Raw genomic sequence first — 44,253 nt, 5'->3', positions numbered from 1 at the left:
TGAAATACCTAGGGTTAAATAGTACTTTGGTAATCCTTCGCGGTACAATACGAAAAAGAAAGCACCATAAACAATGGTACTACCAGTATCGTTTTGAAGTAAGACTAAAATAGCTGGGATAATGATGATAATAAAGGTTTTAATTTGATCTTTAAGGGTTTTTATATTAGTATTTAAATCACTTACATATTTGGCAACGGCAAGAGCTGTTGCTGTTTTGGCAAATTCGCTAGGTTGAATGGTCATACCGCCAATACCATACCATGAAGTGGCGCCATTCACATTTTTACCAAAAATAAAAAGTCCTACTAAAGATAGCATGGAAATGATATACATAACACTAGAAAAACGTTCGTAAAACTTGGCATCTACTGCTAGTAATAAGATGACTAAACCAAAGGTTAGAAATATAAAAACAAGTTGTTTTCCAAAAGGTTGGGAAAAATCTAAATAATCAACAGTGGTGCCTATATGTGAAGCAGACAAAATATTTAGCCAGCCAAAACCTACCAAAAGAAAGAAGAGAATTATGGTAATCCAATCGAATTTAAAATGTCTATTAGTATTCCGAATCATTAACTTTCAGATTTATTAATTCGGTTTAACTCTTTTTTTAAACGTTGGTATTCTTGTTCTTTAACAATTTGTAACGTCGTGTAGCCATTAATCCCGAAAGATTCTCCAGAAAAAGGTTTAGCATACTCGTTTTCTAAACTGTGTTTTAAAAGCCACTCTTCCATATCTTTTCTAGTGGTGTATCCTTTTATATGTTTTTCAATCATTAAACTTGCAATTCTACCGGCAAATCTGCTTCCCCAATAACCATTTTCAACAAATACAGCTATGGCGATTTTGGGGTTGTTTTTGGGGGCAAAAGCTAAAAAGATAGAGTGGTCTGTTAATTGCGTTTTTACGCTATCAATTTTTACGAAATTTTCAACTGTTCCTGTTTTGCCACAAATATCAATATCTTTGATTTGTAATGAGGCCGCAGTTCCTTTTTTATAAACTTGCAGCATACCTTCAATTACAGGTTCGAAATGTTGTCTGTCTATTGTTGTGTATTTGGGTACGGTAAATTGTTCTGGTAACGTTTCGCCTTCAATATTTTTTATAATGTGAGGTGTATAATAATAGCCACGGTTAGCAATAGCTGCAGCCATATTTGCTAATTGAATTGGTGTGGTAGCAACTTCTCCTTGGCCAATAGCATTTGATATGGTGTAAGTGGAATAAAATGTATTTGGATAAATGTTTTTGTAATACGCCCGGTCTGGTATCCTACCTTTTTGCCCAACAAATAAATCGTTGTTTAAAAAATTCCCTAATCCAAAACTTTGGGCATGCTTACTCCAAGTATCTATACCTTCTGAGGCGTTGCCGTTTTTGTCTAAAATTTTTCTGTAAGTAGTAGCAAAATAGGCGTTACACGAACGTTGTATGCCTCCAATCATATCATTTCTTGTGCCTCTGTGGCAGTGGCATTTCATAAACCGGTTGCCGTATTTATAACCCGCATAGCAAGTAACGGTTTCATTAGGAGTTACAACCCCTTCTTGGAGCGCAATTAATGCATTCATTAGTTTAAAGGGTGACCCTGGCTCATAAACGCCCTGTAAACTTCTATTAAAAAGTGGTTTTGCAATGGAGTCGTTGTAGAGTTTAGTAAAGTTTTTCGAGCGATCTCTACCAACAAGAAGATTTGGGTCGTAGGTTGGCGCAGCAACCATAGATAAAATTTCGCCGGTAGCTGGTTCTATGGCTATAATACCGCCACGTTTGTTTTGCATAAGGAGTTCACCATATGCTTGCAATTGGGTATCAATGGTTATAGTTATGTCTTTGCCTTGTTCTGGAATAGTATCAAAATTTCCGCCTTTATAAGGGCCTATGTTTTTGTTAAACCTATCTTTCTGAATAAATTTTATGCCTTTAACACCTCTTAGTGTTTTTTCGTAAGAGGCTTCAACACCTTGTTTTCCTTTTAAATCGCCCATTTTGTAATATGGGTCTCGTCTTATATCGTTATTATTAACCTCGCCAATATCACCTAAAACATTAGCACCAATGGTAGTTTCATAATCACGTAATGAACGCTTTTGAATGTAAAACCCTTGAAATTTTCGCATTTTTTCTTGAAGAACAGCGTAATCTTCTTTTGAAAGGTGTGAAACCAAAACAGAAGGAAGCCTTGGGGAATAGTGTCTGGCCTTATTGTATTTGGATATGAAACTTTTTTTGTCAATTTTTAATAATTCACAAAATTCAAGGGTATCTAAGGGTTCAACTTCACGAGGAATAACCATAACATCATACGATGGTTGGTTGGCTACAAGTAATTCGCCATTTCTATCATATACAAAACCGCGTTTAGGGTAGTCGTATACTTTTCTTATGGCATTGTCTTCATACAAATTATGACCGCTAGCATTATATACTTGAAGGAAAAACAACCTTGCAATAAATAATAAGCCAACAGCAATTATAGAGATGAAAAGTAAAAATTGTCTCATTTAGTTTTTCTACTAAAAATTATGGTTACAATAACACTTAATAAAATAGTGAATATACTTGAGAATAACGTTTTTTGAAGGATTAAAAGTATGTTAGATATGCTAAAAATTTCCAACGAAAAAAGTACAACATGGTGCAGAGTGGTTAAAAGGGTAAAATAGGTGAGCTTTGATCCGAATTCTACGGTATTGAATTTAATACTTTGGTGTTCGTAAATCATTCCGAAAGATGATTTTAAAATTACAGGCCTCGCGTAAGCAATAAACACGCAAGCTCCAGCATGTATGCCTCCTGTATCTAAAAACATATCGATGGTTAATCCTAGTAAAAAACTTAATAAAATTAAAATAATACGGTTGTTTTTAACCGGAAATAAAGCGATAAATAGGATGTAAATATATGGGTTTATATAACCCAAAAAGTTTATATGATTTAGTATTAAAACTTGAACAAAAACAAGGACTATAAAGCGGACGGTATGTATAGAAAAAACACTATTCATTAGTTGCTTAGTAGATTAGAAATTTCTTCTTTATTAACGTTTTCTATGATGTACACATGTTCTATACTAGTCATGTCATTGAATAGGTGTACGTTAATTTCATAATAATTTTCAGCTTGGTCTAGCTTAAAATTTTCAATGGTTCCAACAGGAACTCCTTTAGGGAAAATTGAAGATTGTCCAGAAGTTATTATTGTATCACCAGTTTTAACCTTTGCTATTTTTGGTATATCTATAAGTTGAGCGAATTGAGAATCTTTACCATCCCAAATTAGCGACCCTAAATGATTTGTTTTTTTTAACTGCGCGCTTATGCTACTTGTGCTGTTTAAAATAGAAATAACGGTGGCATAATTAGCACTAGTTTTATCGATAATGCCAACAATACCTTTTGAGGAAATAACGCCAAAATCTTGTTGGATACTATCATTTTTCCCCTTGTTTATGGTTAAAACATTGTTGTTTAAGGAATAACTGTTTTTTATTATAGTCGCACTGTAAAATCTGTAATCTTCTTTAAATGTTAGGCTGTCAATAAATATTGAATCGGGGTTTGTGCTAACATTTAAAAGTAGTTTTCGAAGCCTTTTATTTTCGTCAGAAAGTAATTCGTTCTGAACTTTTAAATTTAAGTATCCACTAATATTGTTTGCGGAATTGTAAACGCCTCCTGTTAAAAAATTTGCCGAATTAATAAACTTACTTTTATGGTATGAGTGTGACTGAATTGTAAATAGAAGCGATATGCCAAAAAGCAACAAGAACAACAAAAAGTTTTTGTTTCTTATTATAAAGTTAATAATTTGTTGCATGGGGCTTGCCTATTTTATCCTTTTACTTTATCAATACACTTTTGTATTTAGGTAAATTTTTAAGTGTAATTCCAGTACCACGTACCACGGCACGCAATGGATCTTCAGCAATGTAAACAGGTAAGTCTGTTTTTTGAGATAAACGCTTATCTAAACCACGTAACATTGATCCTCCACCAGCTAAGTAAATACCAGTGTTATAAATGTCGGCAGCTAATTCTGGTGGTGTTTGTGATAAGGTTTCCATAACAGCATCTTCAATACGCAGAATAGATTTGTCTAAAGCCTTAGCAATTTCTCTGTATGATATAGAAACTTGTTTTGGTTTTCCTGTTAATAAATCGCGTCCTTGAACGCTCATGTCCTCTGGAGGAAGTTCTAAATCTTCGGTAGCAGCACCAATTTGGATTTTTATTTTTTCGGCAGTGCGTTCACCCACATAAAGGTTGTGTTGTGTGCGCATGTAGTATACAATGTCGTTTGTAAAAACATCACCTGCAATTTTTACAGATTTATCACAAACAATACCGCCAAGAGCAATAACAGCAATTTCGGTAGTTCCACCACCTATATCAACTACCATATTACCTTTAGGTTGCATAATATCAACACCAATACCAATAGCCGCGGCCATAGGTTCGTGAATTAAATAAACTTCTTTACCATTAACACGTTCTGCACTTTCTTTTACCGCTCGCATTTCAACTTCTGTAATACCAGAAGGGATGCAAATGACCATACGTAAAGCTGGTGTGAAAAACTTCTTTTTTAAGGCAGGTATGTTTTTAATAAACATACTTATCATTTGCTCAGAGGCATCAAAATCTGCTATTACACCATCTTTTAAGGGGCGTATTGTTTTAATATTTTCATGGGTTTTACCTTGCATTAAACTAGCCTCTTGACCAACGGCAATAATTTTACCAGAAATTCTATCGCGAGCTACTATAGAAGGTGCGTCAACAACAACTTTGTCGTTGTGAATAATAAGTGTGTTTGCAGTACCTAAATCTATTGCAATTTCTTCAGTTAAGAAATCAAAAAATCCCATGTATTAATAATATTAATTGAAGTTATTATTGAATGGCTGTAAAAGTACTAAAAAGTAAAGAAATAATAGGGTGTTTATAAGGGTTAGTTGAAAATAAATTTCTCGAAAAAAGGTATTTACAAAATAAGTCAAAATAGTCTATATCAAACCGGTTAATAAATTTACTGCGTTTACAAATATATGTATTTTAACCTATTAATTTGCTTTTAGTCGATATATTTTATACTATTGAACCGTTTATTATTGTAAAAATATAATAAGATTTAAAAGTAACCCTAAATATTATAACCTTAAATCCAATTAATTATGAGTTTAACCGAAACGATGTTACCACCAGATACGGTGTTTTTAACAAAAATCACAAATTTTCAAAAAGGCACTTTAATCAGTCCATCAACGCAAACTACAATTACACCATTGCCACCGGCAAATGTAACGGCTATAGAACATGGAACAACTATAACAATAACCGCTACGGTATTTATTGATGCTGCAGATAATGTAACTAGTTTGGATATTTACTTAACCGAAGCACTTATTAACGGGGATACTCAAGGTGTGTATATTGATTATAATTACATAGAGGAAATTCCAACTTCATTATATCCATATACGTTTAGTTTTGATGTTCAAGACCCAACAAATGCTATTACCAAAATTGAATCTTTTTTATGGGATGAAGATCCTGTAAGTTCTAGGGGGACTATAACCGAAGTTGAAGACGGAGGAGGTAATTAAACTTTATTAAAAAAAACAAAATAACCATAAGTCTTCACTTATGGTTGTTTTGTTTTAAATATATTTGTTTTTATGAATTTATTTTTGGCTAGGGTAATCAAAATTAGCAGCGTATTAATTTTAATGCTCTTAGCTGGAAGGCTTTCTTCTCAAGAGAAAAATGAAACGAATTTATTTAGCCACCAAATTCAAATAAAGGCTAATCAAAATAAAGCTTCTTCTTATTTTTTTAAATCGGCATCCTATTTTTTAGAAAAGGAATGGGATTCTACTTTGGTATATGCTATGAGGCATTTAGAAGTTTCAGGTGTTAAGGATGATTTAGTTAACTATTTGCATTATTTCCGAGGGTTTAGTTTTAAGGAAAAGGGCTTATTCGACGAGGCTAGAAATGAATTTAATTTAATAGATCCTAATTTTGAGTTTTATTACCTTGTTAAAAAAGGTTTAGGAGTGATAGCCCTAGAAAAAAGGGAGTTTAAAGCCGCTATTTCTTATTTGGAGCCTTTAACAAAATTAAAGCAAGACCAGTATAACTACTTGAGTAAAAGCGAGATTTTTCAGAATATAGGGTTGTGTTATCATCATTTAAATGAGTTTGCTAAGGCTGAAGATTATTTAATTGAGAATTTAAAATTACGTGAATTTCAACAAGATACTCTAAAGCTTATAGGGGCATATGTTAATGTAGCAAATGTGTATTACGAGCAGTATAAAGATGATTTGGCTATATCATATTTTGAAAAAGCCTATATACTTTCTAAAACAACCAAAAGTATTCGGAAAATGGTGCTTACCACATTAAATATGGCTGTTGTAGAAGAAAACAGAAAAGACTATAAAAAAGCATTATCTTATAGGAAAGAGTATGAAAAATGGAAAGACTCTTTAAACGATCAAAATAAAATTTACGAAGTTGCAAAATTAGAAAAAGAATTTGCTGTTAAGGAAAAACAGAAAGAAGTTAGTTTGTTGAAGTTAGAAAATAAAGCAAAAGTAAACGAGCGCAATGGCTTGTTATATTCTGTGTTAACGCTTTTAATTCTATTAGGTGTAACGTTTTATTTTTACAAAGAAAAAACTAAAGCTAATAAGATTATTATAGCTCAAAAAGAGGGTTTAGATGAATTAAATGCGACTAAGGATAAGTTGTTTTCTATTGTAAGTCATGATTTGCGATCGTCTGTAAATGCACTAAAAACTAGTAATGCCAAATTATTAGATAATCTAGAAGCCAAAAACTTAGATGCCTTAGATGAGCAGTTGCAAAATAATAGCGCTATTGTAAATGGTGCATATAATTTATTAGATAATTTATTGCATTGGGCCTTATTGCAAACCAAACAGTCTTATTTTGAAATTACCTCTATCCGATTGTTTTTTATAGTGGAGCAAATGGCATATAATTATAAACCATTAATGTTGGAAAACAATTTAGAATTTCAAAATAATGTTCCGAAAAGCGTTCAAGTTTCAGCAGATCAAGAATCCTTAAAAATTGTATTGCGAAATTTATTAGATAATGCGATAAAATTTTCTAAGCCACACGGTACTATTAACGTATATAGCGAATTAATAAATGATGCCTATGTTGATTTCGTTATTGAAGATTCAGGAATTGGAATGACCGAAGATACACGTTTAAAACTCCTTGAGGATTCTGTTTTGTTATCTAAAAAAGAAAATGAAAATCTTGTAGGTACAGGTTTAGGTTTGCAACTTTGTAAATCGATGATTAAAAAGAATAACGGAATTTTTGATATTAAAAGTGAATTGGGAAAAGGTGCTAAAATGATTGTATCTTTACCTAAAACAACGTAAAATGGATAGTGTTAACGTACTTATTGTTGAAGATACCCAGGCCGAAAGTGATGCTTTAGTGCAGGTGCTTCAAGCTAATAATTATAATGTTATAGGGGTTGCAACAAGCTTTAAAGTGGCGTTAGAATTGTTTTATAGCAAACCTGTTGATATTGTTGTTTTGGATATTTTTTTAAACGGTAATCCTGATGGTATTGCTTTAGCCGAAACCATAAGTGTAACTCCAAACACATCTAAGCCATTTGTCTTTTTAACGAGTTCTACAGATCGTAATATATTTGAGCGTGCAAAATTAACACAGCCCTTTAGTTATTTAATGAAACCTTTTAATGAGCTAGAAATGCTTTATGCACTCGAAATGGCTGTTGAAAAGTTTTATGCCCAACCCAATGTGTTTTTAGGTGATGAAGAGGACACGATAATAAGCTCCGAATTCTTATTTATTAAAAAGGGTAAGTCGTTAAAAAAAGTATTGCTTGCAGATATTATATATATTGAAGTAGAAGAAAAATATTGTAATATCATTACCATAAACGAAAAATTCGTCATTCTTATATCACTTACTAAAATTTCAAAGCTTTTGGACGATGCTTTTTTTAGTAAAACTCACAGGAACTTTATAGTAAATACTGAGAAAATTATTGAGATTATACCTAGCGATAATTTAATTATTTTGGAAGGAAACCATAAAGCGACATTAAGTGATACCTATAAAGACCTTTTAAAAAGGGTACATACGCTTAAGTAATATACTCCTAAAATACGCGGCTTCGTGGTGCGCTAAGATTTCATTCCCAATTTTTCCATTTTCATGGCTAAAAATTGCCGGCTCATGCCTATTTTTTAAAATAGCCATCGGTTTAATAATAGTTTTATATCAGAATTAGGAACGCTTCAAATTAAAAAGTATGCATTCTAAAAAATATGATACAAAAAAAAATAAATCAAAAAATAGCGCAAAGATGAATTTAGAAAGAACAGATAAAAAAACTTCAAATTATTTTATGTATATACTTGTATTGGCAGTAGTTATTCAATTAGCATTGCTAGTTTTTAGGTTGACTCAACTTTAATTTAAATACAATTGAATTGCAGAATTAAGGGATTCGTGATTTGATTTTTTTTACTAAGATTCTTAAATTTTAGTAAGAATTTGGGGGAATTAATGGGTTTAATTTTTCCAAAAAAAAAGAGCACTAGAATAGTGCTCTTTTTATATTTTGAAATACGGTAACTCGAATTAATGTTTGAAATGACGTGTTCCTGTCATAACCATTGCAACCTCATTATCGTTACAAAAATCGATACTTAATTGATCTTTAATAGAACCTCCTGGTTGAATTACTGCAGCGATACCAGCATTGTTAGCAATTTCAACACAGTCTGGAAACGGGAAAAAAGCATCACTAGCCATTACAGCTCCGTTTAAATCAAATTTAAAAGTTCCAGCTTTATGAATAGCTTGCTCTAAAGCATCAACACGACTAGTTTGTCCTGTTCCGCTTGCACATAATTGTTTGTTTTTAGCTAAAACAATAGTGTTTGATTTTGTGTGTTTACAAATTTTAGAGGCAAATATTAAATCGTCTATTTGGTCTTGTGTAGGAGATGTGTTTGTTACAGTCTTTAAGTCTTCAGCCTTGTCTGTAATATTATTTCTATCTTGTACTAAAACCCCATTTAAACAACTTCTTACATTTGTGTTAGGCATTTCAATATCATGAATAACTAATAATATTCTATTCTTTTTACCTTTTAATACCTCTAAAGCTTCTGCTGAAAAAGAAGGAGCAATGACCACTTCGCAGAATAAGTTATGAATTTCTTCGGCCGTAGCTAAATCAATTTCTGTATTACTAATTAATACACCACCAAAAGCAGATACAGGATCGCCAGCTAAGGCATCAACATAAGCTTGGTGTAAGCTTTCGCGTTGTGCTAAACCACAGGCATTGTTGTGTTTTAAAATAGCAAACGTTGGTGCGTCGTTTTTAAACTCTAACATTAAGTTTACAGCGGCATCAACATCTAAAAGGTTATTGTAACTTAACTCCTTACCGTGAAGTTTGGTAAATAACTCATCAAAATCGCCAAAAAAGTACCCTTTTTGGTGCGGATTTTCTCCGTATCGTAATGTTTTACCATTGGTTTCGCTAATTTTTAAAACTGTTTCTTCGTTCGATTGATTGAAGTAGTTAAAAATAGCAGTATCATAATGAGAAGACACGTTAAAAGCTTTGCCAGCAAAACGTTTTCTGTTTTCTTCAGAAATAGAACCATTGTTTTCAGAAATTAATTCTAAAAATTCAGCATAATCATCAACCGAAGAGACACAAATAACATCGGCAAAATTCTTAGCAGCCGCTCTTATTAAAGAAATACCTCCAATATCAATTTTCTCAATTATATCTTGTTGGCTTGCTCCAGAAGCTACTGTTTTTTCAAACGGATATAAATCAACAATAACGACATCAATTTGCGGAATTTCATATTCGGCTAATTCGGCAACATCACCATCGTGGTTTTGTCTGTTTAAGATACCTCCAAAAACTTTTGGGTGTAGCGTTTTTACACGACCACCTAAAATAGAAGGGTAAGATGTTACATCCTCTACAGGAACAACTTTTATACCTAAATCGTTAATAAATTTCTCTGTACCACCTGTAGAATAAATGGTTACACCTTGTTTATCAAGTTCCTTTACAATAGGTTCTAAACCGTCTTTACTAAATACAGATATTAATGCCGATTTAATAGTTTTTTCGTTGCTCATTAGTACTTTTTTAAAGTTTTAAAATGAAATTGTTATTGTTTTTTAGCTTTTTGTGCTAAAGTTTCTAATTATTTGCAAAAGTAGGTATTTCATCCAATAAAATAAGCGCCTTATTCTTAAAAAAGAAGCTCTTTTTTTAACGAAATCGCGAAGTTGTTAACAAGGAAATGAAAATCTAAAAATTGAAGCCTTAATAGGTTTTTGTGTTTAGGTTTAGGAAAATACAAAGTATCAAGAAAGAATCTCAGCAACTTTTTTATTTACAAATTCTAAAAAACGTTCGTCCTTTTCGGTAAAAGGGTCAATGGTATTCGAATCAATATCTATTTGTCCAATATTTTCACCATCAACAAAAATGGGCACAACAATTTCTGATTTTACGGTTATACTGCAAGCGATATAATTGTCTTGTGCAGCTACATCGGGCACAACAAAGTTTGTGTTACTCACAGCAACTTGACCGCAAATACCCTTGCCAAAAGGTATAATAGTATGGTCTGTAGGTGCACCAACATAAGGGCCTAGGTGTAGTTCTTCTTTGGTGCCGTTTCTAAAATAAAAACCAACCCAATTGTAATATTCAACATGGTTTTCAAGTAATTCGCAAATGGCCAAAAGGCGTTGGTTAACCGTTTTCTTGGAATTCGATGTAATGGTTTCTATTTGTGGTTTTAATTTTTCTAAGGACATAACTGTAAAAGTTTTTGGTAAAAGTATTTAAAAAGGTGTAATTTCGATATTCAGTTTTAAATATTTTTTTTGAAGTCACTTTTTATAAAATACAAGTCGGTAATTAAATTTATCCTTACATTTTTGTTGGTTTATACCCTACTGTCGGTAGGCTATAAGCTGTATTTGCAATTTTCGGACGGATCAAAATTTTATCCAGATTATTTTACACATTTGGTAGCTTTGCAAACTGAAAACCTATTAAACAGTTTCGGGTATAGTACACAAGTGCTTCCGCATCCTGATGAGCCATCAATGAAAGTCATATTAAAAGGGCAGTATTTAGCTCGAATTATAGAAGGTTGTAATGGTTTAAGTGTCGTAATCTTGTTTATTTCCTTTATTGTTGCCTTTTCTGGGAAACTAAAAACAACATTGTTTTACATTCTTTCAGGTAGTATTTTAATATACGTTGTAAATTTATTACGTATCGTTGTTTTGTCCATTGGGTTATACTATTACCCTAAATATAAAGATGTTTTACACGCTGTAATTTTTCCAGGAATAATTTATGGGATGGTGTTTTTGTTATGGGTATTTTGGGTAAATCGTTTTTCTAAATTAAACATAAAGGATGTCTAAAACTATAACAGCTATATTGCTTTTTGTGTTTGTTATCCTGTTGGTTTTAATTAGGTTTTATGAAGGTGTTTTATTTTACGACCCTTATTTAACTTTTTTCCAAAATGACTACTTGTATATTGATAGTCCACGACGTGAAATAGCTAAATTAGTTAGTTTTACAACATTACGCTATGTTTTAAACTCGGTAATTTCATTGGCTATTTTATTTGTTGTTTTTAAAGATAAAAGCATATTAAAATTTTCTGCTTTATTGTATACGTTGGCCTTTTTAGTGCTTATGGTTTTTTACTTGTATTTTGTGGTTAATCCTATGCAAGAGGATTATTATCTATTTTTTAATATTCGTAGGTTTTTAATTCAGCCTATATTATTAATACTGCTATTGCCAGCGTTTTATTATCATAAGATTAAAAATTGAATAGACAAAGCAATTCTTAAAAGCCAAGTGTTAATCATTTAATAAATGAGCTGTAGAGTTTCTAATTTTTTGTAATTTTACACCGTGATAAAATTACTATTACATAAAAGTTTTTCTGCCCTAATGGCATTACTTGTTTTGTTTTCGACGGTATCTTTTACTATCGAAAAACATTTTTGTGGTGATGTTCTAGTAGATGTTTCTATGTTTGCTGCAGTTGAAAAGTGCGAAATGGAAGCTTTAGAAATTCTTTTAAAGAAAACATGCTGTAAAGACGAGATTGATGTTTTTAAAGGGCAAGATGAATTAACAGTATCTACCTTTGAAGATTTAGATTTTGTACAACAGCAGTTTCTTGCTGCTTTTTCATATAGTTTTATCAATTGTTTTGCGAGTTTGTCAAAACAAACTATTCCTCATAAAAATTATTCTCCACCTAATTTGGTCACCGATATTCAGGTTCTAGACCAAGTTTTTATTATTTGATACACAGATTTTTTTAATTCTCATTAAGAAGTGCATCGTCTTGTCTTTTCGCTGAATTTATATTCAAGCGAATTCTAGAGACGAGGATATAAATAGATTTATTAATTCAAATAAATTTCAAAATGAAACATACATATACAGTTACAGGGATGACCTGTAATGGATGCAGAGCTTCTGTTGAAAACAAATTAAATGCTTTGTATGGTGTTACCAAAGCATCTGTAGATTTAGAAAAAGCTGAAGCCATTATCGAAATGAATCAGCATATTTCTTTAAAAGAAATGCAAAATGCATTACCTGAAAAATATGCTATATCAGAAAAGAACGAGTCTAATGTTTTTACTACCTCTTCAACACAAGTAGAGGTAGAGAAATCAGAGTTTAAACAACTTTTTCCGTTGTTTTTGATATTTGGTTACATTACTGTAGCTTCCGTTTTACTAAACAATAATCCTTGGGATACCACTGGTTTTATGCTCGACTTTATGGGGCTATTTTATATTGTTTTTAGTTTTTTCAAACTCCTAGATTTAAAGGGGTTTCCAGAATCATTTAAAATGTACGATCCGTTGGCGAAGGTAATTCCTGTTTATGGTTGGGTTTATCCTTTTATAGAATTGGCACTTGGGGTTATGTTTTTAATGCGAATAGAAATTCCTTTAGTATTGATTGTTACGTTAGTTATTTTAGGTATTACCACTATTGGAGTAACTAAAACATTACTTAATAAAAAATCTATACAATGTGCATGCTTAGGAACGGCATTAAAACTCCCTATGACTAAAGCTACTTTTATTGAAAACAGTATTATGATTGTCATGGCAATTATAATGCTTTTAAAATAATCTTGTTATTTCTGCCAAGGCAGGAATTTATCTTATAAAAAGAATATATTAAAAATGAATAAAAAAATATATATACTAATTTTGTTTCCTGTCTTCTTGTTTTCACAAGAAAAAATAACAGGAAAAATACTTGATGCTTACGATAAAACCCAAGAAATAGGGTTGGCAGGTGCTAACGTCTATTGGTTGGGTACAGAAGTAGGAACAGTAACCGATATAGATGGTAATTTCACCTTATCGTACAAGCCCGAATACAATAAATTAGTAATTAGTTATGTCGGGTTTAAAACTAATACATTAACAATAACTGGCCCTAAAAATATTGTACACTGGTTAGAGCCTTCAGATAATTTGGATGCAGTTACTGTAAAATCCAGAAAGCAAACAACGGCAAAGTCGTATTACAAATCTGCTAATGTTATAAATGTAAGTAGTGCAGAGTTGTTAAAGGCGGCCTGTTGTAATCTTTCGGAAAGTTTTGAAACAAATCCCTCTATAGATGTAAATTTTGCCGATGCTATGACGGGAACACGCCAAATAAAAATGCTAGGGTTAACAAGCCCTTATATTTTAATTGCTACCGAAAATATTCCATCTATTCGTGGCGCATCGCAAGCTTATGGTTTAAGCTTTATTCCAGGAACATGGGTAGAAAGTATTCAAATTACAAAAGGTGCTGGCAGTGTAGTTAATGGGTTTGAAAGTATTGCAGGACAAATCAATGCGGAATTGGTTAAACCATCAACCGACGATAAATTGTTTGTTAATTTATACGGTGCGTCCAGTGAGCGACTAGAGCTTAATACACATATAAATACTAAGGTAAGCGACAAATGGCATACTGGGTTGTATATACATGGTAATACGCACAATGGAGAGCATGATGTGAATGATGATGGGTTTTTGGATATGCCAAAATTTAATCAAATTAACCTTATGAATCGTTGGCAATATACCGATACCGAAAAAGGGTTTGTAAGCTTTATTAATTTGAAATTTTTAAATGATGAAAAGCAAACAGGCGAGTTAGATTTTAATCCAGATACCGATAAGCTAACAACAAATAGCTGGGGAAGTGAAATTGATACGAAGCGTTACGAGATTTCTACTAAGTTTGCCTATGTAAACCCAGAAATCCCTTGGCAAAGTATTGGTGTGCAAACAGCCTTTAGTAGTCATAAACAAGAGTCGTATTTTGGTTTAAATACTTATGATATTACACATAATAGCTTGTATGCAAATGCTATTTATAATTCCATAATTAGCGATTCTAGGCATAAAATAAAAACAGGTGTTAGTTATACTTATGATCATTATGACGAGTTTGTAAATACAGCAGATTATGAAAGAACTGAAAACTCCGTAGGAGCATTTTTTGAGTATAGTTTTGATAATCTAGAACTATTTAATCTTACGGCTGGTATTCGCGTAGACCATCATAATTTATTAGGTGAATTTATAACGCCAAGGGTTCATGCTCGGTATTCACCTTGGAGTAAATCAGCTTTTAGAGCGTCGTTTGGGCGAGGAAAACGAAGTGCTAATATTTTTACCGAAAATCAACAAATGTTCTCTACATCAAGGCAAATAAATATTTTAGATGCTGGGGGTAGCGTTTATGGATTAGCTCCTGAAATTGCATGGAATTACGGATTCTCATATTTACAAGGTTTTAATCTCTTAGGAAGGAAAGCAGATATTACATTAGATTATTATAAAACCGATTTTAAAAATCAAATTGTAGTAGACTGGGAAACACCAACAGAGATAAATTTTTATAACCTAGAAGGAAAAAGTTTTGCGAATAGTTTTCAAGCTGAATTAAATTATAATGTTTTTGAGCATGTAGATTTACGAATGGCCTATAAGTTTTATGATGTAAAAACCGATTATAATTCGGGTAGATTAGAGCGTCCATTAACACCTAAACACAGAGTGTTTGCAAATATTGGATACGAGACCGAACATAACGAAACAAAACTTGGTTTTTGGAAGTTTGATACTACCTTTAATTGGTTAAGCGACCAACGTTATGCTAATACAAGCAGTAATCCTATTGAATATCAATTGCCAGAGCGTACACCTACGGTAGCAACTTTAAATGCACAAATAACCAAAGTGTTTTCTCCAAAATTTGAACTATATTTAGGAGGTGAAAACATTACAAATTTAAGGCAATCTAACCCTATTTTAGGAGCTGATGATCCTTTTGGTGCGAATTTTGATTCTACATTTGTATACGGACCAATTTTTGGAAGCATGTATTATGCAGGTTTACGTTATAGGCTTTATTGAAAAAGGAAGTCTTATGAATTAAAACAAAGAGTTAAAGAAATATCTGTAATTCATGTGATGGCAGAAACCTCATGAAGATAAAATATAAACTAAAAATAAAACAGACGCCCTCCTTCGAGGGAATGACAAAAAAATAAAAACAAATAAAAATGAAAAAACTATTAGTAATAGCTTTAATGCTAACCGGAACTTTAACATTCGCACAAAATAAAAATGCTAAAGCTTCAATTGAGGTCGATGGTATTTGTGGTATGTGTAAAGCACGTATTGAAAAGGCATGTTTAAACACTAAAGGCGTTAAGTTTGCCGATTGGAGTGTAGAAACCCATGAACTGAAATTAATTTTCGACGACCGTAAAACTAGTGTTGCCACTATAGAAAAACAAGTGCTTGCTGCTGGACACGACACTAAAGCATTAAAGGCTACAGATGAAGCTTATGCTAAGGTGCACCCATGTTGTAAATATCGCGATGAAGCGGTGATTGGTGATCATACACCTAAAAAAGAAGATGAGAATAAGCATGAAGAAGGTGATAATGATCATCGCTAAAAATGAACATAGCGACATAACACAATACACATCTTGAAGAATTAATTTTTGCTTCTAGATATTCTCATTATATAGCAAAAGTGGAGAAAAAAGGTATAGCTAAAGATGAGTTGTTATTGGTAGTAGGGTGTTTTAAGTAAAGTTTTTGAATATAAAAAAAAGCCTTTGATTTTTTAATCAAAGGCTTTTAGTTTATAAGAAACAGAAATTAATGTTTAAATTACATCATTCCTGGCATTCCGCCACCGCCCATTGGAGGCATAGCAGGAGCATCTTCTTTAATATCGATTAAAGCACATTCTGTTGTTAGAATCATTCCAGCTACAGAAGCTGCATTTTCTAAAGCAATACGTGTTACTTTTTTAGGGTCAATAATACCAGCTTTTAGCATATCAACATATTGTTCAGATTTAGCATCGTAACCAAAATCTTTTTTACCTTCTAATACTTTATTGATAACTACAGAACCTTCACCACCAGCATTTTCAACAATAGTTCTTAAAGGCGCTTCAACAGCTTTATTTACTATTTGTACACCAGTAGTTTCATCTAAATTATCAGTTGTAATTTTTGCTAAAACAGCCTTTGCTCTTACCAAAGCAACACCTCCACCGGCAACAATACCTTCTTCTACTGCAGCTCTTGTTGCGTGTAAAGCATCATCAACACGGTCTTTTTTCTCTTTCATTTCAACTTCACTAGCAGCACCTACATAAAGTACAGCAACACCTCCAGCTAATTTAGCTAAACGCTCTTGTAGTTTTTCTTTATCGTAATCTGATGTTGTTGTTTCAATTTGAGATTTAATTTGGTTTACTCTATTTTTAATAGATTCAGCATCACCAGATCCATTTACAATAGTTGTATTGTCTTTATCGACAGTTACAGTTTCAGCAGTTCCTAACATGCTTAAATCAGCATTTTCTAAAGTAAATCCTCTTTCTTCAGAAATTACAGTGCCGCCAGTTAAGATAGCGATATCTTCAAGCATGGCTTTACGTCTGTCTCCAAATCCAGGAGCTTTAACAGCTGCAATTTTTAATCCACCTCTTAATTTGTTTACCACTAAAGTAGCTAAGGCTTGTCCGTCAACATCTTCCGCAATGATTAATAAAGGACGGCCAGATTGTGCAACTGGTTCCAATATTGGAAGAATTTCTTGTAAGTTAGAAATCTTTTTGTCGAATAATAAAATGTATGGATTCTCTAAATCGGCAATCATTTTATCAGCATCAGTTACAAAGTAAGGCGATAAATAACCTCTATCGAATTGCATACCTTCAACTACGTCAACGTAAGTTTCCATACCTTTGGCTTCTTCAACAGTAATGACACCTTCTTTACCAACTTTACCAAAAGCTTGAGCGATTAACTCTCCAATAGTATCGTCGTTATTTGCAGAAATTGCAGCAACTTGTTTTATTTTTTCAGAAGAGTTACCAACCTTTTGAGCTTGTTTTTCAAGATCTTTAACAATAGATTCGACAGCTTTGTCTATACCTCGTTTTAAATCCATTGGGTTTGCACCAGAAGCTACGTTTTTTAAACCTTCTTTTACAATCGCTTGAGCTAGTACGGTAGCAGTTGTTGTTCCATCACCAGCTAAATCGTTAGTTTTAGAAGCTACTTCTTTTACCATTTGAGCACCCATGTTTTCGTGCTCATCAGCTAATTCAATTTCTTTTGCTACAGATACACCATCTTTAGTTACAGAAGGAGCACCAAAGCTTTTAGAAATAATTACGTTACGCCCTTTAGGGCCTAAAGTTACTTTTACTGCATTGGCTAATGCATCTACTCCACGTTTTAAACCGTCGCGTGCTTCAATATCAAATTTTATATTTTTTGCCATTTTATTTAGTTTTTGCTTTTTGCCTCTAGCTGTTGGCTATTGGCTAAGTATTAATAATAATTTTAGTTGAAGCTAAAAGCCAAAGGCTAATAGCTAATAGCCTTTTAGATAATTGCTAAAATATCACTCTCACGCATGATTAAATAATCATTTCCTTCAAGTTTTAACTCTGTTCCAGCGTATTTGCCATATAAAACCGTGTCGCCAACTTTAACAGTAATAGGCTCGTCTTTTGTTCCAGGACCAGCAGCAACTACCGTTCCTTTTTGTGGTTTCTCTTTTGCATTATCTGGAATAATAATTCCTGATGCTGTTTTAGTTTCAGCTGCAGCAGGTTCAATAAGAACACGATCTGCTAAAGGTTTAATGTTTAATGCCATTTTTATATAGTATTTTATAATTTATATTATCGTTTATGCAAGATGCTAAAAATGTGCCATTACCTATTAACTGACAAACTTGCAGAAACAAAAAATGCCAACTCTAAAAGTTGGCATTTAATTGTTAGTTTTATGCTAATTATTCTGCTGCTGAATCCTCTGGAGTAGCAGTAGTAGTATTGTTAGTTGCAGGTGCAATTGGTAAAGGTTGCGTGCTTTGTGCATCGGTATCTAAGGCTTTAGATTCTACACCAGCTGTTCCTCTATCAATTGCAATATTTGAAACTAGTATTAATACTAATAACAAAGTTGCTAATGTCCATGTACTTTTATCTAAAAAGTCGGTTGTTTTTTTCACACCACCTAATTGTTGTGTGCCACCTCCTCCAAAAGAAGATGATAATCCTCCTCCTTTAGGGTTCTGAACCATTATGACAACGATTAGTAAAAATGCTACAACTACTATAAGGACTAAAAATATTGTAAACGTACTCATTATTCTTTATTATTTTGTTCTTGTATGTGCTCTACAGCTTTAATTTGGTTTGCAAAGAAACTACTTTTTTCTGGATATTTCAAACTTAAAATTTTATAAGATTGAATTGCTTTTTTGTAGTTTTTTTGTTCGACATAAATACGCGCTAAAGTCTCTGTCATTAAAGCTTCTGGCTGTATCATTTGTGCGTTTGCTAAATTTCCTTTTGAAGCTGTTGTTTTAGCAGGACTTATTTTTGGGTTTTCGGAAATGAATTTATCTATAAGTTGAAACTTTTCGGCTTTAGCTAATCCATTTGATGGTTTAGTCTCTTTAGGGGTTTCTTCCTTTGTGCTAGTTTCTTTTTCTTGCTCGCGTACTATAGGTTTAAACTGAGATAGTTTTAACCATTCATTAAAAGAATGTGTTTCTTTTTTATCAAATTGAAGCGGTTTTCCTAAATTTAATACGTCTTCGGGAGTAGCTTCCTGAGTTTTGGTTTCATTAGTAGTGTTTTCAATATCCTGCGATTCATCTAGTTTAAAACCAGTAAATTTTTTAGGGCGGTATTCTTTTGGCTCAAATAATGCAGGGTCTAAAACACCATCGGTATCTTTAATTTGTTGTTTTAAGATGTCGTCAATTGTAACGCTTCGGTTAACCGATAAATCTTCAGCATTAACAGGGATACCTTTTAAGTTTTCAGTATTCTTTTTAATAAAATTTGAAATTTCATTTTGAATAAATGCTTCAGAAGTTATATAGTCGAATAAAATACTTCGGTCTGTGGTATAAGCGGCAGTTGTTTTTAGTTCTTGATTGTATAAAATACTGCTTTGGTTTTTTAACCCCTTTAAGTGTATAGCACGTGCAGGTTGAAAATAAGGGAATTTTTCAATAATAGATTTTACAGCCTCGGTTTGCTCATGAGTAATGGCTTGAGGATGTTGTAAAATATATTTAAAATCTGTTTGATTCATTTGTTATGCCTAATTTAATGCTTTTATGTTATTTGCCAATAACTACCATTTTGCTAATGTAGCGTTAAATATATCTTGAGTTATACGTTCAAAAATTTCTTCGTGAGCTGTTGTTTTTACGCTTCCTATTAATTGTGTGCTTGCTGGATAATCATAGAAAAAAGAAAAACTTTGCTCTAAGTCGTCTTCTTCTTTTTTGGTGTTGAAAAAACGAAGTTTAACACTAATTGTTAATCTATTTTGTGCTGCTGTATTTTCAGAAGTAGCCGTAGTAGGTGAAATTCTGTAATCTGTAATTTCTCCTTCGTAAATTAAATCGCCTTTAGACGGGTTTAAAGTTAAATTGGTTTGATTTAAAATATAATCTTCCAACTCTATTTTAAATTCGTTTTCTAAGCCTGGTTCTACAAGTAACGATGTGTTTTCAAATCGATTTACCTGAAAAGTTTCTGTCCCTGGAGGAATTGATGCTCCAGTAAATGAGTATATACCACAACTAAAGCAAGTTATGGTTAATAGGAGTATAGTGATGTATTTTGCGTGTTTCATATTGTTGAATCGGTGTATAACTTGCGTTATTTGTGATTATTAGGGTGTTGTTTTAACGCTAAACTTTCATTAATGTTATAAATCGAACTGCTTAATTTTTCGATAAAGTGTACGTTCGCTAATTCCTAATTCTTCGGCTGCTAATTTACGTTTTCCGTTGTGACGTTCAAGCGATTTTTTAATTAATTCTAATTCCTTGTCGTGTAATGATAGGGTTTCTTCCTCTTCAATTTCTTCAGCAAAGTAATATTTATCTTGAACAGGTGTTGGGTCGTCTTTACTTGTATTATGTTCTGCAATAGCAATGAGGTCACTGTTTGAGGTGGATTCTTTAAAATCGATATCCTCATCCTCATTATCGCCATAAATTTTTTGAATTAAGCTTTCATTATTTTTTTCGACATCTTTAATATTGCCATTTTTCATGAGTTCCATAGTCAACTTTTTCAAGTCGTTTAGGTCGGCTTTCATGTCGAAAAGCACTTTGTATAAAATTTCACGTTCGCTACTAAAATCGCTCTCCGATTTAGATGTTTTAATAACAGCAGGTAAGTTAGTGCCCGATGAGGCCGGTAAATACCCTTGTAGTGTTGCTGCGTCTACCGTACGATTTTGTTCTAAAACGGAAAGTTGTTCTGCTATATTACGCAATTGTCGAATGTTTCCAGCCCAACGATGTTTTAGTAAAACTTGTACTGCATTATCGGTTAGTTTTATAGTGGGCATTTTATATTTTAAGGCAAAATCGCTAGCAAATTTTCTAAATAAAATATGAATATCTTCTTGACGCTCTCTAAGCGGTGGCAAGTTAATGTCTACGGTGCTTAATCTATAATATAAATCTTCGCGAAATTTTTCTTTTTCGATAGCTTCAAACATGTTTACGTTTGTAGCGGCTACAATACGAACATCTGTTTTTTGAACCTTACTAGAACCCACTTTTAAAAACTCTCCATTTTCCAAAACACGTAATAAACGTACTTGAGTTGTTAATGGTAATTCGCCAACTTCATCTAAAAAAATAGTACCACCATCGGCAACTTCAAAATACCCTTCGCGAGTTTGTGTGGCTCCGGTAAAAGCTCCTTTTTCATGCCCGAATAATTCACTGTCTATAGTGCCTTCTGGAATAGCGCCACAGTTTACGGCAATATATTTGTTGTGTTTTCGGTGAGATAATTGATGGATTATTTTTGGAATACTTTCTTTACCAACACCACTTTCTCCTGTAACCAAAACCGAGATATCGGTTGGTGCTACTTGAATTGCTTTTTCAATAGCTCGATTTAGTGATTGTGTATTTCCAATAATACCAAAACGTTGTTTTATAGCTTGAATTGATTCCATAATAATTACCCATAAAATGGGAATCTTTTTAGTTAATTTTTACTTGCTTTTTTAATAAGCTTTTTAAAATATTTTGTCATTTTAGTTTCGTTTTTATTTGAATCTAAAATATTTTTATTGTGCTTGTCTAATATGTAAATATTTACAATTGGTGTTTTTATATAAGTGATTTTTCCATTTAGATGTTCTTGTTTTGTATCGTAATGTGAGTTATAAATTATAATAGAGCCACCTTCTATATTTATATTTTTTAAGGTTATATTTTTCCATAAATAGGTTGCTCCTAATTTACCTTTCGATGCTTCCTTAAATAGACCAAACTTTTTATTTAATAAATTTATTAATTTATTAGAATTGAAAGAAAGACTGGATGTTAGTGTCTTAACTTTTATATTGTTAGTAATTGCAAGGTAATTGATGTTGACATTGTTTAACTCTGCGTCAATTTGAGCGTAATTAGTCGTTAATAAGAATGCAAACCCTAAGAATAATGCTAAACTTTTACTCATAATACAATTAATTGTTTTGTGAGTATCCAACAGCTTCTCCAATAAGCGTGGCACTTGTGCAATTGGTAACTTTTACATTTACAAAATCGCCTACTTTATAATTGCCTTTTGGGAATACGCATACTATACTTTCTGAGGTACGACCAGACCATTGTTTGTTGGATTTTTTTGATTCCTTTTCAATAAGTACTTCTACCGTTTTACCTAACCATTCTTTGGTTTTAATTTCGCTGTGAATACGCTGTAAGTCCACAATATCTTGCAGTCTTCTTTTTTTCGTTTCTTCGGGAACATCATCATGCATATTTCTGCCAGCCATAGTTCCTGGGCGTTCAGAATATTTGTACATATAACCAAAATTGTATTTTACGTATTTCATAAGGGAAATAGTATCCTGAAAATCGGCTTCAGTTTCAGTAGGGAAACCGACTATCATATCTTGGCTAATTGCACAATTAGGAATGATTTCTCTTATGTTATCAATCAATTCCATATATTCTTCACGAGTATGTAAACGATTCATTTCTTTTAAAATACGATTGCTTCCACTTTGTACTGGTAAATGAATATGATTACAGATATTTGGATGCTTAGCCATGGTTTTAACCACATTTAAAGTTAAATCTTGTGGGTTGGACGTTGAAAAACGAATACGCATTTTAGGTTGTGCTTTGGCGCATATTTCTAAAAGGTTCGAAAAGTTTACAGCAGTAGCTTTTTGTATATCGCTGGCTTTTTCGAAATCTTTTTTAAGTCCGCCACCATACCATAAGTAGCTGTCTACATTTTGCCCAAGTAAAGTAATGTCTTTGTAGCCTCTATTCCATAGGTCGTTAACTTCTTCAATAATACTTTGTGGGTCTCTACTTCGCTCTCGACCTCGGGTAAAAGGTACCACGCAAAATGTACACATATTATCACATCCACGAGTAATGGATACAAAGGCAGAAACGCCGTTGGTGTTTAAACGTACTGGCGAAATATCGCCATAAGTTTCTTCTTTAGAAAGGATGACGTTTATGGCATCTCGACCTTCATCTACTTCGGCAAGAAGGTTTGGTAAATCTTTGTAAGCATCTGGTCCAACAACTAGGTCGACTATTTTTTCTTCTTCAAGAAATTTAGTTTTTAAGCGTTCGGCCATACAACCTAATACACCAACTTTCATGGTTGGGTTATGGTCGCGTTTTACGGCATTATATTTTTCAAGGCGTTTACGTACGGTTTGTTCTGCTTTATCGCGAATAGAGCAGGTGTTAACTAAAACCAAATCGGCTTCTTCCAAATTTTGTGTGGTGTTAAAACCTTGATTTGCCATTATAGAGGCTACAATTTCGCTGTCGCTAAAATTCATGGCGCAACCGTAACTTTCAATAAAAAGTTTACGTGTGTTGCCTGCTTTGTTTTCTATAACTAAATATTCGCCTTGTTTATTTTCGTCTATTGTCTTTTCCATAGTGTGTCGATATTTCTACCGGGGTCAATAAGTATGCAAAGATACAATAAATTTGCGTTTAGTGACAAAGTGGCAGTTGGATTTTAATGTTGTTTTAAATCCGCTTTCGGACAGATTTTTTTGTGTATAATTGTATCTTGTTTGCAAGTCTGAAAATTTGCAGTTTTTCTAACCAAATTATTAAAAAATGAATGTTATTGATACGCTATTAGGTAAAATAGAAGGTGCTAAAGATCTAGATTTTGGAATTATTTTTAGTGATTCTATAGAGTTGTTTAAAAAAACGTGGTTACAAGGGTTTTTAATGGTTTTGTTTACCATGTTAATAATGTTACCATTAATAATTGTATTTTATATTCCATTAATAGGTATGGTTTTGGCACAACAAGAAAATGGTTATGTCGATACTAATGGTATGGAAGGATTCTTTGAAGGTATGTCTGCTTTGTATATTTTGTTTGTTGTTGTTGCTGTACTAGTTTTAGGATCTGTTACGTTTGCAATTAATGCTGGCTTTTATAGAATTATGAGAAAGATTGATAATAATGAGCAAGTGCTAACTCCAGATTTCTTCTACTTTGTTAAAAAGCAATATTTAGGAAAAACGTTTATGATAATGCTTGCAACCATTGGTATAGCAATACCATCGGCCTTATTGTGTTATATTCCTTTAATATATACTATGGTGCCTTTGTCGTTTTTTGTGGCAATTTTTGCTTTTAATCCAGATTTAACAGTGGGGGAAATTATAAAAGTAAGTTTTAAATTGGGGCATAAAAAATGGCTAATCTCATTTGGTTTAATAATTGTTTCGGCATTGTTAGCGAATTTAGTTGGGTATTTATTATGTGGTATAGGCTTGTTGTTTACCTCGGCATTTACTTACCATCCTATATATTTAATTTATAAAAATGTAATAGGATTTGATAAGCATAGTGCTATTGATGAAATTGGAACGACAACAATAGAATAAAAAAAATAAATTTCATTTTTACGGAAAAGCCTGATTTTACTATGTTTAAATCAGGTTTTTCTGTTTAAATAATACACAGTTAATCCATAAAATGCTACAGGTAAACTTTTTTTGATATACATTTGTAGCTTCAAAAAATGAAGTATGGCGAAGAATTTAGTGATAGTGGAGTCACCTGCAAAGGCAAAAACCATTGAAAAATTTCTAGGAAAAGATTTTAAAGTAGAATCAAGTTTTGGGCATATTGCCGATTTACCTTCCAAAGAATTAGGGGTTGATGTTGATGGTGATTTTAAACCCAAATATGAAGTTTCTAAAGATAAAAAAGCAGTTGTTAAAAAACTGAAAGACTTAGTTAAAAAAGCCGAAATGGTTTGGTTAGCAAGTGATGAGGATCGAGAGGGAGAAGCTATTGCATGGCACTTGGCCGAAACTTTAAAATTGGATAAAGACAAAACAAAACGTATTGTTTTTCACGAAATTACTAAAGGAGCTATTTTAAAAGCTATTGAGAACCCAAGAAGTATTGATTACGATTTGGTTGATGCGCAACAAGCGCGTCGTGTTTTAGATAGAATTGTGGGATACGAGTTGTCTCCAGTGCTTTGGAGAAAAGTAAAAGGCGGTTTGTCTGCAGGTCGTGTACAATCTGTATCTGTAAGATTAATTGTTGAAAAAGAAAGAGAAATTCAGGGGTTTACACCGGTTGGATCTTATAGAATAGATGCCGAATTTTCAAATGAAGACGGCCAAACCTTTAAAGCGAAACTTCCAAAGAATTTTTCAACAAAAGCCGAAGCTCAAAAATTCTTGGAGCAGAATGCTTCAGCCGATTTTAAAGTTGCCGATTTAACTAAAAAACCAGCAAAAAAATCGCCTGCAGCACCGTTTACAACTTCAACATTACAACAGGAAGCATCACGAAAATTATATTTTTCAGTAAGTAAGACCATGACCATGGCGCAACGCCTATACGAAGCAGGTTTAATTACTTATATGAGAACTGATAGTGTAAACTTATCAGACGAAGCTAAAAAAGGAGCCGAAGCAGAAATTATTAATGCTTATGGCGATTCTTATAGTAAACCAAGAAATTATAAAGGTAAAGCTAAAGGTGCTCAAGAGGCGCATGAGGCCATTCGTCCAACTAATTTTGCAACCCATTCTGTTAATATAGATAGAGATCAAGCGCGCTTATACGATTTAATATGGAAACGTGCCATAGCATCTCAAATGAGTGAAGCCGAATTAGAAAGAACTAATGTTAAAATTAGTGCTTCAACACATAAAGAAACATTTACAGCAAATGGAGAGGTTATTACTTTTGATGGCTTTTTAAAAGTGTATTTAGAAGGTACTGATGATGAAGATGAAGAGCAAGACGGTATGTTGCCGGCAATGAAAACTAACGAGACATTGCTTAATAATTACATATCGGCTACTGAGCGTTATACACGTCCGCCGGCTAGATTTACAGAAGCTTCCTTAGTTAAAAAACTAGAAGAGCTAGGTATTGGACGTCCGTCTACTTATGCGCCAACTATTTCGACTATTCAGAATAGAAATTATGTTGAAAAAGGTACGGTTGAAGGTGTTGAAAGAAGTTACGCACAGCTTACTTTGCAGGAAGGGATAGTTAAAGATGTGACTTTAAGCGAAAAAGTAGGGTCAGATAAAGGTAAATTAGTGCCAACGGATATTGGAATGATTGTAACGGACTTTTTGGTAAATCATTTTGATGCTATTTTAGATTATAACTTTACGGCGAAGGTAGAAGCAGATTTTGATGAAATTGCCGAAGGAAATGTAGACTGGACCGAGATGATGAAGTCTTTTTACAAGGAGTTTCATCCTGTAGTTGAAGATGTTAAAGAAAATGCCGATAGAGAATCTGGAGAACGTATTTTAGGTGAAGATCCAAAAACAGGAAAACGTGTAAGCGTACGTTTAGGTAAGTTTGGGCCAATGGTGCAGATAGGAACTGTTGATGATGAGGAGAAGCCGCAATTTGCTAGTTTAAGTCCTGATCAACAATTAAATACCATTACTTACGAAGAAGCTATGGATTTGTTTCAGCTGCCTAAAACACTAGGTAAATTTGAAGACGAAGAAGTTATGGTGAATAACGGACGTTTTGGACCTTATGTTAAGTTTGGTGATGCCTTTGTATCGCTTCCTAGAGGTACTGATCCCTTAAGTGTGGAGTTAGACGATGCTATTGTTTTAATTAAAGAGAAACAAAAAGCAGATGCTCCGATATACATGTATAAGGATTTGCCAGTGCAAAAAGGTAAAGGGCGATTTGGACCTTTTATTAAATGGAACAATATGTTTATTAACGTAAACAAAAAATACGATTGGGATAATTTATCTGATGATGAAATTGTTGAATTAATTGAAACAAAAATTCAAAAAGAGATTGACAAGGTTATCCATAACTGGGAAGATGAAGGCATTCGCGTTGAAAAAGCACGATGGGGCAGACATAATGTTTTAAAAGGTAAGGTAAAGGTTGAATTGGCAAAAACTGTCGATGTTAGCGATATGACCTTAGAAGAGGCAAAAGCAATTATAGAAGCTAATACGCCTAAAAAGAAAGTAAGAAAAACTGCGGCCAAAAAGAAAGCACCAGCTAAAAAAAAGCCAGCAGCAAAAAAGAAATAAAAATAAATGAATTTTAATTTTTTAACTCCAGTTTCAGAATCAGTACTTGCTCATAACGAGCTTTTGTCATCGCAAGCACTTGGTCGGAAAATTAAAATTCATTCGGCTCAAAACGGAATCCCGGATCTCGAAGGTGTAAAAATTGCCATATTAGGGGTTCTAGAAAATCGAAATGATGTTAATTATATAGGCGAAGAAATTCATCTTAACGAAATAAGGCGGTCGTTTTACAGTCTATTTCCAGGTAGTTGGAATACGTCTATAGCAGATTTAGGCGATATTGATAAAGGAGAAAGTGTAGAAGATACGTATTTTGCCTTAAGAGAAGTTATAACTATTTTAGTTAAAAAAGATGTGATTCCAATTATATTAGGTGGTTCGCAAGATTTAACTTATGCAAACTATAGGGCTTACGATAATTTAATTCCTATGGTGAATATCGTAAATGTAGATTCCCAATTTAATTTAGGAGATTCCACTAAACCAATGAAAAACAATAGTTTTGTTGGTAAAATTATATTAGATCAGCCTTATAACTTGTTTAATTATGCTACCGTTGGCTATCAAACGTATTTCAATTCGCAAGAAGAAATAGATTTGATGGAAAATTTATATTTCGAATCCTATAGACTTGGTACAGTTTCTAACGATATAACTATTGTTGAGCCAGCCTTAAGGGATGCTAATATTGTTAGTATTGATCTATCTTCAGTAAAAGGCTCCGAAGTAAGTTCAAAACAAAAATACTCGCCAAACGGTTTAGATGGAAAGGAAATATGTGCAATAGCGCGTTATTCTGGTATTAGTAATAAAGTATCTTCCTTTGGTATTTACGAATATAGGCCATCAAAGGACGATGAACTTACCTCTATGTTAGTGGCTCAAATGCTATGGTATTTTATTGAAGGGGTTAACTACAGGGTTAACGATGATGATTTTTTAGATGACAACAATTATCAGAAATTCATTACTTTAGTGGAATCAGAGGAGTTGATTTTCTATAAAAGTAATAAAACTGGAAGATGGTGGATAGAAATTCCTTTTTTATCAAATGTTAATAATAAATTAAAAAGACATACGTTATTACCATGCATGCATCAAGATTACCTAGATGCCTGTAATAATGAATTACCAGAAAGATGGTATAAAGCATTAAAAAAGAATAGTGTTTAAGAAATGAAGTTTAGCTGAAATACCATTTTCATCGATTAAAAGCTAAATTTTTACGATGAAATGTTATTTTTTTGGATAAAAAGTTGTTTTATTAAAAATATATAAATATGTTTACGCTCTCAATAATGAAGCTTAAAATAATTAACCTCAAGTTTTCTATGAATATTAAGAAGTTTATATTGTTAACCTCAGTTTTTGCAATGCTAGCAAGTTGTGGCTCTAAAGATAGAGGCGAACTAGTTGGTGTTCAAGGAAAAAAGTGGCATCCAGAGAAGCCTTATGGTATGGAGCTTATTCCTGGAGGCGCATTTATAATGGGTAAAGCGGATGATGATCTTGCTGGTGTGCAAGACGCACCTTCGAAAACTGTTACTGTAAGAGCCATTTATATGGATGCAACAGAAATTACAAACAGCGAATATCGCCAGTTTGTAAACTGGGTAAGAGATTCTATTGTTAGAATGAAATTAGCCGTATTGGCAGACGAGGTTGGTTTAACGCCTGCTGATGAAGGTACCATTGGAGAATTTGCGTTTAGTGATGCAGATCCAGAAAACATGTCGGTTTATGAAAAATACATGTATGATAACTATACAGGTTTAGGACCAACAGGTTACGAAGGAAGAAAAATAAACAAAGACATCGATCTAATTTTTGATACTTCAGAATATTTAGATGAATACTATGCCGAAGTTATGGATACAATGTATCTACCTTTGGAAGAATCGTACAATGGACAACGTACTTGGGATGTGACTAAATTTAAATTCCAATACAGCCACATGGATATTCAAGAAGCTGCAAGAAATAGAGGTGTTAAACGTAGCGATGTTATAATAAAAGAAGAATTAGAAATCTACCCTGATACTACAGTTTGGATTAGAGATTTTGCATATTCTTATAATGAGCCAATGCACAACGATTATTTCTGGCATGATGCTTATAGCGAATATCCTGTTGTAGGTGTTACTTGGAAACAAGCAAAGGCATTTTGTGAGTGGAGAACAATTAATAAAAACTCTTACCAAAAATCTAAAAAAGGTGCTCAATTAGTAAACACGTTTAGATTACCATCTGAAGCGGAGTGGGAGTATTCTGCTCGTGGTGGCTTGCAAGCCGCAACGTACCCTTGGGGTGGACCTTATACAAAGAGTGATAGAGGTTGTTTTATGGCAAACTTTAAACCTGTAAGAGGAGATTATGCAGCAGATCAAGCGCTGTACACGGTTGAAGCTAAGTCTTACGAACCAAATGATTATAATTTATATAATATGGCTGGTAACGTATCAGAATGGGTTAATGCATCTTATGACCCTTCATCTTATGAATATACATCTAGTATAAACCCTAGTGTAAATGATAGTGATAATAAGCGAAAAGTTGTAAGAGGTGGATCGTGGAAAGATGTAGCTTACTTTTTACAAGTAAGTTCAAGAGATTATGAATATGCTGATTCCGCAAGGAGTTATATAGGATTCAGAACCGTTCAAGATTATATGGGGACACAAGTAACTAGTAACGGTCAATAAAAGTTTAATCCAAATCAATTAGTAATAATACTATTAACCTACTTAAGTAGAAAAAACCTACTTAAAACTAAAATCGAAAATTATGGCAAAGTCAAAAGCAAGTAAGAAATTCATGAACATGGCGTATGGACTAGGAGCAGCAATTGTAATTGTTGGTGCACTATTCAAAATTATACACTTTGAAATCGGACCTTTAACAGGTAACGTTATGTTAACAATTGGTCTTGTAACCGAGGCAATTATATTCGCATTATCAGCGTTTGAACCTGTTGATGACGAATTAGATTGGTCATTGGTATATCCAGAATTAGCTGGAGGAAAAGCTAGTGTTAAAGGTGGCGCAGGAAGTGAAGATGCTCAAGGATTATTATCTCAAAAATTAGATGATTTATTAAAAGAAGCTAAAATTGATGGCGAATTAATCGCTAGTTTAGGTGAAAGCATCAGAGGGTTCGAAGGCGCTGCAAAAAACATGTCGTCTACAGTTGATTCTGTTGAAGCTTCTAAGAAATATGGTGAGGAATTATCATTAGCAGCTGCTCAAATGGAATCATTAAACAGCTTATATAAAGTACAATTAGATAGTGCTACTAAACAGCAAACTATCAATGAAGAGTCTGTTGAAAATGCAGCAAAATTAAAAGAACAAATGCAATCTTTGGCATCTAACTTGTCATCATTAAATGGTGTGTACGGCGGAATGTTATCTGCAATGAATAAATAATTAGGAGCGTTAATAAATAATCCCAAATTAATTTAATTAACCCCAAAAAAACCTAATTATCATGGCAGGAAATAATTTATCAGCAAGACAGAAGATGATTAATCTGATGTATTTAATATTTATAGCGATGCTAGCTTTAAATATGTCAAAAGAAGTGCTATCGGCCTTCGGATTAATGAACGAAAAACTTACAGAATCTAATCTGGCAACGGAAGCAAGAAATGCTAGTTTTGTTGCAAGTTTAGATGTAAAGGCAGAAGATCAACCAGAAAAATACAAGCCTTTAAAAGCTAAGGCGGATCAAATTGATGATTTAGCGCATAAATTTGATGCATATTTAGAGGATTTAAAAGGAAAAATGACCGCTAAAGTTGATGATAAGACCGATTATGAGATAATGGATAAAGGTGATTACCTAGATCAAAATTTCTTTAAAGGTGGAATTGTTACAAAAGAAGGAAAAGAGTTTTTAGCTCATATGAAAGGCTTTAGAGAAGGTGTTGCTAATATCTTAGCTGGCGAAAATGGTATGGAGTCTGTAATAAAACAAGTGAACGATAAATTTAGTACTGCCGAAGTTAAAAACAGAGATGGTATTAAAGTTGACTGGTTGGATTATCACTATAAAGGATATCCTTTAGTAGCCTCTTTAACTAAAATGACGCAATTACAGTCAGATATTAAAACTACCGAATCAGAAATATTATCAAATATGTTGGCAGGAACACTTTCTAGTGAAGTGTCTATGACAAATTATACTACTTTAATGGAAACGTCTAAGTCAGCTTACTTTAACGGTGAGCAGTTTGATGGACAAATCGTTTTAGGTCGTAAAGATGCATCTACAAAACCAAGTAGAGTTGAACTAACTTTAGATGGCAGAAAACTAACTAAAAAGCAATATACTATCGAAGATGGTAAAGTGAAGCTGAAAATTGGAACAGGTGGAGTTGGTGAACATAAAATTGAAGGTAAATTAATCTTCGCTCAAGATGGTGAAGAAATTGAAGTACCTGTAAAATCATCATTTGCTACCGTTGCAAAACCAAATTCGGCTACTATTTCAGCTGATAAAATGAATGTAGTTTATAGAGGTGTTAAAAACCCAATGACCATTTCATTTGCTGGTGTTCCAGATAATAAAGTTTCGGCTAGTGCACAAGGTTTATCTAAGGGGTCTGGTAGTAGTTATGTTATGGATGCCACCAAAATTCAAGGTAGAGAAGTTACTATTAATGTAACGGGTACACTACCTGATGGAGGAAAAGTAACAGATAATGCTAAATTCAGAATTAAAGATTTACCAAAACCAACAGGTACAATTAGAGGTGAAGATGGTGCATTAAAAATGCAACGTAATAGTCTTAAAATTTCTACTATTGGTGCTAAGTTTGAAGATTTCGATTTCGAATTACCATTAAGAGTTACTGGATTTAAATTTAAAGTTCCTGGACAACCTACAATAAATGTTAGAGGAAATAAGTTAGATAGTAGAGCTCAGGCAGCTTTAGCAAAAGCTAAACGTGGCTCTGGAGTTCAAATATTTGATATTGAAGCAAAAGCTAGTGGTGTAAGTGTTATACTTAAAAAAGTATCACCAGTTTTTGTTGAACTTACAAATTAAAACACTGTTCGAGATATTCTTAAACAAACAAAGAGTATCTCGAACAATTAGAATGTAAAATAAAAATTAAGATGAACGTAAAAAGTTTTTTATTAACCGTTGCTACTGTTTTAACAGTTTCAAGTCTATTTGCACAAGCTAATATTCTTAATGCTAAAAGTCCTGATGAAATTGGAGTAAGAACGGAATCTCAAAAAGCAGTTGACAATGATAAACCATTAGAATATGGTTATGTTGACGATAGAGATATTCTGTTTTCTAAAATGACCTGGGAAAAAATAGTGCTTGATGAGCGCGCAAACTTTCCGCTTTACTACCCAATAGATACAAATAATATTGGTAGTGATAGAAGGTCCTTGTATGACGTGCTTATGAAAAACATTAAAAATGGAAAAATAAAAAACATTTACGATGATTCTTATTTTACCACAAAACGTACTTTAAAGGATATTCAAGGAGCATTAACTATGATTGATACTACAGAGTATGGTATTGAGCAATTAAATGCTGGTGAGGCTTTATCTGCCGAATATATTAACAAAAGAGAAATTACAGCTGCAGATATTAAAGAATATCATATTAAAGGTCTTTGGTATTTTGATAAGCGTCAAGCCGAAATGAAATACAGACTTTTAGGAATAGCTCCTGTAGCTCCAGATGTTAATTTTATTGATGACTCTGAACCGGATTTGGTACCTTTATTTTGGGTGTTTTTCCCAGATGCTAGAGAAGTGCTTCACGAAGCAAAATCTTTTAATAACAAAAATAGTTCTATGCCGTTTTCTTTTGATCATGTGTTGAATGCAAGACGCTTTCAAGGTTATATTTTTAAAGAAGAAAATGTGCAAAATGATAGAGCGATTACAGAATATGTATCTCAAAATGCTTTAATGCAATTACTTGAATCTGAAAGAATCAAGGATAAGATTAGAGATTTTGAATTGGATATGTGGACTTATTAAGCCATAATAGTCTATAATATATTAAAAACGCCCACTTTTTTGAAGTGGGCGTTTTTTTATGGGTAAAACAACATAGAAACTTTTTAAACATTCTAACTATCTTTACCCCCATTATGGAAGTAGATTATATTATTGTAGGTATTGGAATTGCAGGAATAAGTTTTTGCGAGCAATTAAGAGCAAATGGAAAATCGTTTGTGGTTTTTGATGATGAGTCTCAGCAATCATCAACAGTTGCCGGTGGGCTATATAATCCTGTGGTCCTAAAACGTTTTACATCGGTTTGGAAAAGTACAGAGCAGTTAGATATTGCGTTACCACTCTATAAACAAATCGAAAAAAGATTAAAACTGAAACTGGATTATAAAGTCCCCGTTTTAAGAAAATTTGCCTCGCTAGAAGAACAAAATGATTGGTTTTCTGCCTCGGATAAACCTTTGTTGTCAAGATACCTTTCTGCAAATATTATTAAAAATAATAATATGGCCATCGATGCTCCTTTTGGTTTTGGTGAAGTGTTAGAAACAGGAAGGATTGATGTTAATACTATGATAAAAGGATATAAAACCGAGCTTTTAAACGCTAATTGCTTGATTGAATCTGCTTTTAACTATGAAAACTTACATAGTACTGATGAAGCCGTAAGGTATAAAGATATAACCGCGAAGTATATTGTGTTCGCGGAAGGCTCTGGTATACGTTTTAATCCGTTTTTTAATATGTTACCTCTTAATCCTGCAAAAGGGGAATTGTTAACGATACATGCTCCCGATTTAAATATTGATTTTGTTTTGAAAGCAGGCGTGTTTTTAATTCCGTTGGGTAATGAGTTATATATTGTTGGTGCCACTTATGAATGGAAAGACTTAAGTTATGATACTACTAAAAAAGCAAAGGATGCGCTTTTAGAAAAGTTGAATAAACTAATAGACTGTTCGTATAAAGTTGTGCACCAGGTGGCAGGAATTAGACCAACGGTAAAAGATAGAAGGCCGTTAGTGGGCAAACATCCCATGCATAAAAATCTTTTTGTGTTAAACGGACTTGGTACACGTGGGGTTATGATTGGCCCTTATGTAGCCAAACAGCTTTTTAATTTTATTGAGCATAATGAAGCCCTTGAAAAAGAGGTTGATATTAGTCGTTTTACTTTGTAAGTTGTTATAAACGGGCTAGGGATTGTAGTGCAATTTTTATATTCATGAGTTTAATAATAGTCCACAGCCCGACCTAGGAGGGGCGAGGGCTTGTAAGCTTTCGACTTCGCTCAAGACAGGTTCCAAGCGCGATCCGTTATGGGGAATCTGTCTGCCGGCAGGCGCCAAAAAATTATTTCTTTTTTAAGGTTTTATCGTAACTCATAAAAAAGTTTATCCAAATATTTCTTGAAACCCTCATAATTATTGGCATAAATACGACAAGGGTGGCTATAATAGAAATAAAAATACCATTAAGACTAGCGTTAAAAACGTAAAGACTAATAATAAAAGCAGCAAAAGCAAAAGCAATACCCACGGCGTAACTAACATACATAGCCCCATAAAAAAAGGAGGGTTCTATCTTATATTTTGTACCACAATTGCTACATTTTTCATTCATCGTTAATGCTTCGGTTAAAATATACGGATTGGTGTTTACGTACATAGATTCTTCATGACACTTAGGACATGTTCCGGTAAAAACACTATATAATTTTGATCCTTTTTTAAACATATAATTTAATGTACTTTTGCATGCGAAATTGCAATACAAAAATACTGTTTTTATTAATAACGTATTGTGATAAAAGCTACAATTCTATGATGAATATCCATAATTTATCGATTTCTTTTCAAGGCGAGTACCTTTTTGAAGACATAACTTTTAAACTAGGTAATGGTGATAGAATTGGGCTTATTGGTAAAAATGGAGCAGGTAAATCTACAATGCTCAAAATTTTATCGAAGGAAATGGAGCCTGATACTGGGCAAATTGCTGCAGATAAAGATCTTAAAATTGGGTTTTTAAAGCAGGATATCGATTTTGTTTTAGGTAGAACAGTTTTAGAAGAGTCGTATGAAGCGTTTACGGAAATAAAAGAACTTGAAGCCAAAATGGAAGCTGTTAATACACAATTGGCTGAACGTACGGATTATGAAAGTGAAGCGTATAACCAATTGATGATTGATATAAACGAACTTCAACATCAATATGAAATACAAGGTGGTTACAATTACCAAGGTGACACTGAAAAAATTCTTCAGGGTTTAGGTTTTAAACGTGAAGATTTTAATAAACTTACCGATACCTTTTCTGGCGGATGGCGTATGCGTATTGAGTTGGCAAAATTATTACTGCAGAGTAACGATATTTTACTTTTAGATGAGCCTACCAATCACTTGGATATTGAATCTATTATTTGGTTGGAAGGGTTTTTAAGAAATTATGCGGGTGCTGTTGCTATTGTGTCGCATGATAAAATGTTTTTAGATAATGTTACTAACAGAACTATTGAAATTTCTTTAGGTAGAATTTACGATTACCCTAAACCGTATTCTAAGTTTTTAATTTTACGTGAAGAATTGCGAACGCAACAATTAGCCTCTCAAAAAAATCAGCAAAAGCAAATTGAGCAAACCGAAAAATTAATTGAGAAGTTTCGGGCTAAGGCCTCAAAAGCGACCATGGCACAATCACTTATAAAAAAGCTTGATAAAATTGATAGGATTGAGGTTGATGAAGATGATAATAGTGTTATGACTTTAAATTTTCCGGTTTCTATAACGCCAGGTAAGGTTGTGGTTGAAACCAATAAAATCTCTAAAAGCTATGGTGATAATGAAGTTTTAAAAGAGGTTGATTTACTTATAGAGCGCAATAGTAAAACGGCTTTTGTTGGTCAAAACGGACAAGGAAAATCGACTTTAGCCAAAATAATGGTTGGCGATATTAAATATGAGGGTGAATTAAAACTGGGGCATAACGTTCAAATAGGATATTTTGCTCAAAATCAAGCAGAATATTTGGATGGTAATAAAACCGTTTTAGATACTATGATTGATGCTGCAAATGAAACCAATCGTAGCAAGGTGCGTGATATTTTAGGGTCGTTTTTATTTAGAGGAGACGAGGTCGAAAAATATGTGCGGGTACTTTCAGGAGGAGAGCGTAACCGTTTGGCTTTAGCTAAATTGATGTTGCAACCGTTTAATGTGCTTATTATGGATGAGCCTACGAATCACTTAGATATTAAATCTAAAAATGTGTTAAAGGAAGCATTAAAGCGTTTTGAAGGGACTTTAATTTTGGTGTCTCACGATCGTGATTTTCTTCAAGGTTTAACCAACTTAGTTTATGAATTTAAAGATCATAAATTAACACAGTATTTAGGAGATATTGATTATTATCTTGAAAAACGAAAAGTTGATAATTTAAGAGAGGTTGAAAAACGTACGGTAGTTAAAGAAACGCCAAAGGTTAAAAAACAACAGTCTTACGAAGAACAAAAGAGATTAAAATCGCTTAATAATAAATTGAGTAATGTTGAGTCTAAAATTAATCAGTTAGAACGCAAAATAAAGGCTATTGATTTAGAGCTTGAAATTAATTATGAAGAAGTGACCTCTAAGCCTAATTTTTTTGATGATTATCAAAAAAAGAAGGCGGATTTACAGCGATTTATGGAGAAATGGGAGGATATTCAGCTAGAAATTGAAGAGTTCGAAAATTAGGAATTTTTTATGTTTTCTTTAACGTTTATCGCCTAAACTATAAGCTAATTTTGCTGTCATACCATCAAAACTCTGTGTATGCGTAAAATTATACTTTCCGTAATTGGAATTCTACTAATAGTACTTTCGTTTTTATTTGCAAAAAAACTTATTGCGGATAAACATAAACCTAAGCCAGTTAAGGAAAAGGTTGTAAAAACGGTGTTTACCGATACTGTTAAAAACCAAACTATTCAAATTGTTTTACCTGCAAACGGAAGCTTGGTAGCTAAACGTAGAGTGGAGTTATACTCGGAGGTTCAAGGTATTTTTAAAACATCAAATGTTCTGTTTAGACCGGGACAAAAATATACTAAAGGTCAAAGTTTAATTCGAATTAATTCTGATGAGTATTACGCAAGTGTTCAGTCGGCTAAAAGTAATTTATATAATGCTATTGCCGCCATTATGCCCGATTTACGCTTAGATTTTCCTGAGGTTTTTCAAAAATGGCAAGACTATCTTAATGGTTTCGATTTAAGTAAAATTACTCCAGAATTACCGAAAATGACTTCCGAAAAGGAAAACTACTTTATAACAGGTCGGGGTATTGTATCTAGTTATTATAATGTGAAAAACTTGGAGCAGCGCTTGCACAAATACACTATTTCTGCACCGTTTACTGGTATTTTAACCGAGGCTTTAGTTACCGAAGGTTCATTAATTAGAAGTGGTCAAAAACTCGGAGAATTTATTGATACATCGGTTTACGAAATGGAAGTGGCATTAAGTAAAACTTATGCTAGCTTACTAAAAGTAGGTGAATCTGTAAAGCTTACCAATTTAGATAAAACAGAAACTTATACGGGGAAAGTATCTCGTGTAAATGGTAGTATAGACGCCACAACACAAACCATTACGGCTTATATTGATGTTAAACATGAAGCTTTAAAGGAAGGGATGTATCTAGAGGCCGAATTAAATGTAAAAGAAGAGCCAAACGCTATTGAGATTGATCGTAATTTGCTATCGGAAACTGGCGAAATTTTTATTGTTAAAGATAGTTTATTAGATGTTATACCTGCAAAATCAATTTATTTTTCTGATACTAAGGTGGTTTTAAAAGAAGTGCCAGATGGTACAGTAATTCTTAAAAAGTCTGTTCCTGGTGCATACGCAGGCATGCTTGTTAAGCCTTTTAAAAATTTATCAGAAAATAAAGATCAACAATAAGCATGAGAAAACTTATAGAGTATTTTATTAAGTATCACGTAGCTGTTAATATTTTTATTATCGCTTTTATTGTTTTTGGTTTTCTTGGAGTTACATCTTTAAAATCTTCATTTTTTCCATTAACAGATTCTAAAATTATTAATGTTAGTGTTACCTATCCTGGAGCATCACCGCAGGAAATTGAAGAGGGTATTGTGCTTCAAATAGAAGACAACTTAAAAGGCTTAAAAGGTATCGATAGAGTTACTTCGGTATCTAGAGAAAACAGCGGAACCATTACAGTAGAAATTGAAAAAGATGAGAATATTGACTTCATGCTGTTGGAGGTTAAAAATGCCGTAGATCGTGTGCCTTCTTTTCCTTCTGGCATGGAACCATTAATAGTTGCAAAACAAGAAGCGGTAAGAGAAACCATTTCCTTTGCTTTAAGTGGTGAAAATATTCCACTTGCCACATTAAAACAAATTGGTAGAGAGGTTGAAAACGACCTAAGAGCTATGGACGGCATTTCGCAGATAGCTATTTCTGGCTATCCGGACGAAGAAATTGAAATAGCAGTAAACGAAACGAGATTATTAGCTTATAACTTAACGTTTAGTGAGGTTTCTCAAGCGGTGAGTAGAGCAAATATTTTAACAACCGGAGGTACTATTAAAACAGATGTAGAAGAGTATCTTATTCGAGCAAATAACCGCTCCTATTATGGTGATGAACTTTCTAATATTGTTGTGAAAGCTTCAAATGATGGCAAAGTGGTGCGATTAAAAGATGTAGCCATTATTCGTGATCGGTTTTCAGAAACACCAAATGCTACATATTTTAATGAAAAACTTTCAGTTAATATATCAATAACAAGTACGAATTCTGAAGACTTAATTTCTTCAGCAGATAAAGTAAAAGCATATATAGAAAGTTATAATCAAAAACATAATAATGTCCGGTTGGATGTGGTTAGAGATTTATCTAAAACCTTAAACCAACGTACAGATTTATTAGCAGAAAATGCTATAGTAGGTATGTTATTAGTATTATTGTTTTTATCGGTATTCCTTAATACACGGTTAGCGTTTTGGGTAGCCTTTGGGTTACCAATTTCATTTTTAGGCATGTTTATTTTTGCTGCTCAATTTGATGTGACTATTAATGTTCTATCGCTTTTCGGCATGATAATCGTAATTGGTATTTTGGTAGATGATGGTATTGTAATTGCTGAAAATATTTACCAACATTACGAAAAAGGTAAGTCGCCAGTACAAGCAGCTATTGATGGAACTATGGAAGTTATTCCACCTGTAGTTTCTGCTATAATTACAACACTTTTGGCATTTTCACTTTTTCTGTTTTTAGATAGCAGAATTGGGGAGTTTTTTAGTGAAGTTGCAGTCATTGTAATACTTACTTTAGTGGTGTCCTTGGTTGAAGCTTTAATCATCTTGCCTGCCCATTTGGCGCATTCAAAAGCATTACATCCGCAAGTAGAAGAAGAAAATCCTTCTAAAATGAAGCAATTCTTTTCTAAAATGCGGGTAATTAATAAGATGGGGGATAATTTCATGAATTTTTTACGTGATAAATTATATGCCCCAACCATTACCTTTGTTTTAAATTTTAAAGTCCTTTCTCTTGGTGTTTTTGTAGCCTTGTTAATTTTAACTTTTGGAGCCATTGGAGGTGGTATTATTGGTGTTACCATGTTTCCCTCGGTAGCCAGTGATAGAGTATCTATAGAATTAGATATGCCAAACGGAACCAATGAAAAGGTAACCGATTCTATTATTTCTATGATAGAAGAAAAATCGTTTATCGTTAATCAAGAATTAACAGAAAAGTATTTAAAAGACACCGATAAGCAACTCTTTGAAAATACTATTTTGACTATTAGTAGCAGTTCAAGTGCTAGGTTAGATATAAATTTATTACCAGGAGAAGAGCGTCCTGATGCAATAAAATCTGCATTAGTAGCCAATAGATTGCGAGAATTGGTTGGACCTGTAATAGGCACCGAACGTTTAATTTTTGGTTCTGGAGGTAATTTTGGTGGTAGTCCTGTTTCTGTATCATTACTAGGGAATAATATTGAAGAACTAAAAGCTGCTAAAATTGAATTAAAAGAGGTTTTAGCATCAAATCCTTTATTGAAAGATATAGAAGATAATGACCCTGCAGGCATTAAAGAAATTCGAATAGAACTTAAGGAAAGTGCCTACTTACTAGGTTTAAATTTAAGTACGGTTATGACGCAAGTACGTTCTGGTTTCTTTGGTACTCAAGCACAGCGTTTTCAGCGTGGGCAAGATGAGATTCGAGTTTGGGTGCGTTACGACAGAAGCAATAGAGCGTCCATAAACGATCTTGATGAAATGCGTATTGTTACTCCTACGGGAGAGCGCGTAACCCTTAAAGATATTGCCACTTATAGTATAGAAAGAGGAGACGTTGCAATTAATCATTTGGATGGTCAGAGAGAAATTCAGGTTTCTGCCGATTTAAAGGACCCAAGTACAAGTACCACCGATATTTTAGCTGATTTAAAGAATGTAACTATGGTGGATTTAAAATCGAAGTACCCAACCATTTCTGCTTCTTTTGAAGGTCAAAATAGAGAAAAAGAGAAATTAAACAGTTCATTAGCAAAAGCGGGAATTCCTATCTTATTCCTAATTTATATTGTTATTGCATTTACGTTTAGAAGTTATAGTCAACCTTTATTGTTAATGCTTTTAGTACCTTTTAGTTTAACAGCGGTTGCTTGGGGACACTGGATTCTTGGTTTTTCAGTAAATATTTTATCTCTTTTAGGTATTATTGCTTTAATTGGAATTATGGTAAATGATGGTTTGGTGTTTATAGGTAAATTTAATACCAATTTACGTGAAGGTTTAAAATTTGATGATGCCCTTTTAGATGCGGGTAAATCGCGATTTAGAGCCATTTTTCTAACCTCATTAACTACAGTAGCAGGTTTAGCGCCTCTATTGTTAGAAAAAAGTAGACAAGCACAATTTTTAAAACCTATGGCCATTTCAATTTCTTTTGGAATTGCATATGCTACCGTTTTAACCCTTTTGGTATTACCCTTATTTTTATCCTTTAGTAATAGCATAAAACAAAAAGGAAAATGGTTAGCTACAGGTAACCATGTTACAAAAGAAGAAGTAGAACGAGCAATTAAAGAACAAAATGAAGAAAATGAACATTAAAATTTATAGCGTGTACGCGTTGTTTTTCTTCGGCCTAATAGTTAATGCACAACAAGTATTAACAACAGATGAAGCCATAAAGCTCGCCTTAGAGCATAACTACGGAATTAAAATAGCTAATAACACTGTAAAAGTAGCAGAAAATAATACTGGTGTTTTAAACTCAGGGTATTTGCCCACACTTACTGGAAATGCCGGCGCAAGTATTGATGTTCAAGACACAGAAGGACAGCGTGTTGAAGGAGATCCTGTTGCAACAAATGGTGTGGAAACACGTAGGTATAATGCATCGTTAGATTTAAATTATACGTTGTTTGATGGATTAGGACGATTATATAATTACAAGCGTTTAAAGGAAGAATACCAATTATCTGAGCTAGAAGCTCGTGAGACTATAGAAAAAACAATGCTGCAATTGTTTTCTATTTATTATTCTGTAGCTCAACTATCAGAAAACACGGATGCTTTAGAGGAAACTCTAGTGATTTCTAAAGATAGGTTAGCAAGAGCTAGTTACCAATTTGATTTTGGGCAAAGTACTAAGTTAAGCGTTTTAAATGCAGAAGTTGATATTAATAATGATAGTATTAATCTTATAAATGCTAAACAACAATTACGAAATACAAAACGGGATTTAAACGTTGTTCTGGGAAATCAAATGGGCGACGGTTTTAATGTAGATACAGATTTAAGTTTTTTATTGGCATTAAATAAAAATAAACTTTTAGAGAAAACAAAAGCTAATAACGTGTCTTTACTTCAGGTGGATCGTAATATAAATATCAGTCAATACGATATTAAAACCAATAAGGCTCAGCTTTTACCTACAATAGGTTTAATCGGGTCTTATGGTTGGAATGAATCTTCAACGGATAATAATCCTTTAGCATTTACAATTCAAAGCACTACATCCGGATTTTCGGGAGGATTGAATCTATCATGGAATTTATTTGATGGTGGTGGAACATTAACGCGAGTAAAAAACTCTAAAATTGTTTTAGAAAATCAAAAACTTCAAAAAGAACAGCTTAATATTGATGTAGAACGTAATTTCAATAATGCATGGGATGACTATCAGAATAAGTTAGTCGTTTTTGAAGTTCAAGAAGATAATATTAAAACAGCACTAAATAATTTTAATCGGACTCACGAAAAATTCAAACTTGGTCAAGTTACTTCTATAGAATTCCGTCAAGCTCAACTTAATTTGTTAAATGCAGAGTTAAGTCGAAATCAGGCAAAATACAACGCAAAATTAGCGGAGTTGACTGTTCTTCAATTAAGTGGGGAGATTTTAAATGTAGCGCTTTAGGTTAAATTATTTAAAATTAGAGTATTACGGTTTTTTGATTTGTGGTTTTATTCAAGGTTAAGTATGTATTTCATCTATTCATCGAAATGGAAATGTTAAAATTATGTGCTTTTCAACGATAAAAATAGTTTTTTATCTAGTTCGGCGCTATCTTCGTATAGTAATTAACCCCCGAATCAACCGTAATTATGAAAACTCTTAAATTAATAGCAATTTGTTTTTTAGTATCAGCATATTCTTTTGCTAACGTTTCAACATCAGATAAAGATGCGTTAATAGCATTGTATAATTCAACTAATGGAGCAGAATGGAATTCCTCTTGGGATTTAAATTTAGCTATCGATACTTGGTATGGAGTAAAAATAGAGAATGAACGCGTTGTAGAAATTAATCTTCAGTTTAATAACCTTAATGGACCTTTACCAAGCGAAATAGGAAACCTAACTAGTTTAAAAATTTTAAATTTAGGTTTTAACAAACTTAACGGAACAATACCTTCTTCAATTAAACAATTAAAGGAGTTAAAAGACTTACAGTTGTTTATGAATCGTTTTGAAGGAGAAATACCTTCTGAACTTGGGGAATTAAAAAAATTAGAATCTTTAAAATTGTATAGTAATAAGTTTATGGGAGAAATTCCAAGTACACTAATGGGTTTAACAAATTTAAAAGAGCTTTTATTAGGAAGTAACTTTTTAACAGGACAAATTCCAACCGAGATTTATGCATTAACAAAATTGCAAAAGCTAAGCTTAATGGATAACAAAATGGATGGTGAAATTCCAGCAGAAATAGCACAATTAAAAGATTTAGAAGAGTTGTTATTATCGACAAATCAATTTTCAGGAGACTTACCTAAAGAATTTATGAATTTAACAAAGCTAAATACAATGATGGTGAGTGATAATAACTTAAACCAACAGTATATTAGTGTTTCTGGTAAAAACCCACCTACGTTAATGCATTTAGAATTACAAAATGCAACGGCAACAATGGATATTGAAAAGGAATAATATAGTTTTTATAGTTTAGTTAGAATTAAACCATCACATTTGTGATGGTTTTTTTATTTTTAAAAAATGATAGAACATTATTTTACCTGTCCACATTGTTGGGAAACCATTTCGATGCTCTTAGATACTTCGGTAAATAATCAAACTTATATTGAAGATTGCGAAGTTTGCTGTAACCCAATTCAGATTACTACTCAGTTTATAAATTCTGAATTGACAGTGTTTCAGGCGAATAGCATTGATCAATAATATTTTATGAAATAATGTTTGTAGAAACGTAAAAACAGTGTATATTTGCAGTCGGAAATAAATTGGTCGGCATTATGAACCGGAAGTTAAAAGCTAAGTCAGTTATTTCAAGATTATATCGCGGGATAGAGCAGTAGGTAGCTCGTCGGGCTCATAACCCGAAGGTCACTGGTTCGAGTCCAGTTCCCGCTACTAAGTAAGAGTAATCAGAAATGGTTACTCTTTTTTTATGCAGTAAAT

General features: G+C 33.0%; 39 protein-coding genes and 1 tRNA gene. 24 read left to right on the top strand and 16 right to left on the bottom strand.

What is annotated here, in order from left to right:
• The 5 genes from rodA to ABJM36_RS13065 form a co-directional block, all read right to left on the bottom strand.
• Window positions 1-576: rod shape-determining protein RodA (rodA, locus tag ABJM36_RS13085; protein ID WP_348451945.1), on the bottom strand; the 576-nt coding region annotated here is incomplete at its 3' end.
• Window positions 576-2,513 carry a penicillin-binding protein 2 gene (gene mrdA / locus ABJM36_RS13080; protein WP_348451944.1) on the bottom strand — a complete coding sequence of 646 codons (1,938 nt, stop codon included), beginning with the start codon at window positions 2,511-2,513 and terminating at the stop codon, window positions 576-578. The genes rodA and mrdA, both read right to left, overlap by 1 nt.
• Complete coding sequence (locus ABJM36_RS13075; protein ID WP_348451943.1) at window positions 2,510-3,016, bottom strand: rod shape-determining protein MreD; 507 nt, start codon at window positions 3,014-3,016, stop codon at window positions 2,510-2,512. The genes mrdA and ABJM36_RS13075 overlap by 4 nt, the downstream gene beginning before the upstream one ends.
• A complete protein-coding gene (gene mreC / locus ABJM36_RS13070; protein ID WP_348451942.1) occupies window positions 3,016-3,828 on the bottom strand; it encodes a rod shape-determining protein MreC in 813 nt (270 codons plus the stop codon). Before mreC ends, ABJM36_RS13075 begins: the two co-directional genes overlap by 1 nt.
• A gap of 22 nt (window positions 3,829-3,850) precedes the next feature.
• A complete protein-coding gene (locus ABJM36_RS13065; protein WP_019388210.1) occupies window positions 3,851-4,879 on the bottom strand; it encodes a rod shape-determining protein in 1,029 nt (342 codons plus the stop codon).
• Between the two features lie 306 nt (window positions 4,880-5,185).
• Between ABJM36_RS13065 and ABJM36_RS13060 the strand changes: the two genes are divergently transcribed.
• The 3 genes from ABJM36_RS13060 to ABJM36_RS13050 all read left to right on the top strand — a co-directional run bounded on the left by ABJM36_RS13060 (window position 5,186) and on the right by ABJM36_RS13050 (window position 8,186).
• On the top strand, window positions 5,186-5,617 hold the full coding sequence (locus ABJM36_RS13060) for a hypothetical protein (protein ID WP_348451941.1): 432 nt from the start codon (window positions 5,186-5,188) through the stop codon (window positions 5,615-5,617).
• 72 nt (window positions 5,618-5,689) lie between these two features.
• Entirely contained in the window at window positions 5,690-7,438 is a 1,749-nt protein-coding gene (locus ABJM36_RS13055; protein WP_348451940.1) for a tetratricopeptide repeat-containing sensor histidine kinase, read from the top strand.
• 1 nt (window position 7,439) lies between these two features.
• Window positions 7,440-8,186: a response regulator transcription factor gene (locus tag ABJM36_RS13050; protein ID WP_348451939.1), complete on the top strand. Its 747-nt coding sequence runs from the start codon at window positions 7,440-7,442 to the stop codon at window positions 8,184-8,186.
• Between the two features lie 492 nt (window positions 8,187-8,678).
• Here the strand turns inward: ABJM36_RS13050 and purH are convergent, their stop codons facing one another.
• Both purH and ABJM36_RS13040 read right to left on the bottom strand, forming a co-directional pair.
• Window positions 8,679-10,211, bottom strand: a complete 1,533-nt coding sequence (gene purH, locus ABJM36_RS13045) for a bifunctional phosphoribosylaminoimidazolecarboxamide formyltransferase/IMP cyclohydrolase (protein ID WP_348451938.1) — start codon at window positions 10,209-10,211, stop codon at window positions 8,679-8,681.
• A gap of 231 nt (window positions 10,212-10,442) precedes the next feature.
• Entirely contained in the window at window positions 10,443-10,901 is a 459-nt protein-coding gene (locus ABJM36_RS13040) for a GAF domain-containing protein (protein ID WP_348451937.1), read from the bottom strand.
• Window positions 10,902-10,970: 69 nt separating this feature from the next.
• On the opposite strand from ABJM36_RS13040, the gene xrtF reads away from it, so the two are divergent.
• The 6 genes from xrtF (at window position 10,971) to ABJM36_RS13010 (ending at window position 16,120) form a co-directional block, all read left to right on the top strand.
• Complete coding sequence (xrtF, locus tag ABJM36_RS13035; protein WP_348451936.1) at window positions 10,971-11,522, top strand: exosortase family protein XrtF; 552 nt, start codon at window positions 10,971-10,973, stop codon at window positions 11,520-11,522.
• On the top strand, window positions 11,515-11,943 hold the full coding sequence (locus tag ABJM36_RS13030) for an exosortase F system-associated protein (RefSeq protein ID WP_348451935.1): 429 nt from the start codon (window positions 11,515-11,517) through the stop codon (window positions 11,941-11,943). Before xrtF ends, ABJM36_RS13030 begins: the two co-directional genes overlap by 8 nt.
• Before the next feature lie 123 nt (window positions 11,944-12,066).
• Window positions 12,067-12,429: a hypothetical protein gene (locus tag ABJM36_RS13025; protein WP_348451934.1), complete on the top strand. Its 363-nt coding sequence runs from the start codon at window positions 12,067-12,069 to the stop codon at window positions 12,427-12,429.
• Between the two features lie 122 nt (window positions 12,430-12,551).
• The gene (locus tag ABJM36_RS13020; protein ID WP_348451933.1) at window positions 12,552-13,274 is read left to right on the top strand and encodes a MauE/DoxX family redox-associated membrane protein; all 723 of its coding nucleotides are present in this window, start codon (window positions 12,552-12,554) and stop codon (window positions 13,272-13,274) included.
• Between the two features lie 54 nt (window positions 13,275-13,328).
• Window positions 13,329-15,569: a TonB-dependent receptor gene (locus ABJM36_RS13015; RefSeq protein ID WP_348451932.1), complete on the top strand. Its 2,241-nt coding sequence runs from the start codon at window positions 13,329-13,331 to the stop codon at window positions 15,567-15,569.
• Between the two features lie 149 nt (window positions 15,570-15,718).
• Entirely contained in the window at window positions 15,719-16,120 is a 402-nt protein-coding gene (locus tag ABJM36_RS13010; RefSeq protein WP_348451931.1) for a heavy-metal-associated domain-containing protein, read from the top strand.
• Window positions 16,121-16,340: 220 nt separating this feature from the next.
• Here ABJM36_RS13010 and groL read toward each other — a convergent pair whose 3' ends face one another.
• From groL to miaB, 8 genes are all read right to left on the bottom strand, one after another.
• Window positions 16,341-17,972 (bottom strand): chaperonin GroEL, encoded by a 1,632-nt coding sequence (gene groL / locus ABJM36_RS13005; protein WP_348451930.1) that lies wholly within the window; start codon window positions 17,970-17,972, stop codon window positions 16,341-16,343.
• A 104-nt stretch (window positions 17,973-18,076) separates the two neighbouring features.
• Window positions 18,077-18,352: a co-chaperone GroES gene (locus ABJM36_RS13000; RefSeq protein ID WP_271560433.1), complete on the bottom strand. Its 276-nt coding sequence runs from the start codon at window positions 18,350-18,352 to the stop codon at window positions 18,077-18,079.
• A gap of 139 nt (window positions 18,353-18,491) precedes the next feature.
• A complete protein-coding gene (gene secG / locus ABJM36_RS12995; protein ID WP_348451929.1) occupies window positions 18,492-18,848 on the bottom strand; it encodes a preprotein translocase subunit SecG in 357 nt (118 codons plus the stop codon).
• Window positions 18,848-19,807 (bottom strand): hypothetical protein, encoded by a 960-nt coding sequence (locus tag ABJM36_RS12990; RefSeq protein ID WP_348451928.1) that lies wholly within the window; start codon window positions 19,805-19,807, stop codon window positions 18,848-18,850. Before ABJM36_RS12990 ends, secG begins: the two co-directional genes overlap by 1 nt.
• A 42-nt stretch (window positions 19,808-19,849) precedes the next feature.
• Complete coding sequence (locus ABJM36_RS12985; protein ID WP_348451927.1) at window positions 19,850-20,356, bottom strand: LptE family protein; 507 nt, start codon at window positions 20,354-20,356, stop codon at window positions 19,850-19,852.
• A 75-nt stretch (window positions 20,357-20,431) separates the two neighbouring features.
• Window positions 20,432-21,703, bottom strand: a complete 1,272-nt coding sequence (locus ABJM36_RS12980; RefSeq protein WP_348451926.1) for a sigma 54-interacting transcriptional regulator — start codon at window positions 21,701-21,703, stop codon at window positions 20,432-20,434.
• Window positions 21,704-21,735: 32 nt separating this feature from the next.
• Window positions 21,736-22,212 (bottom strand): hypothetical protein, encoded by a 477-nt coding sequence (locus tag ABJM36_RS12975; RefSeq protein WP_348451925.1) that lies wholly within the window; start codon window positions 22,210-22,212, stop codon window positions 21,736-21,738.
• 7 nt (window positions 22,213-22,219) lie between these two features.
• Window positions 22,220-23,668 carry a tRNA (N6-isopentenyl adenosine(37)-C2)-methylthiotransferase MiaB gene (gene miaB, locus ABJM36_RS12970; RefSeq protein ID WP_348451924.1) on the bottom strand — a complete coding sequence of 483 codons (1,449 nt, stop codon included), beginning with the start codon at window positions 23,666-23,668 and terminating at the stop codon, window positions 22,220-22,222.
• A gap of 187 nt (window positions 23,669-23,855) precedes the next feature.
• On the opposite strand from miaB, the gene ABJM36_RS12965 reads away from it, so the two are divergent.
• From ABJM36_RS12965 to ABJM36_RS12930, 8 genes are all read left to right on the top strand, one after another.
• Entirely contained in the window at window positions 23,856-24,641 is a 786-nt protein-coding gene (locus ABJM36_RS12965; RefSeq protein WP_348451923.1) for a hypothetical protein, read from the top strand.
• A 144-nt stretch (window positions 24,642-24,785) separates the two neighbouring features.
• A complete protein-coding gene (gene topA, locus ABJM36_RS12960) occupies window positions 24,786-27,305 on the top strand; it encodes a type I DNA topoisomerase (protein ID WP_348451922.1) in 2,520 nt (839 codons plus the stop codon).
• Between the two features lie 6 nt (window positions 27,306-27,311).
• Window positions 27,312-28,478 carry a formimidoylglutamase gene (locus tag ABJM36_RS12955; RefSeq protein WP_348451921.1) on the top strand — a complete coding sequence of 389 codons (1,167 nt, stop codon included), beginning with the start codon at window positions 27,312-27,314 and terminating at the stop codon, window positions 28,476-28,478.
• A gap of 158 nt (window positions 28,479-28,636) precedes the next feature.
• Window positions 28,637-30,007, top strand: a complete 1,371-nt coding sequence (gldK, locus tag ABJM36_RS12950; RefSeq protein WP_348451920.1) for a gliding motility lipoprotein GldK — start codon at window positions 28,637-28,639, stop codon at window positions 30,005-30,007.
• Between the two features lie 82 nt (window positions 30,008-30,089).
• Entirely contained in the window at window positions 30,090-30,731 is a 642-nt protein-coding gene (gene gldL, locus ABJM36_RS12945) for a gliding motility protein GldL (RefSeq protein WP_348451919.1), read from the top strand.
• Window positions 30,732-30,792: 61 nt separating this feature from the next.
• Window positions 30,793-32,355: a gliding motility protein GldM gene (gene gldM, locus ABJM36_RS12940; RefSeq protein ID WP_348451918.1), complete on the top strand. Its 1,563-nt coding sequence runs from the start codon at window positions 30,793-30,795 to the stop codon at window positions 32,353-32,355.
• A 71-nt stretch (window positions 32,356-32,426) separates the two neighbouring features.
• Window positions 32,427-33,317: a gliding motility protein GldN gene (gene gldN / locus ABJM36_RS12935; RefSeq protein WP_348451917.1), complete on the top strand. Its 891-nt coding sequence runs from the start codon at window positions 32,427-32,429 to the stop codon at window positions 33,315-33,317.
• Window positions 33,318-33,430: 113 nt separating this feature from the next.
• A complete protein-coding gene (locus ABJM36_RS12930; protein WP_348451916.1) occupies window positions 33,431-34,474 on the top strand; it encodes an FAD-dependent oxidoreductase in 1,044 nt (347 codons plus the stop codon).
• 172 nt (window positions 34,475-34,646) lie between these two features.
• Here the strand turns inward: ABJM36_RS12930 and ABJM36_RS12925 are convergent, their stop codons facing one another.
• Window positions 34,647-35,030: a DUF983 domain-containing protein gene (locus ABJM36_RS12925; protein WP_348451915.1), complete on the bottom strand. Its 384-nt coding sequence runs from the start codon at window positions 35,028-35,030 to the stop codon at window positions 34,647-34,649.
• Window positions 35,031-35,116: 86 nt separating this feature from the next.
• On the opposite strand from ABJM36_RS12925, the gene ABJM36_RS12920 reads away from it, so the two are divergent.
• The 7 genes from ABJM36_RS12920 (at window position 35,117) to ABJM36_RS12890 (ending at window position 44,205) form a co-directional block, all read left to right on the top strand.
• Window positions 35,117-37,027, top strand: a complete 1,911-nt coding sequence (locus ABJM36_RS12920) for an ATP-binding cassette domain-containing protein (RefSeq protein ID WP_348451914.1) — start codon at window positions 35,117-35,119, stop codon at window positions 37,025-37,027.
• A 78-nt stretch (window positions 37,028-37,105) separates the two neighbouring features.
• A complete protein-coding gene (locus tag ABJM36_RS12915) occupies window positions 37,106-38,239 on the top strand; it encodes an HlyD family efflux transporter periplasmic adaptor subunit (protein WP_348451913.1) in 1,134 nt (377 codons plus the stop codon).
• Window positions 38,240-38,241: 2 nt separating this feature from the next.
• Window positions 38,242-41,439 (top strand): efflux RND transporter permease subunit, encoded by a 3,198-nt coding sequence (locus ABJM36_RS12910; protein ID WP_348451912.1) that lies wholly within the window; start codon window positions 38,242-38,244, stop codon window positions 41,437-41,439.
• The gene (locus ABJM36_RS12905) at window positions 41,429-42,751 is read left to right on the top strand and encodes a TolC family protein (protein ID WP_348451911.1); all 1,323 of its coding nucleotides are present in this window, start codon (window positions 41,429-41,431) and stop codon (window positions 42,749-42,751) included. The genes ABJM36_RS12910 and ABJM36_RS12905 overlap by 11 nt, the downstream gene beginning before the upstream one ends.
• A 188-nt stretch (window positions 42,752-42,939) precedes the next feature.
• Complete coding sequence (locus ABJM36_RS12900; protein WP_348451910.1) at window positions 42,940-43,764, top strand: Two component regulator three Y domain protein; 825 nt, start codon at window positions 42,940-42,942, stop codon at window positions 43,762-43,764.
• Window positions 43,765-43,830: 66 nt separating this feature from the next.
• Window positions 43,831-44,013, top strand: coding sequence for a CPXCG motif-containing cysteine-rich protein (locus ABJM36_RS12895; protein WP_348451909.1), 183 nt, complete (start codon window positions 43,831-43,833; stop codon window positions 44,011-44,013).
• Between the two features lie 119 nt (window positions 44,014-44,132).
• A tRNA-Met gene (locus tag ABJM36_RS12890) sits at window positions 44,133-44,205 on the top strand.
• Window positions 44,206-44,253 lie beyond the last annotated feature (48 nt).

It is taken from the genome of Algibacter sp. (assembly GCF_039977455.1).
Taxonomy (GTDB): domain Bacteria; phylum Bacteroidota; class Bacteroidia; order Flavobacteriales; family Flavobacteriaceae; genus Algibacter_B.
The sequence above is the reverse complement of the archived record's forward strand: the minus strand, read 5'-3'. Positions and strand labels throughout refer to the sequence as shown.

Bases quoted from the DNA above. Each gene is read 5' to 3' on its own strand.
- ABJM36_RS12925 (WP_348451915.1), bottom strand. From the start codon at position 35,030: ATGTTTAAAAAAGGATCAAAATTATATAGTGTTTTTACCGGAACATGT.
- ABJM36_RS13030 (WP_348451935.1), top strand. From the start codon at position 11,515: ATGTCTAAAACTATAACAGCTATATTGCTTTTTGTGTTTGTTATCCTG.
- gldN (WP_348451917.1), top strand. From the start codon at position 32,427: ATGAACGTAAAAAGTTTTTTATTAACCGTTGCTACTGTTTTAACAGTT.
- secG (WP_348451929.1), bottom strand. From the start codon at position 18,848: ATGAGTACGTTTACAATATTTTTAGTCCTTATAGTAGTTGTAGCATTT.
- ABJM36_RS13015 (WP_348451932.1), top strand. From the start codon at position 13,329: ATGAATAAAAAAATATATATACTAATTTTGTTTCCTGTCTTCTTGTTT.
- gldM (WP_348451918.1), top strand. From the start codon at position 30,793: ATGGCAGGAAATAATTTATCAGCAAGACAGAAGATGATTAATCTGATG.
- ABJM36_RS13050 (WP_348451939.1), top strand. From the start codon at position 7,440: ATGGATAGTGTTAACGTACTTATTGTTGAAGATACCCAGGCCGAAAGT.
- ABJM36_RS12915 (WP_348451913.1), top strand. From the start codon at position 37,106: ATGCGTAAAATTATACTTTCCGTAATTGGAATTCTACTAATAGTACTT.
- ABJM36_RS12895 (WP_348451909.1), top strand. From the start codon at position 43,831: ATGATAGAACATTATTTTACCTGTCCACATTGTTGGGAAACCATTTCG.
- gldK (WP_348451920.1), top strand. From the start codon at position 28,637: ATGAATATTAAGAAGTTTATATTGTTAACCTCAGTTTTTGCAATGCTA.
- ABJM36_RS12920 (WP_348451914.1), top strand. From the start codon at position 35,117: ATGATGAATATCCATAATTTATCGATTTCTTTTCAAGGCGAGTACCTT.
- ABJM36_RS13000 (WP_271560433.1), bottom strand. From the start codon at position 18,352: ATGGCATTAAACATTAAACCTTTAGCAGATCGTGTTCTTATTGAACCT.
- ABJM36_RS13010 (WP_348451931.1), top strand. From the start codon at position 15,719: ATGAAAAAACTATTAGTAATAGCTTTAATGCTAACCGGAACTTTAACA.
- ABJM36_RS13060 (WP_348451941.1), top strand. From the start codon at position 5,186: ATGAGTTTAACCGAAACGATGTTACCACCAGATACGGTGTTTTTAACA.
- ABJM36_RS12955 (WP_348451921.1), top strand. From the start codon at position 27,312: ATGAATTTTAATTTTTTAACTCCAGTTTCAGAATCAGTACTTGCTCAT.
- ABJM36_RS13055 (WP_348451940.1), top strand. From the start codon at position 5,690: ATGAATTTATTTTTGGCTAGGGTAATCAAAATTAGCAGCGTATTAATT.
- ABJM36_RS12985 (WP_348451927.1), bottom strand. From the start codon at position 20,356: ATGAAACACGCAAAATACATCACTATACTCCTATTAACCATAACTTGC.
- mrdA (WP_348451944.1), bottom strand. From the start codon at position 2,513: ATGAGACAATTTTTACTTTTCATCTCTATAATTGCTGTTGGCTTATTA.
- ABJM36_RS13020 (WP_348451933.1), top strand. From the start codon at position 12,552: ATGAAACATACATATACAGTTACAGGGATGACCTGTAATGGATGCAGA.
- ABJM36_RS13075 (WP_348451943.1), bottom strand. From the start codon at position 3,016: ATGAATAGTGTTTTTTCTATACATACCGTCCGCTTTATAGTCCTTGTT.
- ABJM36_RS12900 (WP_348451910.1), top strand. From the start codon at position 42,940: ATGAAAACTCTTAAATTAATAGCAATTTGTTTTTTAGTATCAGCATAT.
- ABJM36_RS12905 (WP_348451911.1), top strand. From the start codon at position 41,429: ATGAACATTAAAATTTATAGCGTGTACGCGTTGTTTTTCTTCGGCCTA.
- ABJM36_RS12965 (WP_348451923.1), top strand. From the start codon at position 23,856: ATGAATGTTATTGATACGCTATTAGGTAAAATAGAAGGTGCTAAAGAT.
- ABJM36_RS12930 (WP_348451916.1), top strand. From the start codon at position 33,431: ATGGAAGTAGATTATATTATTGTAGGTATTGGAATTGCAGGAATAAGT.
- topA (WP_348451922.1), top strand. From the start codon at position 24,786: ATGGCGAAGAATTTAGTGATAGTGGAGTCACCTGCAAAGGCAAAAACC.
- ABJM36_RS12910 (WP_348451912.1), top strand. From the start codon at position 38,242: ATGAGAAAACTTATAGAGTATTTTATTAAGTATCACGTAGCTGTTAAT.
- ABJM36_RS12990 (WP_348451928.1), bottom strand. From the start codon at position 19,807: ATGAATCAAACAGATTTTAAATATATTTTACAACATCCTCAAGCCATT.
- gldL (WP_348451919.1), top strand. From the start codon at position 30,090: ATGGCAAAGTCAAAAGCAAGTAAGAAATTCATGAACATGGCGTATGGA.
- ABJM36_RS13065 (WP_019388210.1), bottom strand. From the start codon at position 4,879: ATGGGATTTTTTGATTTCTTAACTGAAGAAATTGCAATAGATTTAGGT.
- ABJM36_RS12980 (WP_348451926.1), bottom strand. From the start codon at position 21,703: ATGGAATCAATTCAAGCTATAAAACAACGTTTTGGTATTATTGGAAAT.
- groL (WP_348451930.1), bottom strand. From the start codon at position 17,972: ATGGCAAAAAATATAAAATTTGATATTGAAGCACGCGACGGTTTAAAA.
- ABJM36_RS12975 (WP_348451925.1), bottom strand. From the start codon at position 22,212: ATGAGTAAAAGTTTAGCATTATTCTTAGGGTTTGCATTCTTATTAACG.
- mreC (WP_348451942.1), bottom strand. From the start codon at position 3,828: ATGCAACAAATTATTAACTTTATAATAAGAAACAAAAACTTTTTGTTG.
- ABJM36_RS13040 (WP_348451937.1), bottom strand. From the start codon at position 10,901: ATGTCCTTAGAAAAATTAAAACCACAAATAGAAACCATTACATCGAAT.
- purH (WP_348451938.1), bottom strand. From the start codon at position 10,211: ATGAGCAACGAAAAAACTATTAAATCGGCATTAATATCTGTATTTAGT.
- ABJM36_RS13025 (WP_348451934.1), top strand. From the start codon at position 12,067: ATGGCATTACTTGTTTTGTTTTCGACGGTATCTTTTACTATCGAAAAA.
- miaB (WP_348451924.1), bottom strand. From the start codon at position 23,668: ATGGAAAAGACAATAGACGAAAATAAACAAGGCGAATATTTAGTTATA.